Annotated in this window: 54 protein-coding genes and 1 pseudogene (2 of these 55 cut by a window edge); 21 read left to right on the top strand and 34 right to left on the bottom strand. The window is 69.4% G+C overall.

The window, feature by feature from the left end; all coding sequences use genetic code 11:
- On the bottom strand, positions 1 to 662 hold the 5' portion of the coding sequence (locus tag AC1DU4_RS03850; RefSeq protein WP_477837765.1) for a GNAT family N-acetyltransferase. 25 nt of this gene lie to the left of the window's left edge; only the first 662 of its 687 coding nucleotides appear in the window; the start codon lies at positions 660 to 662; its stop codon lies off the left edge, out of view.
- A gap of 99 nt (positions 663 to 761) precedes the next feature.
- Here AC1DU4_RS03850 and AC1DU4_RS03855 point away from each other — a divergent pair, with 99 nt between their 5' ends.
- Positions 762 to 2,153: a DUF222 domain-containing protein gene (locus AC1DU4_RS03855; protein WP_477837766.1), complete on the top strand. Its 1,392-nt coding sequence runs from the start codon at positions 762 to 764 to the stop codon at positions 2,151 to 2,153.
- A gap of 83 nt (positions 2,154 to 2,236) precedes the next feature.
- On the opposite strand, the gene AC1DU4_RS03860 is transcribed toward AC1DU4_RS03855, so the two are convergent.
- From AC1DU4_RS03860 to AC1DU4_RS03875, 4 genes are all read right to left on the bottom strand, one after another.
- Entirely contained in the window at positions 2,237 to 3,331 is a 1,095-nt protein-coding gene (locus AC1DU4_RS03860; RefSeq protein WP_477837833.1) for a serine hydrolase domain-containing protein, read from the bottom strand.
- 109 nt (positions 3,332 to 3,440) lie between these two features.
- Positions 3,441 to 4,136, bottom strand: a complete 696-nt coding sequence (locus AC1DU4_RS03865) for a TIGR00266 family protein (RefSeq protein WP_477837767.1) — start codon at positions 4,134 to 4,136, stop codon at positions 3,441 to 3,443.
- A gap of 37 nt (positions 4,137 to 4,173) precedes the next feature.
- Complete coding sequence (locus AC1DU4_RS03870; RefSeq protein WP_477837768.1) at positions 4,174 to 5,262, bottom strand: Abi-alpha family protein; 1,089 nt, start codon at positions 5,260 to 5,262, stop codon at positions 4,174 to 4,176.
- A gap of 1 nt (position 5,263) precedes the next feature.
- A complete protein-coding gene (locus AC1DU4_RS03875; protein ID WP_072846792.1) occupies positions 5,264 to 6,538 on the bottom strand; it encodes a DUF445 domain-containing protein in 1,275 nt (424 codons plus the stop codon).
- A gap of 250 nt (positions 6,539 to 6,788) precedes the next feature.
- Here AC1DU4_RS03875 and AC1DU4_RS03880 point away from each other — a divergent pair, with 250 nt between their 5' ends.
- Entirely contained in the window at positions 6,789 to 7,160 is a 372-nt protein-coding gene (locus AC1DU4_RS03880) for a TetR/AcrR family transcriptional regulator (protein WP_477837838.1), read from the top strand.
- A gap of 76 nt (positions 7,161 to 7,236) precedes the next feature.
- Here AC1DU4_RS03880 and AC1DU4_RS03885 read toward each other — a convergent pair.
- From AC1DU4_RS03885 to AC1DU4_RS03930, 10 genes and pseudogenes are all read right to left on the bottom strand, one after another.
- Positions 7,237 to 7,587, bottom strand: a pseudogene (locus tag AC1DU4_RS03885) (transglycosylase family protein); the annotation flags it as partial.
- A 461-nt stretch (positions 7,588 to 8,048) separates the two neighbouring features.
- Complete coding sequence (locus tag AC1DU4_RS03890) at positions 8,049 to 8,861, bottom strand: SDR family oxidoreductase (RefSeq protein WP_477837769.1); 813 nt, start codon at positions 8,859 to 8,861, stop codon at positions 8,049 to 8,051.
- Between the two features lie 147 nt (positions 8,862 to 9,008).
- A complete protein-coding gene (locus AC1DU4_RS03895; protein WP_477837770.1) occupies positions 9,009 to 9,476 on the bottom strand; it encodes a MaoC/PaaZ C-terminal domain-containing protein in 468 nt (155 codons plus the stop codon).
- Complete coding sequence (locus tag AC1DU4_RS03900) at positions 9,476 to 11,002, bottom strand: class I adenylate-forming enzyme family protein (RefSeq protein WP_477837771.1); 1,527 nt, start codon at positions 11,000 to 11,002, stop codon at positions 9,476 to 9,478. The genes AC1DU4_RS03895 and AC1DU4_RS03900 overlap by 1 nt, the downstream gene beginning before the upstream one ends.
- Positions 11,003 to 11,072: 70 nt before the next feature.
- A complete protein-coding gene (locus tag AC1DU4_RS03905; protein ID WP_477837772.1) occupies positions 11,073 to 11,840 on the bottom strand; it encodes an enoyl-CoA hydratase in 768 nt (255 codons plus the stop codon).
- Positions 11,837 to 12,997: an acyl-CoA dehydrogenase family protein gene (locus tag AC1DU4_RS03910; protein WP_477837773.1), complete on the bottom strand. Its 1,161-nt coding sequence runs from the start codon at positions 12,995 to 12,997 to the stop codon at positions 11,837 to 11,839. Before AC1DU4_RS03910 ends, AC1DU4_RS03905 begins: the two co-directional genes overlap by 4 nt.
- A 7-nt stretch (positions 12,998 to 13,004) precedes the next feature.
- The gene (locus AC1DU4_RS03915) at positions 13,005 to 13,787 is read right to left on the bottom strand and encodes an enoyl-CoA hydratase/isomerase family protein (protein ID WP_477837774.1); all 783 of its coding nucleotides are present in this window, start codon (positions 13,785 to 13,787) and stop codon (positions 13,005 to 13,007) included.
- A complete protein-coding gene (locus AC1DU4_RS03920) occupies positions 13,784 to 15,466 on the bottom strand; it encodes a long-chain-fatty-acid--CoA ligase (protein WP_477837775.1) in 1,683 nt (560 codons plus the stop codon). Before AC1DU4_RS03920 ends, AC1DU4_RS03915 begins: the two co-directional genes overlap by 4 nt.
- Before the next feature lie 8 nt (positions 15,467 to 15,474).
- Positions 15,475 to 16,650 carry a thiolase family protein gene (locus AC1DU4_RS03925; protein ID WP_477837776.1) on the bottom strand — a complete coding sequence of 392 codons (1,176 nt, stop codon included), beginning with the start codon at positions 16,648 to 16,650 and terminating at the stop codon, positions 15,475 to 15,477.
- Positions 16,647 to 17,492: a CoA transferase gene (locus AC1DU4_RS03930; protein WP_477837777.1), complete on the bottom strand. Its 846-nt coding sequence runs from the start codon at positions 17,490 to 17,492 to the stop codon at positions 16,647 to 16,649. The genes AC1DU4_RS03925 and AC1DU4_RS03930 overlap by 4 nt, the downstream gene beginning before the upstream one ends.
- A gap of 107 nt (positions 17,493 to 17,599) precedes the next feature.
- Here AC1DU4_RS03930 and AC1DU4_RS03935 point away from each other — a divergent pair, with 107 nt between their 5' ends.
- Positions 17,600 to 18,226, top strand: a complete 627-nt coding sequence (locus tag AC1DU4_RS03935) for a TetR/AcrR family transcriptional regulator (RefSeq protein WP_477837778.1) — start codon at positions 17,600 to 17,602, stop codon at positions 18,224 to 18,226.
- Positions 18,227 to 18,245: 19 nt separating this feature from the next.
- On the opposite strand, the gene AC1DU4_RS03940 is transcribed toward AC1DU4_RS03935, so the two are convergent.
- The 8 genes from AC1DU4_RS03940 to AC1DU4_RS03975 form a co-directional block, all read right to left on the bottom strand.
- Positions 18,246 to 19,034 carry an ABC transporter permease subunit gene (locus AC1DU4_RS03940; protein ID WP_477837779.1) on the bottom strand — a complete coding sequence of 263 codons (789 nt, stop codon included), beginning with the start codon at positions 19,032 to 19,034 and terminating at the stop codon, positions 18,246 to 18,248.
- Positions 19,024 to 19,950 carry an ABC transporter ATP-binding protein gene (locus AC1DU4_RS03945; protein ID WP_477837780.1) on the bottom strand — a complete coding sequence of 309 codons (927 nt, stop codon included), beginning with the start codon at positions 19,948 to 19,950 and terminating at the stop codon, positions 19,024 to 19,026. The genes AC1DU4_RS03940 and AC1DU4_RS03945 overlap by 11 nt, the downstream gene beginning before the upstream one ends.
- Positions 19,951 to 20,006: 56 nt before the next feature.
- Entirely contained in the window at positions 20,007 to 22,082 is a 2,076-nt protein-coding gene (locus AC1DU4_RS03950; protein ID WP_477837781.1) for a 3-hydroxyacyl-CoA dehydrogenase NAD-binding domain-containing protein, read from the bottom strand.
- A 50-nt stretch (positions 22,083 to 22,132) separates the two neighbouring features.
- A complete protein-coding gene (locus AC1DU4_RS03955) occupies positions 22,133 to 23,116 on the bottom strand; it encodes an NADPH:quinone oxidoreductase family protein (RefSeq protein WP_477837782.1) in 984 nt (327 codons plus the stop codon).
- Between the two features lie 62 nt (positions 23,117 to 23,178).
- Positions 23,179 to 24,216: a phosphotransferase family protein gene (locus AC1DU4_RS03960; protein WP_477837783.1), complete on the bottom strand. Its 1,038-nt coding sequence runs from the start codon at positions 24,214 to 24,216 to the stop codon at positions 23,179 to 23,181.
- Positions 24,209 to 25,453 carry an acyl-CoA dehydrogenase family protein gene (locus tag AC1DU4_RS03965; RefSeq protein ID WP_477837784.1) on the bottom strand — a complete coding sequence of 415 codons (1,245 nt, stop codon included), beginning with the start codon at positions 25,451 to 25,453 and terminating at the stop codon, positions 24,209 to 24,211. Before AC1DU4_RS03965 ends, AC1DU4_RS03960 begins: the two co-directional genes overlap by 8 nt.
- Positions 25,454 to 25,501: 48 nt before the next feature.
- Positions 25,502 to 26,317, bottom strand: a complete 816-nt coding sequence (locus tag AC1DU4_RS03970) for an SDR family oxidoreductase (RefSeq protein WP_477837785.1) — start codon at positions 26,315 to 26,317, stop codon at positions 25,502 to 25,504.
- A 116-nt stretch (positions 26,318 to 26,433) separates the two neighbouring features.
- Positions 26,434 to 28,233, bottom strand: coding sequence for an acyl-CoA dehydrogenase (locus tag AC1DU4_RS03975; protein ID WP_477837786.1), 1,800 nt, complete (start codon positions 28,231 to 28,233; stop codon positions 26,434 to 26,436).
- 116 nt (positions 28,234 to 28,349) lie between these two features.
- On the opposite strand from AC1DU4_RS03975, the gene AC1DU4_RS03980 reads away from it, so the two are divergent.
- Complete coding sequence (locus tag AC1DU4_RS03980) at positions 28,350 to 28,982, top strand: TetR/AcrR family transcriptional regulator (protein WP_477837787.1); 633 nt, start codon at positions 28,350 to 28,352, stop codon at positions 28,980 to 28,982.
- Positions 28,983 to 29,071: 89 nt separating this feature from the next.
- Here AC1DU4_RS03980 and AC1DU4_RS03985 read toward each other — a convergent pair whose 3' ends face one another.
- Together AC1DU4_RS03985 and AC1DU4_RS03990 are read right to left on the bottom strand one after the other, a co-directional pair.
- Positions 29,072 to 29,809, bottom strand: a complete 738-nt coding sequence (locus AC1DU4_RS03985) for a polyprenol monophosphomannose synthase (protein ID WP_477837788.1) — start codon at positions 29,807 to 29,809, stop codon at positions 29,072 to 29,074.
- 154 nt (positions 29,810 to 29,963) lie between these two features.
- The gene (locus tag AC1DU4_RS03990) at positions 29,964 to 30,383 is read right to left on the bottom strand and encodes a hypothetical protein (RefSeq protein ID WP_477837789.1); all 420 of its coding nucleotides are present in this window, start codon (positions 30,381 to 30,383) and stop codon (positions 29,964 to 29,966) included.
- 235 nt (positions 30,384 to 30,618) lie between these two features.
- On the opposite strand from AC1DU4_RS03990, the gene AC1DU4_RS03995 reads away from it, so the two are divergent.
- The 6 genes from AC1DU4_RS03995 (at position 30,619) to AC1DU4_RS04020 (ending at position 37,782) form a co-directional block, all read left to right on the top strand.
- Positions 30,619 to 32,256 carry an amidohydrolase gene (locus AC1DU4_RS03995; RefSeq protein ID WP_477837790.1) on the top strand — a complete coding sequence of 546 codons (1,638 nt, stop codon included), beginning with the start codon at positions 30,619 to 30,621 and terminating at the stop codon, positions 32,254 to 32,256.
- A 164-nt stretch (positions 32,257 to 32,420) separates the two neighbouring features.
- Entirely contained in the window at positions 32,421 to 33,581 is a 1,161-nt protein-coding gene (locus tag AC1DU4_RS04000) for a 3-ketosteroid-9-alpha-monooxygenase, oxygenase component (protein WP_477837791.1), read from the top strand.
- A 52-nt stretch (positions 33,582 to 33,633) separates the two neighbouring features.
- Positions 33,634 to 34,815, top strand: coding sequence for an acyl-CoA dehydrogenase family protein (locus tag AC1DU4_RS04005; RefSeq protein WP_072846489.1), 1,182 nt, complete (start codon positions 33,634 to 33,636; stop codon positions 34,813 to 34,815).
- Between the two features lie 47 nt (positions 34,816 to 34,862).
- Complete coding sequence (bphC, locus tag AC1DU4_RS04010; RefSeq protein ID WP_072846488.1) at positions 34,863 to 35,768, top strand: biphenyl-2,3-diol 1,2-dioxygenase; 906 nt, start codon at positions 34,863 to 34,865, stop codon at positions 35,766 to 35,768.
- 212 nt (positions 35,769 to 35,980) lie between these two features.
- Positions 35,981 to 36,850 (top strand): IclR family transcriptional regulator, encoded by an 870-nt coding sequence (locus tag AC1DU4_RS04015; protein ID WP_072846487.1) that lies wholly within the window; start codon positions 35,981 to 35,983, stop codon positions 36,848 to 36,850.
- Positions 36,847 to 37,782 carry an alpha/beta hydrolase gene (locus AC1DU4_RS04020; protein ID WP_477837792.1) on the top strand — a complete coding sequence of 312 codons (936 nt, stop codon included), beginning with the start codon at positions 36,847 to 36,849 and terminating at the stop codon, positions 37,780 to 37,782. The genes AC1DU4_RS04015 and AC1DU4_RS04020 overlap by 4 nt, the downstream gene beginning before the upstream one ends.
- Before the next feature lie 25 nt (positions 37,783 to 37,807).
- Here AC1DU4_RS04020 and AC1DU4_RS04025 read toward each other — a convergent pair whose 3' ends face one another.
- Complete coding sequence (locus AC1DU4_RS04025; RefSeq protein ID WP_477837834.1) at positions 37,808 to 38,425, bottom strand: PadR family transcriptional regulator; 618 nt, start codon at positions 38,423 to 38,425, stop codon at positions 37,808 to 37,810.
- A 199-nt stretch (positions 38,426 to 38,624) separates the two neighbouring features.
- Here AC1DU4_RS04025 and AC1DU4_RS04030 point away from each other — a divergent pair, with 199 nt between their 5' ends.
- Together AC1DU4_RS04030 and AC1DU4_RS04035 are read left to right on the top strand one after the other, a co-directional pair.
- Positions 38,625 to 39,140, top strand: coding sequence for a flavin reductase family protein (locus tag AC1DU4_RS04030; RefSeq protein ID WP_477837793.1), 516 nt, complete (start codon positions 38,625 to 38,627; stop codon positions 39,138 to 39,140).
- Positions 39,141 to 39,235: 95 nt separating this feature from the next.
- Positions 39,236 to 39,616 (top strand): helix-turn-helix domain-containing protein, encoded by a 381-nt coding sequence (locus AC1DU4_RS04035; RefSeq protein ID WP_477837794.1) that lies wholly within the window; start codon positions 39,236 to 39,238, stop codon positions 39,614 to 39,616.
- 3 nt (positions 39,617 to 39,619) lie between these two features.
- Here AC1DU4_RS04035 and AC1DU4_RS04040 read toward each other — a convergent pair whose 3' ends face one another.
- A complete protein-coding gene (locus AC1DU4_RS04040) occupies positions 39,620 to 41,242 on the bottom strand; it encodes an AMP-binding protein (RefSeq protein WP_477837795.1) in 1,623 nt (540 codons plus the stop codon).
- A gap of 139 nt (positions 41,243 to 41,381) precedes the next feature.
- Here AC1DU4_RS04040 and AC1DU4_RS04045 point away from each other — a divergent pair, with 139 nt between their 5' ends.
- From AC1DU4_RS04045 to AC1DU4_RS04055, 3 genes are read left to right on the top strand one after another with little or no spacing between them, the layout of a single operon-like run.
- Positions 41,382 to 41,753 (top strand): nuclear transport factor 2 family protein, encoded by a 372-nt coding sequence (locus tag AC1DU4_RS04045; RefSeq protein ID WP_072846481.1) that lies wholly within the window; start codon positions 41,382 to 41,384, stop codon positions 41,751 to 41,753.
- 17 nt (positions 41,754 to 41,770) lie between these two features.
- A complete protein-coding gene (locus tag AC1DU4_RS04050) occupies positions 41,771 to 43,450 on the top strand; it encodes an FAD-binding protein (protein ID WP_477837796.1) in 1,680 nt (559 codons plus the stop codon).
- Positions 43,451 to 43,467: 17 nt separating this feature from the next.
- Complete coding sequence (locus AC1DU4_RS04055) at positions 43,468 to 43,725, top strand: hypothetical protein (protein ID WP_477837797.1); 258 nt, start codon at positions 43,468 to 43,470, stop codon at positions 43,723 to 43,725.
- Positions 43,726 to 43,874: 149 nt separating this feature from the next.
- Here AC1DU4_RS04055 and AC1DU4_RS04060 read toward each other — a convergent pair whose 3' ends face one another.
- Positions 43,875 to 45,506 (bottom strand): ABC-F family ATP-binding cassette domain-containing protein, encoded by a 1,632-nt coding sequence (locus AC1DU4_RS04060; protein ID WP_477837798.1) that lies wholly within the window; start codon positions 45,504 to 45,506, stop codon positions 43,875 to 43,877.
- A gap of 72 nt (positions 45,507 to 45,578) precedes the next feature.
- Here AC1DU4_RS04060 and AC1DU4_RS04065 point away from each other — a divergent pair, with 72 nt between their 5' ends.
- The 3 genes from AC1DU4_RS04065 (at position 45,579) to AC1DU4_RS04075 (ending at position 47,975) form a co-directional block, all read left to right on the top strand.
- Positions 45,579 to 46,349 carry an SDR family oxidoreductase gene (locus tag AC1DU4_RS04065; RefSeq protein WP_477837799.1) on the top strand — a complete coding sequence of 257 codons (771 nt, stop codon included), beginning with the start codon at positions 45,579 to 45,581 and terminating at the stop codon, positions 46,347 to 46,349.
- 71 nt (positions 46,350 to 46,420) lie between these two features.
- Entirely contained in the window at positions 46,421 to 47,539 is a 1,119-nt protein-coding gene (locus AC1DU4_RS04070) for a lycopene cyclase family protein (protein WP_477837800.1), read from the top strand.
- Positions 47,540 to 47,678: 139 nt separating this feature from the next.
- A complete protein-coding gene (locus AC1DU4_RS04075) occupies positions 47,679 to 47,975 on the top strand; it encodes a putative quinol monooxygenase (RefSeq protein WP_477837801.1) in 297 nt (98 codons plus the stop codon).
- A 40-nt stretch (positions 47,976 to 48,015) separates the two neighbouring features.
- On the opposite strand, the gene AC1DU4_RS04080 is transcribed toward AC1DU4_RS04075, so the two are convergent.
- The 3 genes from AC1DU4_RS04080 to AC1DU4_RS04090 form a co-directional block, all read right to left on the bottom strand.
- Positions 48,016 to 48,825 carry a metal-dependent hydrolase gene (locus AC1DU4_RS04080; RefSeq protein WP_072847113.1) on the bottom strand — a complete coding sequence of 270 codons (810 nt, stop codon included), beginning with the start codon at positions 48,823 to 48,825 and terminating at the stop codon, positions 48,016 to 48,018.
- Between the two features lie 156 nt (positions 48,826 to 48,981).
- Positions 48,982 to 49,389, bottom strand: coding sequence for a MarR family winged helix-turn-helix transcriptional regulator (locus AC1DU4_RS04085; protein WP_477837835.1), 408 nt, complete (start codon positions 49,387 to 49,389; stop codon positions 48,982 to 48,984).
- A gap of 50 nt (positions 49,390 to 49,439) precedes the next feature.
- A complete protein-coding gene (locus AC1DU4_RS04090) occupies positions 49,440 to 50,066 on the bottom strand; it encodes a DJ-1/PfpI family protein (protein ID WP_477837802.1) in 627 nt (208 codons plus the stop codon).
- Between the two features lie 300 nt (positions 50,067 to 50,366).
- On the opposite strand from AC1DU4_RS04090, the gene AC1DU4_RS04095 reads away from it, so the two are divergent.
- A complete protein-coding gene (locus AC1DU4_RS04095; RefSeq protein ID WP_169888520.1) occupies positions 50,367 to 50,519 on the top strand; it encodes a hypothetical protein in 153 nt (50 codons plus the stop codon).
- Between the two features lie 28 nt (positions 50,520 to 50,547).
- Positions 50,548 to 51,198 carry a phosphate signaling complex PhoU family protein gene (locus tag AC1DU4_RS04100; RefSeq protein WP_477837803.1) on the top strand — a complete coding sequence of 217 codons (651 nt, stop codon included), beginning with the start codon at positions 50,548 to 50,550 and terminating at the stop codon, positions 51,196 to 51,198.
- Between the two features lie 74 nt (positions 51,199 to 51,272).
- Here the strand turns inward: AC1DU4_RS04100 and AC1DU4_RS04105 are convergent, their stop codons facing one another.
- Complete coding sequence (locus AC1DU4_RS04105) at positions 51,273 to 52,034, bottom strand: dienelactone hydrolase family protein (RefSeq protein WP_477837836.1); 762 nt, start codon at positions 52,032 to 52,034, stop codon at positions 51,273 to 51,275.
- A 261-nt stretch (positions 52,035 to 52,295) separates the two neighbouring features.
- Positions 52,296 to 54,191, bottom strand: coding sequence for a non-homologous end-joining DNA ligase (gene ligD, locus AC1DU4_RS04110; protein WP_477837804.1), 1,896 nt, complete (start codon positions 54,189 to 54,191; stop codon positions 52,296 to 52,298).
- Between the two features lie 60 nt (positions 54,192 to 54,251).
- On the opposite strand from ligD, the gene ku reads away from it, so the two are divergent.
- Complete coding sequence (ku, locus tag AC1DU4_RS04115; RefSeq protein WP_477837805.1) at positions 54,252 to 55,106, top strand: non-homologous end joining protein Ku; 855 nt, start codon at positions 54,252 to 54,254, stop codon at positions 55,104 to 55,106.
- Between the two features lie 63 nt (positions 55,107 to 55,169).
- Here the strand turns inward: ku and AC1DU4_RS04120 are convergent, their stop codons facing one another.
- On the bottom strand, positions 55,170 to 55,403 hold the 3' portion of the coding sequence (locus AC1DU4_RS04120; protein WP_477837806.1) for a metal-sulfur cluster assembly factor. The gene runs 162 nt beyond the window's last position; only the last 234 of its 396 coding nucleotides appear in the window; its start codon lies beyond the right edge, outside the window; it ends in the stop codon at positions 55,170 to 55,172.

The raw sequence follows: 55,403 nt of genomic DNA on the forward strand, positions 1-55,403 counted from the left end.
AGTCGCTCACGCACCATGGGCCAGTCCTCGGCGATCACCGAGAACATCACGGTGTCGCGGACGGTGCCGTCCGGACGGCGGAAGTGCCGACGCAAGGTTCCCTCGTACTGGGCGCCAAGCCGGTAAATCGCTTGCTGTGAACGGTGATTACGGGTGTCGGTCTTCAGCTGCACCCGTCCCACGCCGAGGGTGTCGAAGGCGTACCCAAGCAGAAGGAGCTTTGTCTCGGGGTTGACGGCGGTTGCCCACACGGCAGGGGCGTAGAGGGTGTAGCCGATCTCCAGGCGCGCGTCATACGTCGCCACGTCGAGGAACGAGGTCATTCCGACGACGGCGCCCGCCGGTACGTCGCCCACGGCGTGTCGTGTCCGCACCGTCCACGGCTGCCATTCGGGCTGGGCGCACCGTGCACCCAGGATCTCCTCGAGATCCGCCGGATCTGCGGGCCGGCCGGGCACGTGCGCCCACACGTCGGCGCGGTCGAGGGCATGGAAGAGGTCGTGCGCGTCGGCGGCCGGGTCGACCGGAGTCAGGCGCACGGCGTCGCCGACCAGTTCCGTGCCCGCGGGTACCGGCCAGACCATCTGCGGCCACGCGCGATCGGACGGGCGGACGTCCTCGACCGGCTCGAAACGGGCAACCTCCGCGATCTGATGCGTCATGGCGGACATCTTCTCATCCAGCGCTTCTCCGCGCTCACACATTCTTCACCAGGCGAAACATCATTGTGATCGAATGTGCGTGCGAGTAGAATTTGATGTATGAAACTCGACGCCATGCTCACCGACCCCGCCGGGGTCGAGGCATGGCGACTCGACGAAACCGAACTCGCAGCCACCGTCCCGGAACTGTCGGAGAAGATCCTCGAACTCGAAGCCCTCCGCGTCCGACTGGTCCACGAGGCCGACCATCCCCCGCAAGCGGGAGGTGCCCCCAGCTGCCTCCCCAACCACCTCGGTGCCGCCGACACCGCGTCCTGGCTCGCCGACGCCACCCACATGACCGCCGGGCAGGCGAGCAAGATCGTCCGACTCGGCCGCGAACTACCGCTGCACCCGCGTATGGCCGCCGCATTGGACGCGGGCCGGATCGAACTCGGGCACGTGCAGGTGATCGTCAACTTCCTCGCCAGACTCGAAAAACTCACCATCGACCAGCCGGCCGAGCCGGTGGAGACCGACTGGGCCCACCCCGACCCCGAAAGCGGCCGACCCGACGACTGCCAGGCCTACCTCCTCATCGCCGCGCACCTCGAGAACGCCACCGGGGTGCGCCGACGAGCCCGAGCGTTGGAACTCCTCCTGCAACTCGACGGGACCGTGCCACCCGACGGGGAAAACCCCGAACTCAACGAGTTCTTCGCCAGCACAACGCTCGGCGGTCGGGTGCACGTGAAAGGCACCTTCGACGCCGAGACCGGCGAAGCCCTCCAGACCGCCCTCTCCGGGCTGTCGAAGCCGCACCCGAGCACCGACGACGACGGCCACCCGACACCCGACGACCGCTCCGCCGCCAAACGCCGCGCCGACGCCCTCGAACAGATAATCCGCGGCCACCTCGACAACGCACGCGGACCGATGGAGGGCGGCGAACGACCCCACGTCACGGTGACCATCGACGTCGACGCACTGAAGGACGCGGTCGCCGCGACGGCGCCGACACCCGCGACCGGGGCCTGGTCCGGAAACGACTGGGACTACCACTCCGACAACGCAACCGGACCCGTCGGCGAGCACGAGGGTTGCACCAACCCCGCCGGTTTCAGGCCACCCCGCCGGTACCGCCGCGGTCGTCACGCCAGCATGCCCTGGGCCGGTCCGATCTCCGCCACCATCGCGGCCCGCATCTCCTGCGACGCCCAGGTAACCCCGATCTTCGTCGACCGGGACGGCAACCCCCTCGACGTCGGCCGAACCACCCGCATCATCTCCCCGAAACTACGGAAAGCCCTCGTGGCGCGGGACTGCGGCTGCGCCTTCCCCGGCTGCGGACGCCCCGCCGCCTGGACCGATGCCCACCCTCCCCTAAGCACTTCGGGCAGGGGGGGACCCCAAGGTTCACCCCACCCGCCTGGGTGGACCCGTCGCGAAGACCCCGGCCGGCCCACAACCGGCGCGCGATCCACGGGGCCTGACCCACACGCAATGACCTGAACACTCACCCACAACCAGACCGGTTGTGGCCGAGACACACTCGGCCGCAACCGGTCTGCGACACGTGGGGAGTAGCGGCGACCTCAGCGGTCGCGCATCTCCCGCAACAGGTCGATCACCGGGCGTTCCTTCGCGCCCGCAGCGTCCTGCAGGACGACAACCGCGACACCGTGCGCCCGGTCCAGGACAATCGTTCCGGAGAAACCGCCGGTCCCACCGGAGTGCATCGTGTAGTCGACACCGTCCCGTGAGAACACTGCCCACGCATAGCCCCGGCGCAGCGTCGGACCGTCCTGCCAACGAGGCTGCAGCGCAGCCATTCCCGGCGCCTGATCACGCAGCAGCGCCTGGGCGTAGGTGGTCATGTCCGTGATGGTCGACCTCGCGCCGCCGCCGGGAGCGTACGCGCCGATCGCCCACGGATCCTGCGGGCGGCCCCACTCGTCGACACCGACGCTGACCGTCGCCGGAAGGTCAGCCGCGGTGGCCGGGATCCAGGTGCTGCCCATGCCGAGCGGATCGGTGATCCGGTCACGGACCAGGCTGGCGTAGTCCGTACCGGCCGCGGAGGCCAGCGCCTGCCCCAACAGGGCCATGCCCAGGGTCGAGTACCTGAACGTCCCCCGACCGGTCAGCGGCGCGACCCGTGCCTGCTGGATCAACTGCTCCCGATCGAAGGTGAAGGGGTTGTCGCCGAACAGCTTCCACATCACACCACCGGCCAGCATCTCCGGCGTGATCGCGAACTCGAGCAGGCCCGACCGATGCCCGGCCAGTTCTTCGAGCGTCGCGTCTGCGACCTGCGTGCCCTGCACCGGCAGGAAGTCCCCGAGCCGGGAGTCCGGCCGCACCTCACCGCGGTCGACCGCCACAGCCAGCAGTGCGCCGGTGAAAGTCTTGGTCATCGAACCGATTTCATACTCGCCGGCGTCGTGAGCACCGAGATGAGCCGACTGCACGCCCGTCGAATCGACGTATGCCACACTCACCGACCTGTTCGCGGGCGGCGCCAGCACCTGCGCGGCGACCCGCGCCAGCTCGGACTGGCCGTCGGCTCCGCCTACCGGAACCCCTCCCCCGGGCTCACCCGACGGCGGGCCACCGGCCGATCCACTAGGCAGGGCCAAACCTTCGGATCCGGTCGGCTGCGCCCACGACTGCGCGCCCCCTCCCACCATCACTGCAAATGCGACCAGGACGGTCGTCAATCCCCTCGACAGCGCGCGCACTCGTTCCCCCAGTTCCACGTTCGGCCAGATGCAAAATCCCGCCCAACTTACCCGGGCGTCAGTTACTGCTGCTACTGCTGCCACCGCTGTTCGACGGCATCCTGGCGCGAAGCCAGTCGACGAGGTCCGTCGCGCTACGCGTCTGCATCCAGACCCGACCCGGCCCGGTGAACTCGGTGACAATGCCCTCGCCACCGAGAATCATCGACTTCCATCCCCCGGCCTTGCGGATGCGGTACTGGACGTTCTCGTCGAACGCGACGACGTGACCGGAATCGAGCGTCATCGTCTCGCCGTCGCTGAGCATCACCGACCGGATGGCGCCGTAGCTGGACAGCAGGATCTCGCCGTTTCCGCTGCAGCGCAACAGAACGAGACCGGCACCGCTGAAGAAGCCCTTGCTGCCACCCCATTTCGAGTCGACGTCGACGGTCGCGTCGGATGCGAGCCAGCAGCCGGACTGAACGAGTAGCGCCGTCGCCTCGTCGATGGTGGTCTCCACCAGGTCGCCGGGCAGCGCGCCGGCGACGCCCACGACACCACCGTGATCACTGCTGAAGTCGTTGACGAAGAAGCTCGATCCGCCCAGGGATCGGCGGAGGCCCTTCAGGAAGCCACCCCGAGTCGACGTGGTGATCGAGATGTCTCCTCGCATCATCGCCATCGCCCCGGCCTCGACCCGGACCGATCCACCAGCGGGAACACTGATTTCGGCGAATGCGAACGCGGGCCCACAACTGATTTCTGTCTTCATGACTTCCTCTCTACGACAACGACTGGGCGCGGTGTGGTCACCGTACCGGCGACGCAGTCCCCTTGCCGGGCAGCGAGAAGCAGGTCTGGCAGAAGTCCGAACCGAACGAGGTCAGATGAACGCTGCGGCGCACGACCTTCGCGGACCGGCCCGCCTTCTTCACGGCCTCGACGATCGCCGGCTGCACCTCCACCACCTGGTAGCGGTCCAGGTCGACGGCGTCGCGGGAGAAGGCGACCAGGCCCAGCCGGTGCAGGTTGTGCAGGTAGGCGTGGGTGCGGTCCAGGTGACGGCACCCGGCCAGTTCCCCGATCATCGACAGGCCCTCGCCGACCATCTCCGACCCGACACCGAACGGCCGGCCCGTGCGAATGTCGACGCTCGGCTGCGGACCGGACGTCGCGAGCAGCCGCAGGACACGCGCCTCGTCGGGTGCCAACTGGTCGAGGATCCGGTCGTACGCCGGGTGCAGGTCGTCGCTGTCACGCACGTCTGCCGACCGCTCGAGCAACTGGTCGCCCCGGGCCCGCAACTCGGCCAGCCCGTCGGCCGTGGTCTTACGCGGCGTGGTGCGGCTCGCCGACCCGGCTCGGCTCGGTGTCCGGACCCGACGCTGCGAACGCACAGGCTCCAGGCGCGGCTCCTGGCGCTCGAGTGGCTGCCTGGCGCCCTCCTTCGCGGCCTCGGCGGCCTCGGAAGCGGCCTGGACAATCTGCCGGGTGGCGACGGCGGCGGTGCCGGCCACCCAACCCGTGAGGCGCAGCGACGTGACCGCGGTCGCCGTGGTGAGCCCGATCAGGCTGCGGATCAGTCGTTCCTCGACCGGGACGGACCTCGCCGGCTCGAGGACCTCACCCTCGTGGACCTCGCCGTCCTCGAACTCTGCGTCGGCGAACTCTGCGTCGGCGAACTCTGCGTCGGCGAACTCTGCGTCCGCGAACCCACCCACCTCGACCTCACCGTCGTGGACATCCAGGACGCCGATCTCGGATCCCCCGGAACCGGCCCAGGAGTCGGCGTCCACGGCTGCCTCGCGCCCGTCGGACCCGTGGTCGATCCGGAACACGTCCGGTGCGGGGGCGTCGTAGCCGTCGGTGCGGCCGTACTGGTGTTCGCTCGTGCTCATCTCATACTCCGAAGATCGCCAGGTGGAGGAAGCCGGCCAGCGACCCGAGCACGGCACCGTGCACGAACAGCAGCCATTCGTCCTGTTTGACCGCCGAACGCAGCAGCTCGCTGAAGTCGTCGGGCGAGAGCTTGTTCATCTGCGCGGTGACGAACACCCGGATCTTCTCCGACTGGGCCGCCGCGAAGTCGGGGTCCGCGTACACCAGCGGCACGAAGTCGAGGACCTCCGTGGCGGCCCTGGAAGGGATCCGCTCGTAGGTCCGTGTCCCCACCGTCATCCGCACCACCGAGCGGGCCCAGCCGACCGCCTGGTCCACCGACTCCCCCAGCACCTGGTCCAGCATCATCCGGGTCCGGTCCGACCGCGGCCCCTCGAGCAGTTCGGTGCCGATGTTCTCCAGGGTGATGACGTGATCCGCCAGGGTCTTGGCGTACCCGCCGATGATCTCGGTGCGGCGCTTGAGGAACAGCCCCTGCCGCCACGGCACCCACCTGTTGGGCTGGATCGGCTCGAAGATCATCATGATGCCGAGGTAGTTGACGATGTAGCCGATGATCACGCCGCCGATCGGCAACACCCACCAGAACGGCAGGAAGTACAGCACCGCGACCAGCACGAAACCCATCGGGAAGCCGAAGTAGAAACCGAAGTTCTGCATGAACCGCAGTTCCTTGTTGCCCATGGTCCGGAAGATGTCGTTGAGCAGCCGCGGGTTGTTCGACAGGTACCGGATCACCATCAGCTTCGCGTCGATGAAGTAGTCGATGTCCTCTTCGATGCGGGCGGTGATCGTCCGGACGCTGTCCGGCAGGTCCGCCTCCACCTTCCGGAAGACGGCCTCCTTCACCGGGCTCGGCAGGTTGTGCCACAGCTGCGGGTTCTCACTGGTCATGATCCTGGTGACCACCCCCCGCACCTCGGCGCGGGAGATGGTCACCAGATGCTCGGCGATCGTGTCGGGATCCAGGACCCGGTAGAAGTCGGCAATGCTGCCGACCTTCGCCAGCGACTTGTCCACCGCGATCGAGGCCATCTTCTCGGCCCGCGAGGGCACGATGCCCTGCCAACCGAAGCGGCCGTCGCTGGTGATCGCCGGGATCACCTGGACGCGACGCGGCAGCAGCGGGAACAACAGCTTGAGACCCGGTACGCGGAAACCGTGGAACCGCACCGGCGCGAACAGCATCAGGACGCCGGTCCAGTTCGTGATGTAGCCGATGATGCCGGTGAACAGCGGAATCGTGATCAGCTGCTCCAGCAGGTGGTCCGGCACCGGCGTACCTCCTCCTCATCCCCGTCCCGGCATCAGCCCGAGACTGCCGAGGCCACCGCCTCTCTGTTACCGGCGGGCACATGTACCCCTCGGTGGTCGCGTCAGCATAGAGGGCGGCGATCTCGGCGGCGCACTTCGCCGCGATCGGCTTGCGGCGCAGCTTCATGGTGAGGGTCAGTTCGTCGCCGCCGGGTTCCCAGAACGTCGGCAGGATGCGGAACCGCTAATCCGCTCCGGACGGGACAGTTGCGTGTTGCCGGCGGCGGCGGCGGACCAGCAGGCGGGCCTGACCGAGCGATACCTCTACGAGAGTTTCGACTCCCGGGACGAACTGCTCATCGCGGTCCTGGACCGGGTGGCGCCGGGTGCCCGCGACACAGAGCTCGCGGCGCTGACCACGGCGCCCGAGGACCAGGCCGGGCTGGTGCGGCACGTGGTGAAGGCCTTCACCGGGTACATCGCGAAGGACCGTCGACGCGGGCGGGTGATGCTCGTCGAGTCGCAGGCCGCACCCGGATTGACCGAACACGGCCGCAAGCTCATTGCGGAGTTCACCGCGCCCACCTCGACCGCACGCGAATCTGTTTCACCCTGCACGAAACCCTGTTTCGTCTTGCGCTGAAATGCGTTTCGCCCCACCGGTCATGAAACCGATGGGGCGACAACGTGTTTGGTCAGATGTTATGCGGGTGCGGTCAGAGGTACTGGCCGCAAACCGGCCACGCGCCCGGCCCCTGGCCGGCAAGGACGTTCTCGGCGACGCGGATCTGCTCGGCCTTCGAGGCGTTGTGCGCCGAGCCCGATCCGCCGTAGGCGGCCCAGGTGCTCGGCGTGAACTGCAGGCCGCCGGAGAATCCGTTGCCGTTGTTGATGCCCCAGTTGCCGCTGCTCTCGCACTGCGCCACTGCATCCCAGTCGTGCCCGCTTGCGCTGGCGGTTCCGGTGGCGAGTCCCATCGGGACGGCGACCAGGGCGCCGGTCACGGCGACCCATCCGAGAGCCTTCTTGGACTTGGTGGCGACGTGGGCGTGAATGCGGTTCGTGATCATGCTGAGTGAGTCCTCTCGCAAATTGACGCAGTCGGCTAGGGCAGTGGCGGGCCCGTTCGGGCTCCGCACTGCTCCGTGTCGCACTGACTTCGTCCCCGCCCCTCGCGTTGTTTCAGGGGACCGAATCCGCGGGGCAGGAGTGTGAATGGCGGTTCGGTTGTGGCCCTGACTTCCGGGCCGACACCAACAGTACGACCGCATTTTGAGTCTGAAAAGAGACCTGCCGGAGGGGATCATCACGGACCGGTGTCCACATTTTGAGAATCGTACGCCGTAAACCTGCAGGTCAGACGTCCCCGAGACCTTTCGCGTATCGGACTGTTATCGTTACGTTATAGTGAGCCGGATCACATGAAATTCGGACATGAATGTGGCCTCCCGCACTTGCCTTACGTCGCACGAAAGGCCCGGACGACGGCGGTGAGGACTGCACCGAGGAGGCCTCACCGCCGCCAAATCCGTCAGGACGGCGCGTCGAAGGACCAGACCTTCGGCCAGTCCATGCCACGGAAGGCCGCGTCGGTCCCGCCGTCGACGAAGAGCACCGATCCGACGAAGTAGGTGGACTCCGGGCCGAGCAGGAATGCCACCACCGCGGCCACTTCCTCCGGCCGACCGGCACGCCCGGCCGGGATGGTCGCCAGGAACTGCTCCATGCCGGGGCCGATCAGCGCGTCACGGCGCCCCTCCTGGGTCATCGGGGTGTCGATCAGGCCCGGCGCGATGGCGTTCAGCCGGATGCCCTGCGCGATGTACTCGGCGGACTTGGTGCGGGCGTAGTAGGCCAGCGCGGCCTTCGTGGCCGGGTAGGCCTGGATCGCGCCGAGGTCGCCGAAGGTGTCCGCGACCGCGTTGGCGGCCGCCTCGTCGCCGGCCAGGCACGCGTCGGCCAGTTCGGTCGGCCAGTTCGGCTGGCTGGTGGCGGAGTTGGAGCTGACCAGCACCACCGAGGGGTTCTCCCCCGCGGCCAGCAGCGGGCGCAGCCCCTCGAGCAGTTCGACGGCCCCGAAGTAGTTGACGGCGATCAGTGCGCTCGCGGGGCGGCCGGTGGCGGCCGCCAGCCCGGCAAACGGCACGAAGCCGTCGATCCGGCCGTCGACCAGGCCGGTGACCTGCTCGATCGCCGACCGACGGCCCTCGGCGGTACTCAGGTCGGCATCGACGTCGGTGCCTCGGAGGTCGACGCCCACCACCCGGTGCCCGTCGGCCTCGAGCCGGGCCTTGGTCGCAGCACCGAGCCCGGACGTTGCCCCGGTGAGCACATAGGTCGCCATGATGTTCCCTTCGCCGCAGTCGAGAACAGCGCGGCGAGACGCCGCGCCGTTCAACGGGCCCGACCCTGACATGGCCGCACCCGACTGCCGAAGGTATCGACCCACACGCGGCATCGTGCGGACTTGCCGGTTCTTCCCGCTGAGCGGTCACGACCGCCGCAGGTAGGCCTCCACCACCACTCGAAGGACCGGTGTCCCCGCACCGTTGACCAACTGGCCGGTGCTCGTGACGAGGCCACGACCGCGGTCGTCCAGTTCCACCGCGTCGACGGTCAGCGTGCCGGTCAGGGTGTCGCCGGCACGGACCGGTCGCAGGAACTCGACCTGACGCATGGTCCGGCCCGCGATGACGCTCCACCTGCTCAGCACGCCGAGCACCGTCAACCGCTGGTACACCGCGAGGGTGTGGACCCCGCTGGCGATCAGTCCGCCGAAGTACCCGTTTGCGGCCACCTGCCGGTCGGTGTGGAAGGTCTGCGGATCCCACTGCGAGGCGAACGACACGAGTTCGGCCTCGGTGACCGTGTAACTGCCCAGCTCGAACACGTCACCGGCCCTGACGTCCTCCGCATATACGACTGTGTCGGCGTGGGACTGTGTGCGCTCTGCGCCCATCACTGCAGTCCCTGGATCTCTTTTCGCAGAACATGTTTGAGGATCTTGCCCGAGGGATTGCGCGGAATCTCGCGGACGATCAGCTCGCGGGGCATCTTGTAGTCGGAGACGTACTCGGTGGCAAACTCGCGCAGTCCGGCCAGCGTGACCTCGCGCCCCGGGATCGGGGTTACGACGGCGATGACGGTCTCCCCGAAGGTGTCGTCGGGCCGTCCGACCACAGCGACGTCGGCCACGTCGGGGTGGGCGGCAAGTGCATTCTCGACCTCGACGGAGTAGACGTTGCGTCCACCGGTGATGATCATGTCCTTCATGCGGTCCACGATCGTGATGTAGCCGTCCGTGTCCCGGACCGCCAGGTCACCGCTGTGCAGCCAGCCGTCGCGGAGCGTCTCCGCGGTGGCCTCCGGCTTGTTCCAGTAGCACTTCATGACGGTCTCGCCGCGCACGATCATCTCGCCCGTCTCACCGACCGCGACGTCGTTGCCGTCCGGGTCCACCAGCCGCACCTCGGAGTTGCAGATCGCCCAACGCCCGGTGGCGTCCGGCCGGGCCCGCACATCCTCGGGCGTCGAGTAGATGCCTGTCGGCCCGCCCTCGGTCTGACCGCACAGCTGGAAGAAGTCGACCCAGGGCAGCGTCGCGACCAGCTTCGCGACCGCGCTCGGCGGCATCGGGGCCGCACCGAAGAAGCCCAGACGCCAGGCCGACAGGTCGCGCTCGCCCAGGTCCGGCAGTCCCAGCATCAGCTGGTACATCGTCGGGACCCCCAGGAAGACCGAGATGCGATGCCGCTCCAGCGCGTCCACCACGGCCTTCGGCTCAAAGGCGGGCAGCACCACGTGTGTGCAGCCCATCGAGAACCCGGACAACACGAACAACGCCAGCTCCGCGCAGTGGTACATCGGCGCCACGTGCAGGATCCGGTCGAACGAGTTGACGCCGATGGCGCTCATCGAGTGCCCGACCCAGAGCATCCGGTGGTGGTCGAACAGCGCACCCTTGGGCAGCCCGGTGGTACCGGAGGTGTACAGGACGATGCAGTCGTCGTCCTCCCTCACCACGGTGTCCGGCTCGCCGTCCGGCATCCGCCGCGCGATCTCCGCTACGGAGGCCCGTCCCTCCGGTTCGTCCAGGAACAGCATCCGCGGCGCAGGTGTGAGCGGTTCGTATTTTTCGAGTCCCGTCACCGTGGCCTCGATGTCGGAGGCGAACAGAAGCATCGAGGCACCCGAGTCTTCAAGCAGGTACCGCAGCTCGCGGGACGTCGCACGCGGATTGAGCGGCACGAAGATCGCGCCGACCTTGTAGGCGGCGTACATCGCGAGGATGTAGCGGTCGGAGTTCGGCGACATCACCGCCACCCGGTCGCCCTTGGTCACCCCCAGCGAGACGAGGGCGTGCGCGTACCTGTTGATCTCCGAGTTCAACTCGCCGTAGCTGCGCTCGGCACCTTCGAAGACCAGCGCGGTCCGCTCGGGGTGTCGATGCGCGTTGAGCGCCAGCTGGCTGCCGAGGGTCGCCATGATTCCTCCACTGTCGTTGGGGTGGTTCGTGTTTCCGGTACTGACTTTCTGGCAGTACTCGAGGGGAGCGTCAGGGGAATATCGGCGTCCGCTTCTCCATGACCGCGGTCGTGCCCTCGACGAAGTCCGCGGTACCGAACAGTTCGATCTGGCCGGCGCGTTCCCGTTCGAGCGCTTCGTCGAGGAGCGCACGCTCGGCAGCGCCGAGCGCCTTCTTGGTCAGCTCGAGTGCGCGGCGGGGTCCCACGGCGAGCTTGCCCGCCGCCGCGTCCACCGCGGCGGCGAGCTGGTCGTCTGGCAGAACCCGGGCCACCAGTCCGGTCCGTTCGGCCTCCGCCGCCGACATCCGCTCACCGAGCAGCGTCATCTCCGCGGCCCGCACCCGGCCGATAGCGGCCGGCACCAGCCAGCTAGCTCCGCCGTCGGGCATCAGACCGATGTTGGTGAAGGACAACAGGAAATACGCGCTCTGCGCCGCGTAGGTGAGATCCGCCGCGGAGGCGAGCGACACCCCGAAGCCGACGGCGGGGCCGTTGACCGCCGCGATCACGGGCACCGAAGCGGAGGTGATGGCGCGGATCACCGAGTTCGCCGAGTCCATGATCAGCGCCGCCGGTTTGTCGAGGGCGGTCAGGTCCGCGCCCGTGCAGAAGGCCCGGCCGGCGCCGGTCAGCACCACCACCCGGGTGCGCGGGTCCGCATCGGCCTCACGGACCGCCGCGCTCAGAGCCTGCAGGGTGTCGACCTCGAGCGCGTTCATCCGCTCCGGCCGGGTGATGGTGATCCGGGTGATGCCGCCGTCGTGGTCGACGGCGACGCCCGGGTTCGGCGCCGTCACAGCGACCGCCCGATCAATTCCTTCATGATCTCGTTGGTGCCGCCGTAGATCTTCTGTACCCGTGCCGCGGCGTACATCTGCGCGATCGGGTATTCCATCATGTAGCCGTAGCCGCCGAAGAGCTGCAGACAGCGGTCCACGATCTCGACCTGCTTGTCCGATCCCCACAGCTTCGCCATCGATGCTGTTGCCGCGTCGAGGTTTCCGTCGATGTACTGCTGGATGCAGTAGTCCATCAACGTCTTTCCTGCAAGTACGTCGGTCTTACACTCGGCAAGAACAAATTTAGTGTTCTGCTTGTCCAGGATCGGCTTGCCGAACGCCTCACGTTCCTTGGCGTAGCGGATGGTCTCGGCGACCGCGGCCTCCGCCATCGCGATCCCGCCGATGCCGATGATCAGCCGCTCCCGCGGCAGCTGGCGCATCAGCTGGTAGAAGCCCTGGCCTTCTTCGCCGCCCAGCAGATTCTCCACCGGCACCCGCATGTCTGAGAAGAACAGCTCACGGGTGTCCTGGCCGTGCTGGCCGATCTTCTTCAGGACCCGGCCACGTTCGAAGCCTGCCAGCCCGTCGGTCTCCGCGACGATCAGCGAGATGCCCTTGGCGCCCAACGTCGGATCGGTCTTGGCGACAATCACCAACAGGTTGGCGTGCGTTCCGTTCGAGATGAACGTCTTGGAACCGTTGACCATGTAGTGGTCGCCGTCACGGATGGCCGTCGTCCGCACCGACTGCAGGTCGGAGCCGGTCCCCGGCTCGGTCATCGCCACACCGAGCACGAACTCCCCACTGGCCATCTTGGGGATCCAGCGCTTCTTCTGTTCCTCGGATGCATACGCGGAGATGTAGTGCGCGACGATCGTCGAGTGGATGCTGAACCCGAAGGCGGTGTCGTTCGCGTAGTTGACCTCCTGCTGGACTATCGCCTCGTGACCGAAGTCGCCGCCTCCCCCGCTGTACTCCTCGGGCAGGTCCAAGCAGAGCAGGCCGGCCGCGCCGGCCTTGTTCCAGAACTCTCGGTCGACGTGGTGCTGCTCGGCCCAGCGCTCCTGGTTCGGAACCGACTCCTTGGCGAGGAAGGCCGCGGCGTGCCTGCGCAGCACCTGGTGATCCTCGGTCTCCCAAGGAGATACGTAGTCGGGAAACAGTTCGGACATGGTTGATCTACCTTCCGGTGAATTTGGGTGCACGCTTGCCGAGGAAGGCGGCCTGGCCCTCGTGACAGTCCTCGGAGTTCAATGCAATGTGGAAATTGCGCTTCTCATGTTCGAGCCCTTGGGACAACGAGGTCTCCAGCGAACGCAGGGCCGCGTCCTTGGCCAGCGCGACAGCAAGCGGGGAGTTCTTCGCGATCCGCCGCGCCATGCCGGTGACGTGCTCGAGTGCCTGCCCGTCGTCGACCACATCGGCTACTATCCCGGCGCTGCAGGCCTGTTCCGCGGAGAGGAAGTCCCCGGTCAGTAGCATCGCCATTGCCTTGGACTTGCCCACCGCCTGAATCAGCCGCTGGGTCCCGCCGCCGCCCGGGATGACCCCGAGTTTGACTTCGGGGACACCGAACTTCGCAGACCGGCCGGCGACCACGATGTCGCATGCCAACGCCAGTTCGCAGCCGCCGCCRAGGGCCAGGCCCTCGACCGAGGCCAGGACTGGCTTCGGGAAGGTACCCAGGTCGGCCCAGATGCTGCCGCCGATCGCCTTGCGTTCACCGAGCAGGGACTCCGAACGGAGCCTGTCGAAGGCGCTGATGTCGGCGCCGGCGCAGAACACGCCGTCGGCGCCGGTGAGTACCACCGCACGTACCCCGTCGTCGCGGCGTATCGCATCCAACTCGGCGTTCAGCGCGGACAGCAGGTCCTCGTTGAGGGCGTTGCGCGCCTTCGGCCGGTTCAACTCGAGCAGCGCAACGGCGCCGTCTCGGGTGGAACGCAGGACGGTGTGGGTCATTTCGTATCACCCGCGGTTCCAGCGGTGTAGATGTCGGCGTGCTGGGCACGCATCGCCTTCTTGTCCAGCTTGCCGACGCTGGTGCGCGGCAGCGCGTCGACTATGAGGACCGTGTCTGGCAGTTGCCACTTCGCGAACGATCCGACCAGCACGCTGTTGACGTCCTCGAGGGTCAACGCCTCGCCCTCGACCGGGACCGCGAGAACGACCGGGCGCTCCTGCCACTTCGGGTGTGCGATGCCCACCACCGCCGCCTCCCGGACCTTCGGGTGCCCGACGATCGCGTTTTCCATGTCGATCGACGAGATCCACTCCCCGCCGCTCTTGATGACATCCTTGATCCGATCGGTCAGCTTCAGGTAGCCGTTCGGGGAGATGGTGCCGACGTCGCCGCTGCGCCAGTACCCGTCGAGGAAGCGGTCCGCGTCGTCGTCGAGCTTGTGGTAGCGCTCGGTGATCCACGGTCCCCGCACCAGTACCTCACCCTGGCTGACGCCGTCGTGCGGCAGGTCGTTGTCGGCGGCGTCGACGATCCGGACATCGATACCGTTGACCGGCAACCCCTGAGAGCGCTTGAGATTCCACTTGTCTTCTTCGGAGACAACCCCCCGCAGCGAGTGCTTGAGTCCGGCGTTGACCGTGACCGTCGGGGTGGTCTCCGTCGCGCCGTACGCGTGGATGATGTCCGCCCCGGTGAGCTCGTCGAAGTCCCGCATCAGCGACAGCGCAGGTTCGGTGGCACCGGACAACAGTCTGGCCCGGCTGAAGTCCGGTTTGACCTCGAGCGTCTTGATGTAGTCGATCATCGGCTGGAAGATCGCGGGTGCGCCGTTGGCGACGGTGACCTCCTCCGCGATCATCGCGTCCACCAGGACCGAGGTGTCCTCGGCCAGGTATCGACCGGGCAGAACGACCTTCGCCGCGCTGTAGACCGCCGACTGGGGCAGGCCCCAGGATTGGCCGTGGAACATCGGGGTGATGAGCATGGCGGTGTCGTCACCGCCCATGCTCAGGTTCGAGACCTGCGCCATCGTGTGCAGACAAATGCCGCGGTGCGAGTAGTAGACACCCTTGGGCCTGCCGGTGGTACCTGTGGTGTAACACGCACTGTAGGAGGAGTTTTCGTCGATGACGGGCCATTCAATGCGGTCATCGGCGGCCGCGACAAGATCCTCGAGATGGTGCACATTGGACAGCGTGGTGACGATCGCGGACAGCGGCTTGTCGGTCATCACCACCCAGGACCGGACCTGCGGCGCATACGGGGCAATTGCCTCCGCGACCGAGATCAGGGACTCGTCAACCAACACCACGGAGGCGTCGGCGTGGTCGGTGACGTAGCCGAGGTCCTCCGGGGACAGTCGCAGGTTCATCTGCAGCATCACTGCGGCGAGACCCGGTATGGCCCAGTACAACTCAAAGTGTCGCTTGCTGTTCCAGTCCAAAATCCCCACCACATCGGCCGGCCCTACCCCGATGCCGGTCAGTGCATTGGCGACCTTCTTGATCCGCGTGTACGCGTCGGCGTACTTGTATCGGTCCCAGCCGCCATCGGCGGTGCGGTAGACGATCTCCTGCTCCGGGTACGTGCGGGCCGCGTGCCGGATCAGGTTGGTGGTGTTGAGCTGGTAGTTGTCGCCGTGCGTCGACGGCAGGCCCTTGACGATCTCGATGGTCATGCCCGTCCTCAGATGCGTTCGATGATGGTGGTGTTCGCGGTGCCGCTGGCCTCGCAGACGGTGAGCAGGCCGAGACGCTTGCCGGTGCGCTCGAGTTCGCAGAGGAGGTCGGTGAGCATCCGGGCGCCGGTGGACCCGAGCGGGTGGCCGACCGCGATGGAACCTCCGTTGACGTTGAGCTTGTCGTCCGGAATTCCGAACTCGCGCTGCACCATCAGCGGTACCCCGGCGAAGGCCTCGTTCACCTCGAAGAGGTCGATGTCCTCGACGGTCAGTCCCGACGTCTTCAGCGCCTTGCGGGTGGAGGCGAGCACCGCGGTGAACTGGATGACCGGGTCGTCCGCGGCGACCGACAACGCGCGGAAGCGGGCGCGGGGCGTCAGGCCGTGCCGCTCGGCGAACTCGCGGTCGGCGATCAGCAACGCGGCCGCGCCGTCGCTGAGCTGCGACGCATTGGCCGCGGTGGTGGACCCACCGGCCTTGAACACGGTCTTGAGCGAAGCCACCTTGGCCGGGTCGAGATGCTCCCTGATCCCCTCGTCCACGGTGATCACGGGCCCGGACGGGTCGTGCGGGTCGGCGGTGATCGGGACCAGCTGGTCCCGGAATACCCCGTCCCGGGTCGCGGCGAATGCGCGCTGGTGGCTCCGGATGCTGAACTCGTCCAGTACTTCCCGAGTGAACTGGAAGGTTTCGTTCAGCAGTTCCGAGGACGGGCCCTGCACCATCAGGCCGCCGTCGTAGCGCTCGAGCTCGAGGGGCGCGTACTGCGGGCCAAGGGGTGCACCCGGCTGCAGCGACGGCGGCATCGGCACCTGGGACATGGATTCGACACCGCAGCCGATGGCCAGGTCATAGCTGCCGGCAATGACGCCCTGGGCCGCGAAGCTGACCGCCTGCTGACCCGAGCCGCACTGGCGATCGACCGTCACGGCGGGGACGGACTCCGGCAGGCCCGCCGACAGCACGGCGTGGCGGCCGATGTTGCCGGACTGGTGCTCGTGCTGCAGTGCGCAGCCGGCGATCACGTCGTCAATGAGCATCGGGTCGATCTCGCTGCGCTCCACCAGGTTTCGCAGGGTTTGGCCGAGTAGGTCGACCGGGTGCCAGGCACTCAGGGCGCCGCCACGCTTGCCGACCGGGGTGCGTACCGCACCGACGATCACTGCCTCACGAGCCTTCATTTCGTTGCTCCTCTTGTTGGTGTCCGGATGCCGACGATGGGGATGTCCACCCGCTCGGCGAGTTCTTCCCAGTGCGCGGTCTTGCCGTTCGCGAACACACGCGCCAGCTCGTCTCGGTCGTGACCGACGCCGAGCGTGTCGACAAGGCGGTCCCGAAAGTGCGGCTCCAGCGCTCCCACCGCGACGTGGCCGTCGGCGCTGGCGTAGATCCCGTAGCTCGGGATGGCACCGCCGAGCGGAGCGCCCTCACCCATCAGCCCGTGCCGGACCGCGGCACCTGCCTCGGCCGCGATGTCCTCCAGCACCACGCGGTACCGCCTGCCGGACGGCGTCTGCGTCCGAGCCAGCAGCGCCAGCAGCGCCGACGAGAGCGCCCGCTCCCCGCCGAGCAGGTCGGCGACCGGAACCGTGGGCATCGTCGGCGGCTGCAGCGTGCCCTGCGCAGCCTGGTATGTCAGGTCGTGACCCGGAGTGTCCTCGCGATCGCCGTCGTGGCCGACGATCTCGACGTGTGAGAGGCCCGGGTAGGTCAGGTGAGCGCTACCGAGCCCGAGCCGGCGCAGCGCCGACGGGCGCATCGCGGTGAGCAACAGGTCGGCGCCCAGGAGTTCGTTGTCGAGGGCGGTGCGGCCGGCCGGGTCCTTGAGGTCCAGCACCACCACGCGCTGACCCACGGTCAGCTCCGCGTACCAGCCTGGCGCGACCGCGGACAACGGGTCGCCGGCCGGGGACTCGATCTTGGTCACCGTTGCTCCCAACCCGGCGAGACGGGCTGCAGCAAGGGGACCGGGGAGGTTCACGGCGAGGGACACGACGCGTTTCCCCTGGAGAAGTTCTGGCATGTGTGTCTCCCGTCACTCAATTGCTATACGAATGTATAGCATTCTCACCAGATGTACAGGGGTTCATTTCTGAACGTATGATCTGTTCCTGCCGACAGGAGGACGACATGGGGCCGAGTGCCGACCCACGAGCGGTTGACGATGACCTGACCGCCAAGGCGCGGATCCGCAATGCCGCGCTGGACCTGTACGCAGAGTTCGGCGAGGACCGAACCTCCATGCGCGCGGTGGCGGCGGAGGCCGGAGTCACCGTCGGGCTCCTGGTGCACCACTACAAGAACAAGGACGGCATTCGGGACGCCGTCGAGCAGCTGGTGGTCGACCACTTCGCGATGGCAATTGCGCAGGCGCCCAACGGGGGCACGGCGGCGGAGGTTGCCGCCGCCCGCAACGCTGCAGTCGAGCGCATGCTCGCGACCCACCCGGCGGTGGTCAACTACATGCGCCGCGCCACCCTCGACCCGGCCGGACCGCGTGGCACGCTGCTGGAACGACTTACCCTGCTGAGCCGGAGCGAGATCGCCAAGCTTCGCGACGCGGGAATCGCATCCACCGACCGACGCGAAACCAGCCAGACCATCGGACTGATGGTTCGCCAGCTCGGACACCTCTTCCTGCAGCCCATGATCGACTCGATGTGGGATCAGCTGGAAGGTCCGGGGACCGTCGAGGGCAAGCCCGAGCTGGTGGTGACCGTCAAAGAGCCTGGCTACGCACCAACCGATCCGGACTGAAAGCCCAACTCGCCACGGCTCAGTGCACGTCGAGTCGCTCGAACGCGACCAGCGTGCCCCCGAGGAACACCGCGGCCAACCCGACGAGCACCGCCGCCCAGGCCGGCGGGAGTCCGGCGTCGAGCTGCCCGTCCCCGATCGCGTAGAAGAACGGCGAGAGGAACCGCCACGGCTTYAACCAGTCCACCACCGGCGCGAGCGAGTTGACCAGGTAGGCGGCCGCCGCGACAGCCGACGTGATCCCCAGTGCTGCACCGCGGCTGCCCGTCGCGGCGCCGACAGCCATGGCGAGTGCACCGAAGGCGATGCCCAGCAACAGAATTCCCACGGTGGTACCGATCAGCGGACCGACGCCGACGTCCAGCTCGAAGCCGCGGCCGGCCAGCACACACAGCCCGGTGAGCACGGCCACCGGGACCGCCAACAGCGCCATGGCACCGAACTTCTGGGTCGCGATCCGGCGCCGCGAGATCGGCAGCGCTGCGACCGGCCCCAGCGTGCCGTCCTCGTCCTGACCGGCCAGGCACGCGGCACCGTAGCCGACCGTGAGCAGCAGCACGATCAGCGGCAGGAAGTTGCTGTACATGTTCGCGTTGAGCCACCCGGACGGCGAGGTCAGCGAGCCGCTCACCCCGAACAGCGCGGCCACCGTCTCGCTGTTCGCGGTGAAGGCGTCGAGCCCGGAGTCGTTCTTGAAGGCGGGGTACAACGCGACCACGGCAAAGGCGTACACGGCCATCCCGAGGGCGAAGCCGATCATCGAGCGCCTGCGCAGCAACAGGTCCAGCCGCAACACCTCAGTCCACATCGGAGACCTCCGCGGTCGGGACGTCGCGGTAGTAGCTCAGGAAGAGCTCGTCGAGATCGGCCCGCCGGGCGGTGAAGTCGACGGCGCCGAGGTCGGCCGCGACCGCGAGCAGCGGCGCGACCGCACCGGTCACCGACAGGCGGACCTGGCCGTCGATGCACTCGCGCACCCGCACCCCGTCAAGGCCGGCGAACCTCGCCGGCTCGACCGGCCCGTCGAAGCGGAACTCGACGGTGCGCGGCGCGCTTCGGCGCAGGCTCTCGACGGTGTCGGTGACGACTATCCGCCCCTCCTTGATGATCGCGAGCCGGTCCACGAGCCGCTGCACCTCGTCGAGTTCGTGCGAGGACAGCAGCACGGTGCGGCCGTCCTCGACGGTCTCGCGGACCAGCCGGGCGAACTCGTCCTGCAGCAACGGGTCCAGCCCGCCGGTCGGTTCGTCCAGGATGAGCAACTCGGGCCGGTGCATGAAGGCGAGCACCAGGCCCAGTTTCTGCCGGTTGCCCTTGGAGAGGGTGCGCACCGGCCGGTCCAGTTCCGCGCGGAACCTCGACACGAGCTGGTCGGCGTAGCTCCGGTCGGTGAGCCCGCGCATCCGGGCGAACCGGTCCAGGTACTGGCCGCCGGTCAGCCGCGGGTACAGCGCCAGTTCACCGGGCAGGTAGCCGACGCGGGCGCGGATTCGCGTCCCCTCGCGCAGCGGGTCCATGCCGAAGACGCGCATCTCGCCAGAGGTCGGCCGGTACAGGCCGAGCAGCAGCCGGATGGTGGTGGACTTGCCGGCACCGTTGGGGCCGAGGAAACCGAACACCTCGCCCGCCGCGATCTCGAAACTCACATCCTCGATCCCCCGCCGGGCACCGAATCGGCGGGTCAGACGGTCGACGCCGACCAGCGGCGTCGCGGCTGCGGCCACCTCAGGAAGTCTAGAACCAAGGTGGCCGCGGCCGCGGCGGTTGCGCCCGGATCAGGTCAGGCCGAGGCRAAGCTCCCGCCCTCGTCGGCGAGACGCACGAGCAGCGGTGCCGGCTCCCACGACGGCCCGTGGAAGCGCTGCAACGCGGCCACCACCGCGGCGGCGCCCACCTGGTCGGCGTAGAACATCGGGCCGCCGACGTGCCGGGGGAAGCCGTAGCCGGCCAGGTACACCACGTCGATGTCCGAGGAACGCAACGCGATGCCCGCATCGAGGATCCGGGCGCCCTCGTCCACCAGCGCGTAGACCAGTCGCTCGACGATCTCCGACGGGTCGAATTCCTGCCGCTGGGTGCCGTGCTCGAGGTGGAACGCCGCCAGCTGCTCCTCGACGACGGGGCTGACGATCGCGTCCCGGCGGCCGGCCTCGTAGTCGTACCACCCGCCCCCGGTCTTCTGGCCGAACCGACCGAGTTCGCACAGCGCGTCGGCGATCTCGTCGCGGGGAGTGTCGGGCGTCTCCGCGTAGCGGCGCTTGCGGATCGCCCAGCCGATGTCCAGCCCGGCCAGGTCGCCCATCCGGAACGGCCCCATCGCGAACCCGAATCCCTCGATCGCGGAATCGATCTGCGCGGGCGTCGCGCCCGCGTGCAGCATCGCCATGGCCGCGTCCTGGTACTTCGCGAGCATCCGGTTGCCGATGAAGCCGTCGCACACCCCGGACACCACCGCGGTCTTGCCCACCCGCTGCCCGATCGACATCGCGGTGGCCAGCACGTCGTCGGCGGTCTCCTTGCCGCGCACCACCTCCAGCAGCGGCATCACGTTGGCGGGACTGAAGAAGTGCATGCCGAGCACGTCGGCCGGCCGGGACGTGATGGCGGCGATCGCGTCGACATCCAGGGTGGAGGTGTTCGACGCCAGGATCGCACCCGGCGCGAGCACCTCGTCGAGTCGGCCGAACACCACCCGCTTGACATCCATGTCCTCGAACACGGCCTCGATCACCAGATCACATCCGGCGAGGTCCTGGTACTCCAGCGTCGGCGCGAGCAGGCCCATCCGCTCCTCGAGTGCCGCCGCGGTGAGCTTGCCCTTGTCCACCTGCGCCTGGTAGTTGCGACGGATGACGCCGACGCCGCGCTCGAGCGGCTCGCTCTTCATCTCCAACAGCCTCACCGGGATGCCCGCGTTGAGGAAGTTCATGGCGATGCCGCCGCCCATCGTGCCCGCGCCGATCACGCCGACCGTCTCCACGGACCGGGTTCCGGTCTCCCGGGAAATGCCCGGGATCTTCCTCGCGGCCCGCTCCGCGAAGAACGCATGCCGCATCGCCGCGGACTGGCTGCCCGAGAGCAGTTCTGCGAAAGTGGCGGACTCGGCAGCCTTGCCCTCGGCGAACTCAGCGGTGACCGCCGTCTCCACCAGGTCCAGTGCGGCCACCGGGGCAAGGAACCCACGACCGCGCTTGCGGAGCTGATCCCGAACGGCGTCGAAGTCGGGTGCCGCACCGGCGGCGGCCAGGTCCCTGACCCGCGGCAGCGGCCGCACCGATGCCACCTCCCGGGCGAATTCCACTGCGGCAGCGACCACCTCGTGCTCGACGACCTTGTCGAACAGTCGTTGCCCCGCCACCTCCGCGAGCCGGCCCGCGACGCGGGGTGCGCCGCCGGTGATCATGTCGATCGCGGTCGCGACGTCGACCACCCGGGGCAGTCGCTGCGTGCCGCCTGCGCCGGGCACCAGGCCCAGCTTCACCTCGGGAAGGCCGATCTTGCTGTGGGCCGTGACCACTCGATAGTGCGCGCCGAGCGCGAGCTCGAGGCCTCCGCCGAAGCACGTGCCGTCGATCGCCGCGACCACCGGCTTGTCCGCATCCTCCAGCGCGGAGATCACCTCGGAGAGAGTCGGTTCCGCCGTCGCCGCGGGCGTGCCGAACTCGGTGATGTCGGCGCCGGCCGAGAAGAATCCGCCACCGCCCGTCAGCACGACGGCCGCGACGTCGGGGGCGGCGAGCGCGCGGCGCAGGTCCGTCACGATGCCGACGCGGGTGTCGTGCCCGAGGCCGTTGACCGGAGGATTGTCGAGCCGGATGAGGGCGACGCCGTCGGTGACGCTGTACTGGGTAGCCATCTGTCGGACCTTCTCTCACTGTGGTTTCGTTCGTGGTGGAGGGACCTCGGTCAGGGGGTGAACACGAGCCTGCCGACGGTGGTCCCGTCGCCCAGCCTCCCGAGCCCCTCCGGCACGTCCGCGAGCGAGAGTCGCTCGCCGATCAGCGGCTTGATCGAGCCCGCATCCGCCAGCCTGGTCAGCTCGACGTGGCAGTCGTCGATGGCCTGCTGGTTGTACTCCTTGTACAGACCCCAGTGCAGTCCGATGATCGAGTAGTTCTTGATCAGTGCGTGGTTGAGCCCCGGCGTCGGGATGGTGCCGCCGGCGAAGCCGATCACCAGGATCCGGCCCTCGAAGGCAATGCACTTGGTGGACTTCGCGTAGGCGTCGCCGCCGACCGGGTCGAACACCACGTCGGCGCCTCGACCGCCGGTGAACTCCTTGACGATCGGCACGAAATCCTCTGTGTACCGGTCGATCACCAGGTCCGCTCCGAGTGCCCGGCAGTACTCCGCCTTCTCCGGCCCGCCGACCACGCCGATCACCCTGGCGCCGGCCGCCTTCCCGAGCTGCACGGCCGCGCTGCCCACACCGCCGGCGGCGGCGTGCACCAACAGCGTCTCGCCCGGCAGCAGCTGGGTGCGCCGGTGCAGCGCGAACCAACCCGTCTGATAGCCGATGGTCAGGGCCGAGGCCTCGGCGTCGTCCAGCGTGGCGGGCGCGGGAAACGTGTTGACCTCGTCCATCACGGCCAGCTCCGCGAAGCTGCCGCCGGGCAGGTTCGCGGTACCGACCACCCGGTCCCCCACCGCGAACCCGGTGACGCCCTCGCCGAGGGCCACCACCTCACCACACAGTTCGACACCGGGGGTGAAGGGCAGCGGGGGCTTGACCTGGTACTCCCCCCGGCAGAGCAGCACGTCGGGGAAGTTGGCGGGCACCGCGAGCATTCGGACCAGGAGCTGGCCCGCACCTGCCGTGAGGTCGTCGACCTCCTCGAACCGCAGGACGTCGCGGGGTTCACCGAGTTCGTTGACGCGCCATGCCTTCACAGTGTTCTCCTGAGTGTCGTGGGTGTGGTTCCGGACGGAGCGCGGCGTCGCCGCGCTCCGTTTCAGATGCCGGCCTCGTCGGCCACTTCGCGGGCCTTGCGCACCAGCGCGTCGATTCGTTCGACGGTCGGCGTCCCGGACGCCGCCCTGTTGGCCGGCGTGTCCATGGCCCGCCGCATCACGCCTTCGGCGATCACCGCGACCTTCCACAGCCCCAGCGCGTGCCAGAACTTCAGTGCGGCCGGGTCACGTCCGGTCGCGGCCAGGTAGGTCTGGGCCATCTCGGCCCGGGCGGGGAAGCCCTCGAGCGCCGACGCGGGGAAGTCGCCGCCGGTGTCCTCGCCCGGTTCGGGCCAGTACGCGAGCAGGCTTCCCATGTCCGCCAACGGATCTCCGAGTGTCGACAGCTCCCAGTCCAGGGCGGCGGTCACCTCGCCGGTCTCGTGGGAGGTGATGACGTTGCGCAGGTGGAAGTCGCCGTGCACCAGGGTCAGCTCGCTCTGCGCGGGGACCGCGGCAATCAGCCGCCGCGTCAGGTCGTCCAGGTCGGGTGACTCCCGCGTCTTCGACTGCTCCCACTGGGCACCCCACCGCTTGAGCTGGCGCTGCGCGTACGGCTTGTGGCTGGCGAGGTCGTCCAGCCCAACCGCCCGAATGTCGACGGCGTGGATCGTCGCGAGCGTCCGCGCCAGGGACAGCGCGATGTCCCGACGCCGTTGCGGCGACAGTGATTCCGCGATGTCCATGGTGTCGACCACCTGACCGTCGACGAACTCCATCAGCAGCAGCGGCACCTCGGTGACCGAGGGGTCGTCGGTCAACCCGAACACCCGCGGCGCCGGCACGGCGGTGTCCCCGAGCGCGGACAGGATCCGCGCCTCCCGGGCGACATCGTGCGCCGAGGCCAGCAGGTGCCCCAGCGGCGGCCGGCGCAGCACCCAGCGGCGGCCGTCGGCGTCGCCGACCAGGTAGGTCAGGTTGGACTGGCCGAGCCCGATCCGGTCGAAGCTCAGTGGTGCGGCGAACTCCACCCCGAGCGAGCGGACCCACCGCGTCACTGCCGCCGGGTCCAGGCCGACGACTTCCTGGGTGTCAGGCATGGCTGCCCTGCCCGGGCGCGGAGGCGACGCGGTCGCGGTACTTGCGCAGTTCCTGCCTGGCGATCGTGCGCTTGTGCACCTCGTCCGGACCGTCCGCCAGCCGCAGCGTCCGCAGGTGCGCCCACGCCATCGCCAACGGGAAGTCGTCCGTCACTCCGCCGCCGCCGTGCACCTGGATGGCCCGGTCGACGATCTTGAGCGCGATGTTCGGCGCCGCCACCTTGATCGCGGCGATCTCGGTGCGTGCCTCCTTGTTCCCGACGGTGTCCATCAGGTGAGCGGCCTTGAACGTGAGCAGCCGGATCATCTCGATCTCGATGCGCGCCTCGGCAATCCAGTCCTGGATGTTCGCGTTCTCCGAGACCGGCCGGCCGAAGGTGACCCGGGACTGGGCCCGCAGGCACATCAGCTCCAGCGCCCGCTCGGCCATCCCGATCGCTCGCATGCAGTGGTGGATGCGCCCCGGGCCGAGCCTTGCCTGGCTGATCGCGAAGCCCTCCCCCTCGCCCTTGAGCACGTCCTTCGCCGGCACCCGCACGTCGGTGAAGTCGATCTCGGCGTGGCCCTCGCGATCCTGGTATCCGAAGACCGGCAGCCCCCGCATCACGGTGACGCCGGGCGCGTCGATCGGCACGACCATCATCGACTGCTGCCGGTGCGGGGCGGCGGTGGGATCAGTCTTGCCCATCACGATCATCACCTTGCAGTTCTTGTGCAAGGCGTTGGAGGCGAACCACTTACGGCCGTTGAGGACGTACTCGTCGCCGTCGCGCTGCATCCGCAGCTCGATGTTCGTCGCGTCCGAGCTCGCGACCCGCGGCTCGGTCATCGCGAACGCCGACGCCATGGTGCCGTCGAGCAGCGGCTTGAGGTACTTCTCGTGGTGCTCCTCGGTTCCGAAGAGCTGGAGCACCTCCATGTTGCCGGTGTCGGGGGCATTGCAGTTGCACGCCTCGGAGGCGAGGTGGCTGCGACCCATGATCTCCGCGAGGGGCGCGTACTCGAGGTTGGTCAGGCCCGGTCCCACACCGGGGTGCGGGTGGAAGAGATTCCACAGCCCGCGCCTCTTCGCCTCCGCCTTGAGTTCCTCGAGAACCGGCGGCTGGAAGTGCGGGTCACCGGACTCACGCATCTGCCGCTCGTAGACCGCCTCTGCCGGATAGACGTGCGTGTCCATGAAGTCGAGCAGGTCGATCCGGTACTTCTCTGCACGGTCGGAAATGTCGAACATGGACATCTGGACTCCTTTGGATGGAAGGAAAATTCGGTGTGCTGGCGACGGTGGTCAGTCGCCGAGCAAGGTCTGCTGGTAGCGGCGCATCCCGCGCAGCCACCGGTCGTAGTCCGCGCCCTTGTGTCGGTACATCTCGAGCACCTGCTCGTGCGGCAGGATCAGGAAGCGCTCGTCCTCGACGGCGGCGAGCACCACGTCCGCCACCGCGTCGGGTTCGAGCACGTCGCCCGCGGCGGTCACCGCCCGCGTGGCCGCCATCCCCAGCGCGTCCCCGGATTCCTGCCCCTCGTAGAGGAGCTTGGTGTTCACGCCCATCGGGCACAGGCAGCTGACCCGGATTCCCCGGTCACCGTAGGTGACATTGAGCCACTCCGCGAAGCCGACGGCGGCATGCTTGGTCACCGAGTAGGTGGCGGAACCGATCTGGGTGAGCAGCCCGGCCGCCGACGCGGTGCTCACGAAGTAGCCCTCGCCCCGGTCGAGCCACTGCGGGACGAGCAGCTGGGCGGCACGGATGTGCGCGCGCAGGTTCACGTCGATCGACAGGTCCCAGTCGCTCTCGCCCGCCTCGAGCCCGGTCGCCCCGGTGATGCCGGCGTTCGCGAAGTACATGTCCACCGGGCCGAACTCGGACTCCGCGAGGGCAATGAGCCGGGAGATCTGGGCGGTGTCCGAGACATCCGCGCCCGCGCTGACGGTGGCGCCGGGGTGGACGGCGTTGACCTTGTCGGAGACCGTCCGCGCGGCCGCCTCGTCGAGGTCCGCGACCACCACCTTCGCGCCGTCCGCGGCCAGCCGGGCGACCAGGGCTCCGCCGATACCGCCGCCACCGCCGGTGACGATGGCTACCTTCTGCGCGACCTTCATGAGATGTCCCCTCTTTCGCCGTCCGCCGGAGCGCTCAGCTCTGTATAGTTGAATCCGCCGTCAAGTTCAATAGTCGGAGGGGCCGGGTCCACGCGTTCGCGAACCGGCCCACCGACTCAGAACCAGGCGGCCTCCATGTCCAGTGTGGTGCGGTCGAGGCTGTCGAGCAGGTCCAGTTGCGGGCCCGTCTTGGGCAACTCGTAGCGGTAGAAGAAGCGCGCGGCCTGCCGCTTGCCCTCGTAGAAGTCGCCGTCGGCCCCGGCGGCGGCCAGCACCTGCTCGAGCCAGATCCAGGCGACGACGATGTGGCCGGCCGCCTCGAGGTAGATCGACGAGTTCGCCAGTGCCACAGCGGCATCCCCGTCGGCCCAGAGCCGTTGAGTGGTCTCGACAAGTCGCTGGAGCGCACTCGCCAGCTCGTCGGCGTACCCGGCGGCGTCACCACCCGCGGCGCGGGCGCGCTCGACCGTGGCACCGATGGTCTCGGCCAGCAGCGCCAGGCCGGCCCCGCCCTGCATCACCACCTTGCGACCCAACAGGTCCAGGCCCTGGACGCCGTGCGTGCCCTCGTGGATCGGGTTGAGCCGGTTGTCGCGGTAGAACTGCTCGACGTCGTAGTCGCGGGTGTAGCCGTAGCCGCCGTGCACCTGGATCGCGAGGCTGTTCGCCTCCAGGCACCACTGCGACGGCCAGCTCTTCGCGATCGGCGTCAGCACGTCCAGCAGCAGCGTCGCCCGGGCCGAGTCCGCGGCGTCCGCGGCCGTGTCCTGCTCGTCCACGAGCTTGGAGCAGTACAGGCCGAGCGCCAGCGCGCCCTCGACATAGGCCTTCTGCGCCAACAGCATTCGCCGGACATCCGCGTGGCGGATCAGCGGCACCGGGGGCGACGTGGGGTCCTTGTCGTCGGCGGCCCGACCCTGGGTCCGGGTGCGGGCGTACTCGACCGACTGCAGGTACCCGGCGTAGCCGAGGGAGATGGCGAGGAATCCGACGCCGATCCGCGCCTCGTTCATCATGTGGAACATGTAGGACAGGCCCTTGTTCGGCTCCCCGACCAGGTGGCCCACCGCGCCCGCCCGGCCGCCCGGCGTGTGGGTGCCGTCGCCGAAGTTGAGCAGGGTGTTGGTGGTGCCGCGGTTGCCCATCTTGTGGTTCAGGCCCACCAGGGTGACGTCGTTGCGCTCTCCCAGCCCGCCCTCGCCGTCGGGCAGCACCTTCGGCACCACGAACAGCGAGATCCCCTTGACGCCGGCCGGCCCGCCCGGGATCTTCGCCAGCACCAGGTGCACGATGTTCTCGGACAGTTCGTGGTCGCCGCCGGAGATCCACATCTTGGTCCCGGTCAGCCGGTAGCTGCCGTCCTCCTGCGGCTCGGCCCGGGTGGTGATGTCCGCCAGGGACGAGCCGGCCTGCGGCTCGGACAGGCACATGGTGCCGAAGTAGCGACCCTCGAGCATCGGGCGCACGTAGGTGTCGATCAGCTCCGGGGAGCCGTGCGCGACGATGAGGTTGGCGTTGCCGATGGTCAGGAACGCGTACGAGGAGGTGCTCGCGTTCGCCGCCTGGAACCACGCGAACGAGGCCCGCGCGACCACGGTGGGCAACTGCATGCCGCCGAGGGACTCGTCGAACTGTCCGGCGGTCAGCCCGGCCCGACCGAACAGGTCCAGCGCCTCCTTGACCTCGGGGATCAGCTCGACGGTGCCGTCCGGACGCATGGTCGGCTCGTTGGCGTCGGACTTCTTGTTGTGCGGCGCGAACTGCTTCGTCGCCATGTCCGCGCACAGGTCCAGCACCGCGTCGAAGGTCTCCTTCGAGTGCTCCTCGAACCGCGGCCGGGCGGTCAACGAGGTGACGTCGAGCCACTCGTAGAGCAGGAAGTCGAGATCTCGGCGCGAGAGGGCGGGCGTGGTCATGGGGAGGTCCTTCCGGCGGCGGGTCGACATGTCCTACTAAGCGCTTACTTAGTATCCCCGCGTGGTGCATGATGTCAAGAGATCACCCACCGCCACGATCACCGAGGAATTTCGCCATGACCCCAGGACCGGCCCCCGCCGTGGGCCTCGACGAGTCCGTCGCAGCACTGTTCCCCGACGTCACCTCGGACGTCGCGCGGCGCCTGATCGCGTCCGCCGTCGACTGCTTCGCCACCCGCGGYTATCACGGCACCACCACCCGGGACATCTCCGAGGGCGCCGGCCTGAGCCCCGCCGCGCTCTACGTGCACTTCAGCACCAAGGAGCAGGTGCTGTTCCAGTGCAGCCTGGTGGGCCACCAGGGGGTCCTCACCGCCATTCGTGCCGCGGTCTCGGAGCACACCGCCCCCGCCGACCGGCTGCGTGAACTGGTGCGCGCCTTCACCCTCTGGCATGCCCGCTACCACACCATGTGCCGGGTCGCTCAGTACGAACTCTCGGCCCTGACCCCGGAACACCACGAGACGGTCGCGGTCATCCGTCGCGATACGGAACGCTTTGTGCGGGAGGAGATTCAGCGTGGCGTGGACAGCGGGGACTTCGTCGTCCCCGAGGTGTCCAGCGCCGCACTGGCGATCCTCTCGATGGGCATCGACGTGGCCCGCTGGTTCCAGCCCGGACGGGCGGATCCGGCGACTCTTGCAGACCACTACGCGGCGCTCGCCACCGCGATGGTCACCGGGCCCTGACGTCGCCGGGCCCCGACAATGCCGAACGGGCGGCTACCGGGGAGGCCTCTCGGCCGTTGTCCCGGTAACCGCCCGTTCGGGGTGGTCGATCAGTTGGTGCGCTTGCCGAACCGCAGCTTCCACGGCACCAGCGCGGACTCGAGCTGCACGCCGAGGCTCATCTTGGACACGCCGATGCTGCGCTCCTCGAACTTGATCGGCACCTCGGCAATGGTCATGCCGTGCTGGACGGTGCGGTAGTTCATCTCCACCTGGAAGGCGTAGCCGTTGCACTGCACCGACTCGACGTCGATCGCACGGAGGGTCTGCGCGTGCCACGCCTTGAAGCCCGCGGTCGCGTCCTTGACGCCGAGACGCAGGATGGCGTTGACGTAGAAGTTCGCCCACGCCGACAGCGCCTTGCGGTGCCACGGCCAGTCGCTCGCGACCGCGCCGCCCTCGACGTACCGAGACCCGAGCACCACCGCGGCGTCCGTCGTCGTCAGCTTCTCGACCATGGCCGGGATCGCCGTGGTGGGGTGCGAGAGGTCCGCGTCCATCTGGATCACGATGTCCGCACCCTCGGCCAGCGCCCGGCTCATCCCGGCGACGTAGGCGCGCCCCAGGCCGTCCTTGACGGTCCGGTGCAGCACCGCGACGGGAATCGGTCCGTCGGCCGCGAGGGCGTCCGCAACGGCGCCGGTGCCGTCCGGGGAGTTGTCGTCGACGACCAGGACATGCAGGTTCGGGAGCCGGAGCGCCGCGAGCAGGTCCACGATCTTCGGCAGGTTGTCGCGCTCGTTGTAGGTCGGCACAACGACGGTGATCTTCGGGGCGACGCTGTTCATACCAACCTTCATTTGATCTGTGATCCCGACTGTCGTGAGGTGCTACGACGAGTGCGGTCGCGAACAAATCACAAATCCTACTACCGGGTCCACCCCGGTACGCCAGCCAGGCATCCTCCGGCCCAGGTGGGCGGGCGGTCTGCGAGAAGTCTCCCTACCCGATGCCGGGGATGAATCCCGGGTAGACGAAGTGACCCGGGCCACCGCCGGGCATGTTCGAGCCGGTCGAGCCGGGGAAGTCGTAGGCGAGCTGGACCAGCTTGTGCGGGTTCCCGTTCTGGTCGGCCTGCCAGCAGCCCAACTTGACCCCGTGGAACGCCTCGCAGACGATCCGGGTACTGGTACCGAACGGCGAGGTGAGCCGATCCTCGCTGACGAAGGGGTTCCAGTAGTCGAGGTCGGTCGGCGTCAGGAACTCATCGGGTAGGGCGTCGTACGGGGCGGTCGGGCTGGGGTACGGAGGCGTCGTCGGCCACTCGTCCGCCGCAGCGGTCCCTGCTGCCCCCAGGAGGGCGGTGGCGGCGACGGCCGCGGTCGCGGCGAACCGGGCGGTGCGGCGGGTGCTGGTGCTCATGTCAGACCTCTCCTCGACGGGCGTTCGGTCGGCGTGTCCACTCAAGCGTGAGGCCCGCACCGATCGCCCTCGGAAAGGCGATCGGTGCGGGGCAACGAATGGCATCGACACAATGCACATCGCTGGAGGAGAGGACGGGGTTACACACGCAAGCGAGGCCGCGGCCGCCGCGGAGGCGATAGCGTCGAACCGAACCGGGGGACCTACCGCCGACGCGACACAAGACGAGGCCGCCATGCACAGCAACCGGACCGATGCCGCACCCGCCGACCTGGTGCTGTTCGGCGACGTCGTCACCATGGACGAGGCGCGGCCGCGGGCGCGGGCGGTGGCGGTGCGCGACGGCAGGATCGCGGCCGTCGGGGAACGCGCCGAGGTCGAGACACTGATCGGACCCGCCACCACCACCGTCGACGTCGGCGCGGCCTGCGTCCTGCCCGGATTCGTCGAACCGCACGGACATCCCCTCGAGGAGGCGATCGTACTGGGCCCGGCCGTCGTCGACATCCGGCCGGTCACGATGCCCGACGCCGACGACGTCGTGCGCGCCGTCCACGACGCGGTCCGCACCGCTGGTTCCGCCGGCGCTTTCCTCAACGGCTGGGATCCACTGTTGCAGAAGGGGTTACCCGATCCCAACCGCGACTGGCTCGATGCGGTCGCGCCGGAGCACCCGCTGGTGATCATGCACAACTCCGGCCACGTCGCCTACTTCAACACCGCCGCCGCGACGGCCGCCGGGGTCGATCGAGACACCCCGGACCCGGTGGGCGGCTCGTACGGCCGGGACGCGGCGGGCGAACTCGACGGTGCCGCCTACGAGACGCCGGCCGTCTTCACGGTCGCGGGGCACGCGATGGCCGTCGGAGACGACTTCCCCGCACTGGTGGCCGCGGAGTGCGCGCGCCTGAACGCCGCCGGGATCACCACGATCGGCGAGATGTCGTTCGACCCGCGAATGCGACAGACCCTCAACGCAATCGCCGCCACCGGCGCCCTGACGACACGGCTGCGCCTGTACGAGATGTCCAACCCCGAACGCACCACCGACGCCACTCCGGGCGAGGGCGACGACCTGGTGCGTCAGGTCGGCATCAAGGTCTGGTCGGACGGGTCACCCTGGGTCGGCAATGTCGCCACCAGCTTCCCGTACCTGGACACCGCCGCCACCCGCGCGCTCGGCATCGCCTGCACCCACGGCCACGCCAACTACACCGGCGAACAGATCCACGACATCAGTGCCGCCTACTTCGACAAGGGCTGGCAGATCGCCTGTCACGCCCACGGCGACGACGCGATCACGATGGTGCTCGACGCGTGGGAGCAGATGCTCCGGGAGAATCCGCGCGACGACCACCGCCTGCGCCTCGAACACGTCGGCGCGATGCGACCCGACCAGTTCCACCGCGCCACCGCACTGGGTGTGACGGTCAGCATCTTCGTCGACCACCTGCACTACTGGGGCGACGTCCTGGTCGACGACCTGTTCGGCCCAGGACACGGGAGCACCTGGGCCGCGGCCGGTTCCGCGCTGGCGGCCGGCCAGCGGTTCTCGTTCCACAACGACGGTCCGGTCACCCCCGCGAACCCGCTGCGGAACATCCACGACGCCGTCAACCGGCTCTCGCCCAGCGGTCGCGTCGTCGGCCCGGAGGAACGGATCCCGGTGGACGCGGCGCTGCGCGCCCAGACCGTGAACGCGGCCTGGCAGCTGCAGAGCGAGGACGTCGTCGGCTCCCTCTTCCCCGGCGCGCACGCGGACCTCGTCGTCCTCTCGGGAAACCCGCTCGAGGTGGATCCGGCCACCCTCGCGGACCTACAGGTGGTCGCCACCGTCTTCGGCGGTCGGACGGTCTACGGCCGGCTCGGGTAGTCCCGGTCCGCAAATGCAGACGCCGGCCACCCAGCGCCCGTTTCACCGTCGAACCCTCCCGGTGACCGGGAGAACTCACCAACTTCGCCAAAAACCGCTGCGCCGTCACGGAACATGTCCTCATCACATCCATGTGCAACACGCACGAGAGAGATGAGGTCACGATGACGCTGCAATCCAACTCCGACGCCGACCAGGTCCGGGTCATCGAGGCGGCGGCGGCCCCGACCCGGTTCGCCCGTGGCTGGCACTGCCTCGGTCTGCTGAAGTCCTTCCAGGACGGAAAGCCTCACGAGGTCAAGGCATTCGGAACCTCGCTGGTGGTCTTCGCGTCCGAGTCCGACGGCAAGATCAACGTCCTCGACGGGTTCTGCCGGCACATGGGCGGCAACCTCGCCCAGGGCACCGTCAAGGGCGACTCGATCGCCTGCCCGTTCCACGACTGGCGCTGGGCCGGCAACGGCAAGTGCAGCGGCATCCCGTACGCGCGCCGGGTGCCGCCGCTGGCGAAGACCCGGTCCTGGCCGACCCTCGAGCGCAACGGTCAGCTGTTCGTCTGGCACGACCCGCAGGGCAGCAMGCCCACCGACGAGGTGACCATCCCCGAGATCGAGGGCTACGGCACCGACGAGTGGACCGACTGGAGCTGGAACTCCATGCTGATCGAGGGCTCGCACTGCCGCGAGATCATCGACAACGTCGTGGACATGGCGCACTTCTTCTACGTGCACTACTCGATGCCGACCTACTTCAAGAACGTCTTCGAGGGCCACACCGCCACCCAGTTCATGATCTCCAAGCCGCGGGCGGACATCGACAACGGCACCAACTACGACGACCCGAACTCGCACCTGAGTTCCGACGCGTCGTACCACGGCCCGTCGTACATGATCGACCGGATCCTCAACGAGGTGAACGGGATGACGATCGAGACCATCCTGATCAACTCCCACTACCCGGTCTCCGACAACTCCTTCCTGCTGCAGTACGGCGCGATGGTGCGCAAGCTCCCGGGCCTGTCCGAGGAGGAGAACAACGGCATCGGGTCGCAGTTCATCACCGGGCTGGAGATCGGTTTCGAGCAGGACATCGAGATCTGGAAGAACAAGTCGCCCATCGACAACCCGCTGCTCTCCGAGGAGGACGGCCCCGTCTACCAGCTTCGCCGCTGGTACAAGCAGTTCTACGTGGACGTCGAGGACGTCACCGAGGACATGACCGCACGGTTCGAGTTCGAGATCGACACCACCCGGGCCCTGCAGAGCTGGGACCAGGAGATCGCCGAGAACCTCGCCAAGGGCGCGCCGGCGTCCGCCGACGCCTGACGCAGACCGCGTCCCCAGCCACACACCGCAAGAGAAGACAAGGACACCGAAGATGAGCAACAGGCCACTCGACAACATCGCGGCCATCGCCGACCAGCTCCGCGACCAGGCCACCGAGGCCGAGCGTCTCGGTCAGCTCCCTGACGAGACCGCCAAGAAGCTCAAGGCCGCCGGACCGATGAAGCTGTTGCAGCCCAAGAAGTACGGCGGATTCGAGGCCCACCCGCGGGAGTTCTCGGAGACGGTGATGAAGGCCGCCTCGCTGGACCCCGCCACCGGCTGGGTGTGCGGCATCGTCGGTGTCCACCCGTGGCAGCTGGCGTTCGCGGACCCGAAGGTGCAGGAGGAGGTGTGGGGCCCGGACAACGACATCTGGATGGCCTCCCCCTACGCGCCCACCGGGATCGCGAAGCCGGTCGACGGCGGCTACATCTTCAACGGTCGCTGGCAGTTCTCCTCCGGCACCGACCACTGTGACTGGATCTTCCTCGGCGCCATGGAAGGCGACAAGGACGGCAACATGGCGCTGCCGCCGCGGATGCTGCACATGATCCTGCCGCGCAAGGACTACGAGATCGTCGAGGACTCCTGGAACGTGGTGGGCCTGCGGGGCACCGGCTCCAAGGACATCATCGTGCGCGACGCCTTCGTCCCGTCCTACCGGGTGATGGACGGCGACGAGGTGATCAACGGGACGGCGCAGAAGAACGCCGGCATGACCGAGACCCTGTACAAGATGCCGTGGTCCAACATGTTCCCGCTCGGCATCTCCTCCGCCGTCGTCGGCATCGCGGAGGGCGCGCTGGCCGCGCACCTGGACTACCAGCGCGACCGCGTCGGGGCGCAGGGCACCGCCGTCAAGGACGACCCGTACGTGCTCTTCGCAATCGGCGAGGCGGCCGCGGACATCAACGCGGCGCGGCAGGAACTGCTGGCCAACGTGGACCGGATGTGGGACATCGTCGAGTCCGGCCGCGAGGTCACCTTCGAGGAGCGGGCCGCCGGCCGCCGCACCCAGGTGCGGGCCGCGTGGCGTGCGGTCGGTGCCGTCGACCAGATCTTCGCGCGCTCCGGCGGCAACGCGCTGCGCATGGACAAGCCCCTGCAGCGGTACTGGCGCGACGCGCACGCCGGCCTGGCGCACGCGATCCACGTGCCCAGCACCGTGTACCACGCGTCGGCGCTGACCTCCCTCGGCATCGACCCCGCGGACAACCTCAAGTCGATGATCTGACCGTCTCTCTCGGCATCGAACTCCAAATACCAAGAAGGGCAGCAGAAATGACCGACATAAAGGGACTGGGATACATCAAGGTCCAGACCAACGACATGGAGCGCTGGCGCACGTTCGCCTTCGACGTGCTCGGCTTCGCCAAGGGCTCCGGCCCCGACGCCGACGCGCTCTACCTGCGGATGGACGAGCGGGCCGCCCGCATCGTCGTGGTCCCGGGCGAGTCCGACGAGATCGTCACCATCGGCTGGGAGGTCCGCGACCATGCCGCCCTGGTCCGGGTCACCGAGGCCGTCGAGCGGGCGGGCATCGCGGTCAAGCCGCTCTCGGTCGAGGAGGCCGACGCCCGCCGCGTCGAGGAGGTCGTCACCTTCCAGGACCCGGCCGGCGCGACGCTGGAGATCTTTCACGGCGCCGTGCTCGACCACAGCCCTGTGGTGACCCCGTTCGGCGCCAAGTTCGTCACCGGCGCACAGGGTCTCGGTCACGTCGTGCTCCCGACGATGGACCCGAACGGCGCCTTCGACTTCTACACCGATGTGCTCGGCTTCCTGCCCCGCGGCGCGTTCCGGATCCCGGCACCGCCGGAGTTCGGGCCGATGCGGGTGCGCTTCATGGGCGTCAACGAGCGCCACCACAGCCTGGCGCTGTGCCCCGCGCCGCACGGCGGAGCGCCCGGCCTGGTGCACGTGATGGTCGAGGTGGACACCCTGGACGCGGTCGGACAGGCGCTGGACCGGGTGGTCAAGGACGGCTTCTCGGTGTCCTCGACGCTGGGCCGGCACACCAACGACAAGATGGTCTCGTTCTACGTCCGCGCCCCCGGTGGCTGGGACGTCGAGTTCGGCACCGAGGGCATGAAGGTCGACGAGAAGTACTACTCCGCGGAGGAGATCACCGCGGACAGCTACTGGGGCCACGACTGGTCCGGCAGCGAGCCGCTCGCGGCGATGTAGGTCKTAACGCACAGGTCACAACGCACAGGTAGCACCGTCAGGGGCCCCGGGTCGAGTCATTCGACCCGGGGCCTTTTCGCGTGTGCGATTCGTCCGGTTCCGAAATTGGGGTGTGACAGCCGACACCTCCCGTGGTATCAATAGGTATATTCCTAATCGAAACACCATGGTCGGACCCCCTGCCGATCACCGTGCGAACCTGGAGGACCCACATGACCACACAGGTCGAGACCAGTACCCCGAGCGCCGTCCTTGATCGCGTCTCGCTGGTGCTGGACGCCTTCGACGGTCCGGGCCGGCTGACGCTCGCGCAGATCGTCCGCCGCACCGGGCTGCCGCGGTCCTCCGCTCACCGGATGCTCGAGCGCCTGGTGCAGATGCGGTGGCTGCGTCGTCAGGGCCGTGACTACGAGCTGGGCATGCGGCTGGTGGAGTTGGGTTCGCTGGCCGTGCACCAGGACCGGATGCACCGCGCGGCGCTGCCCTTCCTGCACGAGCTGCACCGGGTGACCGGTCAGGTGGTGCACCTGGCCATCCTCGACGGGTCCGACGTGGTCTACCTCGAGAAGATCGGCGGCCGGATGGCGGCGGCCATCCCGACTCGGGTCGGCGGCCGCTACCCCGCGCACTGCACCGCCGTCGGCAAGGCGCTGCTCGGGTTCGCCACCGATGCCGAGCTGGCCGCGGTGGACGCCGACCTGCTGGCCCGCAAGACCAAGTACTCCATCTCCACCGGCGCCCAGCTGCGCACCGAACTCGAGAAGGTCCGCGCCCACGGCATCGCCTACGAGCGGGAGGAGTCGGTGCCGGGCTTCAGCTGTGTGGCGGCGCCGATCGGCAACATCGGCGAGGCGATCGCGGCGGTCTCGATCTGCGGACCCGTCACCGCGATGCGGCTCGACCACCGGCTCGCCGCCCCCGTGCGGATGGCCGCGATGGGGATCTGGCGCAACATCGAGGGCGGCCCGGTGCGGGTGCAGCCCACCCTGCAGCAGCAGTCCCGGCCGCTGCTCGGCGGCCCGTCCGCCGTCCGCACCCGGCCCGCCGCGATCGCGCCGACGCAGGACCTGCAGTACGCATGAGTCTCGATGCGGAGGTGGCGGCGCTGCTCGGCGCGCTGAACACCGGATTCCCGAAGGTCGAGACCATGACCGGGGCACAGGCCCGGGCCGCCGTCCGGGCGCGACTCCAGTTGCCTGCCGAACCGGAGCCCGTCGGCGGTCTCGTCGAGGCAGCCGTGCCCGGCCCCGCCGGCGTGATTCCGGTCCGGATCTACCGCCCCGCAGGCACTTCCGACGCCGCACTTCCGGCGGTGGTGTTCGCGCACGGTGGCGGGTTCGTGTTCTGTGACCTCGACACCCACGACGGCTTCTGCCGTGCGATGTCCAACGGCACCGGCGCGGTGGTGGTCTCGGTGGACTACCGGCTGGCGCCGGAGGCCCCGTGGCCCGCGGCGGCCGAGGACGTCTACGCGGTGCTCGACTGGGTACACCGCGGGGCCGTGGAGCTCGGCGTCGATCCCGACCGGATCGCGGTGGCCGGCGACAGTGCGGGCGGCAACCTCGCCGCGGTGACCGCACTGCTCACCCGTGACCGCGGCGGTCCGGCGCTGGCGGCGCAGGCGCTGCTGTACCCGGTGATCGCCGCGGACTTCGAGACCGAGTCGTACCGGGCCTACGGCGAGGGCTACTTCAACACCCGCGCCGCGATGCAGTGGTACTGGGACCAGTACGTGCCGGTCGCCGACCGGGAGCACCCGTACGCCTCACCGATCCGGGCGCAGCTGGCCGGCCTGGCGCCGGCCGTGGTGCTGACCGCGGGCTTCGACCCGCTCTGCTCGGAGGGCGACGCCTATGCGGAAGCGCTTGCCGCGGAAGGTGTTCCGGTGACCCATCGGTGCTACGACGGGGCCATCCACGGGTTCGCCACGATCGGTGCGCTCACGATCGCCCGGCGCGCGCAGAAGCAGCTGTGGGCGGACCTGTCCGAGCTGCTCGGCGGCGTCGAACGCTGACGGCGGTCCGGTCGGCGGGTCGCCGTCAATCCAGGTCGGGGTTCTCCTCCTCGGTCTCCTGGGCGACCTGCCGCCAGACGCCGGGGGCCGGCTTCGGGAAGCCGGCGTCGTCCCCGTCCTTCACCTGGGCGAGGACGGCGTCGGCCTTGTCGATGTCGGCGATCAGCTGCTCGGCCAGCTCCCGTTCCGCGGCGTAGTAGCGCTCCGACCACCGCAGCACGATCTGCGAGTACGCCCACGCGGGTTCCTTGTCCGCGCCCAGGGCGTCGGCGGCCGCGCGGCGTTCCATCTTCTTCACGTACTCGATGTGCTCGCGCAGGATTTCCTTGAGCCGGGCCGGCTCGTTGAGGTGTCCGAGCCAGATGCGGAGCATCACACCGTGTTTGAGGATCGGCGGGTCGATCGGCGCCTCGTTGGACCACCGGCGCACCGCCTCGGTGCCCGATTCGGTGATCTTGTACAGCCGCCGGCCGCGCACGCCGTTGTCGTGCTGGACCCGGGAGGTGACGAACCCGTGCGTCTCGAGCTTCTTCAGCTCGGTGTACACCTGGCTGAAGGACGGGCTCCAGTAGAAGAACTTGATGGACCAGTCGGCCCACTTCTTCAGGTCGTAGCCGGAGAGTTCCTCGTCGAACGCGAGCATGCCGAGTACGGCCCAGCTCGTCGCGGGGAGGTTGGGTAGATCCGACTCGGGGGCCGATTCGGTCGATGGCACCGGCCAATGCTATCAATCGGTATTCGCGTCGCAGCAGGTCGTGAGACCACTGACCGGGACACCGGATGGTGCGTTCCGCTGCAGCACCCGATTCTGGTCGTGCACATTCTGTCAGGAGGAGACACCCATGAGCGCAGAGATCACCGTCGTCGACGAGACCGCCCTTTCGGCCCCCGATGCCGCCACTCTGAGGAAGGTGATGGGGCACTTCTGCACGGGCGTCGCGGTCATCGCGGCCCACGACGGCGACCGGCCGCTCGGCTTCGCCTGCCAGTCGGTGGTGTCGGTGTCCCTGGAGCCGCCGTACATCTCGTTCTGCCCCGCCAAGACCTCCACCAGCTGGCCGCTGCTGCGCGAGGCCGGCAAGCTGTGCATCAACATCCTGGCCGCCGACCAGAAGGACGTCTGCTCGACCTTCGCGGTCAGCGGCGGCGACAAGTTCGCCCAGGTCGACTGGGCCCCGGCCGACAACGGCGCCCCCGCGCTGGCCGGTGCGCTGGCCCGGATCGAGGCGACCGTCGAGCTCGAGCACGACGCGGGCGACCACACCATCGTGCTGGCCCGCATCACCGGCCTCACCGCGGACGCGGACGGCAGCCCCCTGTTGTTCTTCAAGGGCGGCTTCGGCGGCTTCGCGGTCTGATCCGCCGGAACGTGCCTGCGTGAGATCGTGTCAGGCGGGGCGGCCGCCGGTCGCCCCGCCTTCCGGTCTCCACCACTGACGACAGGGACGTTCGAATGAGCATCGACCACATCGTGCCCGCGCTCGATGCCGCCGCTGCGGCCCGGATCCGGGCGGCCCTCGAGACGCTGCCCGACGCGGCGCCCGCGGAGTCGGAGGTGGTCGTCGACGGCGTCGCCGTCCCGGTCCCCGCGTCCGTGCGCGAGGCCGTCCTGCAGCTGCTCACGCACCTGGGTGCCGGCGAGGGCGTCGGCCTCGGACCGGTCGCCGACCTGCTCACCACCTCGCAGGCGGCCGAGGTCCTCGGCGTCTCCGACACCTACGTGCGGCGGCTCGCCGACGCGAAGGAACTGCCGATCGAACTCCGCGGGACCCACCGGCGCTTCCGGCTCGCCGACGTGATGGCGTACCGGGCACGGTTTCCGCGCACCAAGTAGGCGTCAGCGGGCGCGTCTGTCCGCCAGTTCCCGCAGCGCCCGGCGCGACGGCTTGCCCGACGCCAGCCGCGGCAGCTCCGCCAGCGTGATCACCGCCGCGGGCACCTTGTAGCCGGCCAGCTCGGCCCGGCAGCGGTCCAGCAGGTCCCGCACGGACACGGTCTGCCCGGGCACCGGCACCACGTAGGCGACGCCGCGTTCGCCCAGCCGTTCGTCCGGCACCCCCACCACCGCGACCTCCGCGACCGCGGGCGCCCGGCTCAGCACCTGCTCGACCTCCGAGGGGTAGACGTTGAAGCCGCCGACGATGAAGGTGTCGCCCAGGCGGTCGACGATCCGCAGCTCCCCCGCGGCGTCCAGCACCCCGACGTCGCCGGTGTGCAGCCAGCCGTCTGGGTCGATCGCCGCCGCGGTGGCGTCCGGGTCCTCGTAGTAGCCGCTGGTCACGTTGAACCCGCGTACCAGCACCTCCCCCGCCGTGCCCGTGTCGAGGGGCCGGCCGGTGGCGTCGACCACCCGCAGCTCGACGCCGGGCAGCGGCGGCGCGCCGAGCGCGGCGGCGCTGGTGTCGCTCGACGGGTACCGCGCGCTGACGGTGCCGGTGGTCTCCGTCAACCCGTAGCCCGTCACGATCAGCTCGATCCCGAGCACGTCGCGGATCCGGTCCAGCAGTGCCGCGGTGACCGTGGTGGCACCGGTGACGGCGAGCCGCGGCGGCCGGTAGGCGCCGGCGCCGGCGCTCTGTAGCGCGCCCATCAGGTCGGTGAACAGGGTCGGCGGCCCGGAGAGCACGGTGATCGACTCCTGGCCGATCCGGTTCAGCGTGGTCACCGGATCGAAGACGTCGACCGCGACGTAGCAGCCGCCGGAGAGCAGCGTGGCCAGCAGTCCCGCGTTCAGGCCCATCGAGTGCGAGAGCGGGGTCACGCCGAGGATCCGGTCGCCGCTGCCGATGCCGAGGCGCCGCGCGAGGTCGTGGTACACCCGCAGCAACTGCCCGTGCCGCACCACCACGCCCTTGGCGTCCCCGGTGGACCCGGAGGTGGACATGACGTACGCGATGTCGTCAGGGCCGGGTGTACCGCCGTCGCCGGGCCTCAGGTCCACCCGGCGCGGCGCCGCGGCGGCCGCGAGGAACTGCGCCCAACTGGTCAGGTGGGCGTCGGGTTCGTTGAAGAAGTCGACGATCTGGCGCAGCCCGGGCAGGTCGCGCACCGGGCCGTCGGTGCCGGTGCCGCCGGCCGCCGCCCGGAGCATCGCCGAGTACCCGGTGCCGAGGAAGTCGTCCGCGACGAACAGCAGCCGGGCGTCGGTGCGGCGGAGCAGTCGGGCGGCCTCGCCGCCGCGGGCCCGGGTGTTGATCGGCACCACCACCGCGCCGATCGAGTGCGCACCCAGCGCGACGACGCCCCAGCGGACGGAGTTCGGCGCCCACAGCGCCACCCGGTCGCCGCGCCGGACGCCCGCGGCGGTCATTGCCGTGCCGACCTGGAATGCGGCTGCCGTGAGGCCCTCGTAGGTCAGCCTCTCCCGTCCGTCCACGACGGCCTCGCGGTCGGCATGCCGTCGTGCGGCCTGCACCAGCACCGTCCACACGGAGCCCGTTGTGAGCTCGCCGACCTCCATGAATCTGGAAGGTACCCGAGTTCGGAGATCGGCGGCACCCCCTCGGATTGCTCCCGCTGGGCGGGAAGCGGGGGCACCGCGCAGGGGCCTGAGTGTCTACCGTCACAGTTCATCACAGCCACACAGCCCGGGAGAGATCATGGCCTCAGCAGACGACATTCGCGCCACCGTGTCGAAGTACCTCGATGCGGTGGGCGGCGGCACCTCCGCCGATGTCGCCGCCCTGTACGCGGACGACGCGACGCTCGAGGACCCCGTGGGCACCGAGCCCAAGGTCGGCCGCGAGGCCATCGAGAAGTTCTACGCCGCGCTCGACGCGGTGCAGAACACCACCGAGCTGCTCACCGTCCGGGTCTCGGGCAACACCGCGGCGTTCCACTTCAGGGTGGTCACCGTCGCCGGGGAGCAGACCATCACGATCGAACCGATCGACGTCATGACGTTCGACGACCAGGCCCGCATCACGAGCATGCGCGCGATCTGGTCGCCGGACGACATGACGATCGTCTGACCCGAGAGAGAACGAACATGACTGCAAGCGAACAGAACTGGGACCACGAGGTCGACTTTCTCGTCGTCGGCAGCGGTTGTGGCGGTCTCACCGGCGCCCTGGCCGGCGCCGATCGCGGACTCGACACGTTGATCATCGAGAAGGCCACCGTCTACGGCGGCACCACCGCCCTGTCCGGCGGCAACATCTGGATCCCGAACAACCCGACGCTCACCCGCGAGGGGCTGGCCGACTCCCGCGAGGACGTGCGCCGCTACCTCGACGCCGTGGTCGGCGACACCGTGCCCTCGGCGAACCTCGACGCGTTCATCGACAACGGCCCGCAGACCATGGAGTTTCTCGAGAACACCAGCAGGCACCTGCGTTTCCAGTGGTGCACCGGGTACTCGGACTACCACCCGGAGCAGCCCGGCGGCCGCGCCGCCGGCCGCACGATCGAGCCGCTGCCGTTCGACCTCAAGGAGCTCGGCGAGGACGAGAAGCTGCTGCGTCCGGGTGCGCTGGCGACACCGGCGGGGCTGTACATCACCTCCAAGGAGTTCGCGAAGCTCAACATGGTGATGCGCACCTGGGCCGGCCGCCGTGCGGCGCTCGGTACCGGCTGGCGCGCGGTCAAGAGCCTGATCCTGCGTCGGCACATGGAGACCCTCGGGCAGGCGCTGATCGGCCGGCTGCGGCTGGCGGTCAAGGAGGCCGGCGTCCCGCTGTGGTTGGGCACCCCGATGCAGTCCCTGGTCACCGACGACTCCGGCGCGGTGGTCGGCGTGGTGGCCGAGCGCGGCGGCGTCCCGGTCCGGATCCGTACCCGCAAGGGCGTGCTGCTGGCCAGCGGCGGGTTCGAGCAGGGCGAGCAGATGCGCAAGCAGTACCTGCGCGAGGGCGGCAAGGAGAACTACAGCGCGGGCTCGGTGGACAACACCGGTGACGGCATCGTTGCGGGCGAACAGGCCGGTGCCGCACTGGATCTGATGGACGACGCCTGGTGGATGCCGTCGTTCCAGCGGCCCGACGGCATCATGCACGTGCTGGTCTCGGAGCGGTCCATCCCGCGGTCGATCATCGTCGACCAGTCGGGCCGCCGGTTCACCAACGAGGCCGCGCCGTACGTGACCTTCGTGCACGAGCAGATCGCCGGACGGCACGAGCCGATCTGGTTCATCTTCGACGGCAAGGCCAAGAACCGCTACCAGTTCGGCGGCGTCATGCCCGGCCAGAAGTTCCCGAAGTCGTGGTTCGCGACGGGGCTGATGCACCAGGCCGACACCCTCGGCGAACTAGCCTCGGCGATCGGCCTGCCGTCGGCGCAGCTGGCCGAGACGGTCCAGCGGTTCAACGGTTTTGCGCGGGACGGCAAGGACGAGGACTTCGGTCGCGGCGAGAGCGCGTACGACAACTACTACGGCGACCCGACCCTGCCGGCCCCGACCATGGACGTGCTCGACCAGGCGCCCTACTACGCGGTCCGGATGCAGGCGGGCGACCTGGGTACCAAGGGCGGACTGGTCTACAACGAGCACGCTCAGGTGCTGCGCGCGGACGGTTCGGTGATCGGCGGGCTCTACGCGACCGGCAACACCTCGGCCGCCGTGATGGGCAACGACTACGCGGGCGCCGGCGCCACCATCGGCCCCGCGATGGTGTTCGGCTACGTCGGGGCCCGGCACTGCGCCGCGTCCGAAAAGTCCGCGGACGACTAGGGATACGAGGAAACGACATGCAGGAACTGAGCTGCACCAGTTGCGGTAACCGGGTGCTGGTGGAGAAGTACAGCCCGACACACACCAGTGTCCAGTGGCTGACGGACGCGGAGAAGTCCTGTCCGGACTTCGCTCGGCAGGCCGCGGAAGGCGTGCACAGCAACTGGGTTCGGACCTGCCCGTCGTTGCGGGACTCGATCGAGGAGGCGGCTCGCAAGGGCGTGCTCGAGACCGATTCACCCCGCAGCTATCCGGTACCCGGTCGACTGTTGTAGTCCTCGGTCGAACGACGAAGGCTCCGCCGATGAGGCGGGGCCTTCGTCGTCTGGGAGCACCAGCCCGTCGAGGCGGCCGTCACGGTCTGATACATCTCGCCGAATCCCCCGCCTCCCAGGCGCCGGGAGACAGTTGTCGGCCCTTGCGCTCAGGCGAGCTGGATGAGCTCCAGGTACTCCTGCGACCAGTGGTCCTCCTGGCCGTCGGGCAGCAGGATGACCCGCTCCGGGTTCAACGCCTCCGCCGCACCCGGGTCGTGCGTGACCAGCACCACCGCGCCCTTGTAGCTGCGCAGCGCGTCGAGCACCTGCTCGCGCGAGATCGGGTCCAGGTTGTTCGTCGGCTCGTCGAGCAGCAGCACGTTCGCCGCCGACGACACCAGCCCGGCCAGCGCCAGACGGGTCTTCTCACCGCCGGACAGGGTGCCGGCCGGCTGCTCGAGCTGCGGCCCGGTGAACATGAACGCGCCGAGCAGCGACCGCAGCTCCTGCTCCCCCGTGTCGGGCGCGGCGTGCCGGATGTTCTCCCACACCGACGCGTCGTCGTCGAGGGTGTCGTGCTCCTGCGCGAAGTAGCCGATCTTGAGCCCGTGCCCGGGCACCAGCTGGCCGGTGTTCGGCTTCTCCGTGCCGGCCAGGATGCGCAGCAGCGTGGTCTTGCCGGCGCCGTTGAGCCCGAGCACCACCACCCGGCTGCCGCGGTCGATGGCCAGGTCGACGCCGGCGAAGATCTCCAGCGACCCGTACATCTTGGTGAGGTTCTCGGCCATCAGCGGCGTCTTGCCGCAGGTGGCGGGCTCCGGGAAACGGATGTGCGCGACCTTGTCGGAGACCCGGACGTCGTCGAGGGCGGCCATCAGCTTGTCCGCGCGCTTGGCCATGTTCTGGGCGGCGGTCGCCTTGGTGGCCTTGGCGCCGAGCTTGGCGGCCTGCACGCGCAGCGCGCCGGCCTTCTTCTCGGCGTTGGCGCGCTCGCGGCGGCGACGCTGCTCGTCGGTGGCGCGGGCGTCGAGGTACTTCTGCCAGCCCATGTTGTAGACGTCGGCCTCGGCGCGCACGGCGTCGAGGAACCACACCCGGTTGACCACGTCGCCGAGCAGCTCCACGTCGTGGCTGATCACGATGAGTCCGCCGTCGTGGTTCTGCAGGAACCCGCGCAGCCAGGTGATCGAGTCGGCGTCGAGGTGGTTGGTGGGCTCGTCGAGCAGCAGGATGGTGTCCGAGCGGCCGCCGCTGCCGTCCGACGCCGCGAACAGGATGCGGGCCAGCTCCACCCGGCGGCGCTGACCGCCGGACAGGGTGCGCAGCGGCTGCCCGAGGATGCGGTCGGCCAGCCCGAGGCTGTTGCAGATCCGGGCCGCCTCGCTCTCCGCGACGTAGCCGCCGAGGGACGAGAACCGGTCCTCGAGCTGCCCGTACCTGCGGACGGCCTTGTCCAGCTCGGCCGGGTCGACGAGCTCGGCCATCAGGATCTGCTGCTTGTCCATGTCCCGGAGCAACGCGTCGAGGCCGCGGGCSGAGAGCACCCGGTCCTTGGCGAGCACGTCGAGGTCGCCCTCCTTGGGGTCCTGCGGCAGGTAGCCGAGGTCTCCGGTGCGGATGACCTCACCCGCGTAGGGCTCGCCCTCGCCGGCGAGGATGCGCAGGGTGGTGGTCTTTCCGGCGCCGTTGCGGCCGACGAGACCGATGCGGTCGCCGGACTGGACGCGCAGGGCGGGGCCGGGCGCGGAGAGGAGGGTCCGCACACCGGCACGAACTTCGAGGTCGGTGGCGGTAATCACGCCTGCCGAGTTTACCGGAGTTTACGACCGCCTCCCGCCACCGCCGAAGTGAGTCCGCTAACGTGCGGTGACATGAGCGAAATCCAGGATCTGGCAGGACGTACTGCGCTGGTGACGGGCGCGAGCCGCGGCATCGGCATGGCCATCGCGGCCGAGTTTCTCGCCCGCGGCGCGAAGGTGGCGATCACCGCGCGCAAGCCCGAGCCGCTCGAGGAGGCCGCCCGCGAGCTGCGGGCCGGCCGCGAGGGCGCCGCGGTGCTGCCCATCGCCGGGAACGCCGGTGACGCCGACGCCCGCGCCGAGGCCGTCACCCGCACGGTCGCCGAACTCGGCTCCCTGGACATCCTGGTCAACAACACCGGCATCAACCCGGTCTTCGGGTCGCTGATGGAGGCGGACCTCGACGCGGTCCGCAAGATCTTCGACGTCAACGTGGTGGCCGCCCTGGGCTACATCCAGCAGGCGCACAAGGCGTGGATGGGCGAGCACGGCGGCGCGGTGGTGAACCTCGCCAGCGTCGCGGGCCTGCGCTCGACCGGCGCCATCGCCGCGTACGGCGCCTCGAAGGCGGCCCTCATCCGGCTCACCGAGGAACTGGCCTGGCAGCTGGGCCCGTCGATCCGGGTCAACGCCGTCGCCCCCGGTGTGGTCAAGACCAAGTTCGCGGAGGCGCTCGTCGCCGGCGGCGAGGAGCAGACGGCGGCGATGTACCCGATGAAGCGGCTCGGCACGCCCGAGGACGTGGCCGGCCTGGTCGCGTTCCTGGTCTCCGACGCGGCGGCCTGGATCACCGGCGACACGATCCGGGTGGACGGCGGACTGCTGGCGACGGGCTCGCTGTAGGACACGGCCATGCGCCAAATCCCGGTCCGCGGCCTCGACGGCCAGCCGGACGACGCCGCGGGCGGCCGCTGATGCGGGCCGACCTCGCGGTGGTCGGACTCGGGCCGGCCGGGCGCGCCCTCGCGCACCGGGCCGCCGCCGCCGGGCTGGACGTGGTCGCGGTCGACCCCCGTCCGGCCCGGCCCTGGACGCCCACCTACGCCGCGTGGCTCGACGAACTGCCTGCATGGCTGGGGCCGAGCGTGGTCCGGGCCCGGGTGGACCGGCCACGGGTGTGGGCGAGACGGGAACACACCCTCGACCGGCCCTACTGCGTGCTCGACAACGAGGCCCTGCGCGACGCCCTGGACCTCGGCGGGACGCGGGTACTCGCGGGCACGGCGGCGACCGTGACCGCGCACGCGGTGACGCTGCGTGACGGCACCGAGGTCCGGGCCACCCGGGTGCTCGACGCCCGCGGCCTGCACCCCGGCGCCGCGCTCGCCGAGCAGACCGCGTACGGGGTGGTCGTGGACGCCGCCGCGGCGGCGCCCGCCCTCGGCGGCGGACCCGCCTGGTTCATGGACTGGCGACCGGACAACGGCGCCGCGGCGGACGCCCCGCCGTCGTTCCTCTACGCGGTGCCGCTGGGCACCGACCGGGTACTGCTCGAGGAGACGTGCCTGGTGGGCCGACCCGGCCTCTCGCTCGGGGTGTTGCGCGGCCGCCTCGAGACGAGGCTGCGGTCGCGGGGCGTCGAGCCGCCCGTCGATGCCGTGCAGGAGCGGGTGCGGTTCCCGGTGCAGGCGCCGCGGCCCGGGCGGCCGGGACAGGGAGCGCCCGGTTTCGGCGCCCGCGGCGGGCTGGTCCATCCCGGAACGGGGTACAGCGTGGCGGCGTCGTTGGGCGCCGCCGACGTGGTCGCGCGGGCCGTCGCCGAGGGCCGGGACCCCGACGCGGCGCTGTGGCCGGCCCGCGCCCGCGCCGTCCGGGCGCTGCGCGAGGTGGGACTGCGGTCGCTGCTGCGGCTCGAGCCGGAGGCGACCGCCGGGTTCTTCGAGGCGTTCTTCGCCCTGGACCCGGGCCGCCAGCACGCCTACCTGTCCGGGCGCGACGACCCGCTGGCGGTGGCCGGCGCCATGTGGGCGCTGTTCCGGCGGGCGCCGCGGCCGGTCCGGCGGACCCTGGTCCGGTCGGTGCGGAAGGACTGAGGTGCGACGGGACTGAGCGTCGCGGGACCCTCGGCTGCCGGCCCCAACCACCCCGCGCGGACTCCGACGACTTCTTCCCTCGACCTTCCGAAGGTGTGATGCTGGAGCCTGCCCACTCCACCGAAGAGGGGATCACCCCATGGCCACCAAGGCGTTGCTGGTTCGACTAGAGGCCAGGCCCGGCAAGGAAGGCGCGGTCGAGGAGTTCCTGCTGTCGGCCCTGCCGCTCGTCGAGCAGGAGCCCGGCACGAATCCCTGGCTCGCCGTCCGGTTCGGGCCGTCGTCGTTCGGCATCATCGACGCATTCCCGGACGAGTCCGCCCGCGAGGCACATCTGGAAGGGCCGGTCGCGCAGGCGCTCGGCGCTCGCGCCGACGAACTCTTCTCCACGCCACCGGAGATCAGCTACCTCGACGTCCTCGCCGACAAACTCTGAGCCCGAGCCGCCACCGCCGTCATCGACGCCGGAGTGCCTTTCAGCTCTTGCCGCGGATCTCCCCCAGCGCATCGGTGAGGGCCTCCGGGACGCCCTGGAGTGCCCACAGCACCAGGCCCACCGCGGCCAGGGTGAGCACCGGGCCGAGCACCGCACGCTCGAAGGTGCCACCCGCCCGGATGGAGAGCATCGACGGCAGCCGCAGTTCCCACCAGCGCCGGCCGCGCCACGGCACGAACGGCGCCAGGAACGGCACGCCCTCCTTCGTGATGGCGTCGCCGAGGCAGTGCACCGCGCAGCCGAGGCCCACCGCGACGCCGAGCGCCCGGGACCCGACCTCGTCGGGGTACCAGTTCCAGACCAGCATCGACAGTCCGGCCGCGACCGCGGTGACCGCCAGCCAGCCGTACTTCGCCGCCCAGCCGCCGGCGAGCCCGCGCAGGGCCAGCCCGAGGGTGACGAACAGGGTCCCGACGATGGCCGGCTGGCCGAACTTGACGACCAGGGCCGAGACACCGAATGCCAGGCTGATCGCGAACAGCGCTGTGTGCGTGAGCGTTCGGTGCCCGCCCCGGCGCTTGGGGTCCTTGCGACCGCGGGTGAGCCGGTAGAACCACAGCGAGGCCTCGTCGATGCCCCCGGCGAGCGCCTTGCTGGCGGGGCCGAACGACCGGGCCACCGTCGACTGGTTGGTGTCGAGGTCCGGCAGCAGCGCGGCCCCCGCGCACACCCCCGCGAACGTGAAGGCCTCGGCCGTGGACGTCGGGCCACCCCAGTCGGGCGGCAGCACCTGCGCGACGGCAAGGCCGAGGACGGCACCGGAGACTGCATGGGTAGCACCCATCACCATAGAAGCGAAGGCCTTTCGGGGAAGTCGACCAGCGGACCACGCCCGGGGCGGGCCGCGCGGAGAGGACCCCAACCTAGCAACCCGCACCGACACCACCGCACGCACATGCGTTCGGATGCGGTCGAACGACGGTTTGCGCCAAGCACGTTCGCGGCGTCAGGCCCGTTCGTCCGAGTCCAGCACCGCGACAAGCCTGTTCATCACCTCGAGTGTCTGCCGCAGCTCCTCCTCGGCGAAGTGCGCCGAGACGCGGTTGGTGAATACGTGCTGCGCCGCGGTCATCTCCCGGATCGCCGCCCAGCCCGTCTCGCTGGGCCGGACGAGCTTGGCGCGCTGGTGCGCGGGGTTGGGCAGGTACTCCGCCAGCCCCTCCTCGACGAGCAGGTCGGCGGTGCGCTGGACGCTCTGCCGCGTGATCCCCATCGCCCGGGCGATCCCGGACACCGTGAGTGGTTCGTGGAGCACCGCCCCGAGCACCTGCCACCGGGTGGGCGTCAGGCCCGCGGGCCGCGCGATGTGCTCCGACGCCCGCAGGAATGCCCCGTTGAGCGCGAACGTCCGCATGATGATGTCGGTGAGCGCGTCGCCGGCGGGCGTGCGCGCCGGCGCGGTGCTCACTCCCCCACCGCCGCCATGAGCGCGCCGAACCACTGCGGGTCGCCGGTGGCGTAGAGCTGGTACCAGGCCTCGAGGACGTCGGGCTCGTAGACGTCGAGCACCCTGAACACCTCGCGCGCGAACTCGAGCGGACTTGCCCCACCGGCCGTGACCAGGCCGCGGTCGAGGACCGCGCGGTCGAGTCGGAAGCGGCCCTGCCCGGCGTAGCCGGCGGCCATCGCGAGCTGCTCGGGCGCGTTTCCGGTGTGGTCGCGGTCGTCGAGCAGGCCGGCGCCGGCCAGGCCCACCGTCGCACCGCAGATCGCGGCGACGGCGCCGCCGGCCGCGAGCCTCGCGGTCGCGGCGTCCGCGAATCCCGGATGGCCGCCCTCGAGCCAGGAGTCGGCGCCGGGGAGCACCAGCAGCGCGGCACCCTGGACGTCGGCCTCGTCGAGGGTGAGTTCGGGCGTGACCCGCAGGCCGCCCATGGTGGTCACCTCGCCCGCCGTCTCGGCGACGGTGCGGACACGGAAGGTGCCCGGCGCGCGCTGGAAGGCCGGGTTGTTCAGGCCCGCGGTGACATATCCGATCTCCCAGTCGGCGAGACCGTCGTACACAGCTACAAGAACCTCACGAGTTGTCATGACAACATGCTGTCATTTCGACAGGAACCTGTCAAGAGTTCGGACGGGCCGACGACGGCCGAAATGCACATCGCAACCCACCCCGGACGCACACTCGCCCGCCCCGAAATGGCCGCTCCCCCAGGATCGGTCGAGGGCGCCGCCACGCACTCATCCCACACTGCGGATCAAACTGGCATCAGCAATGCAAGATGGTGTACAACGGTACGGCCGACACAGTTTGTGATCCCGCTCACAACAGACTGTGACGGCGTGACACACTCAGGACCGACAACCTCTCGCCCGAACAGGAAGGTCACAATGCCTACATCCGTGACAGCGCCGGCCTCCGTCCGAACGACAACGTCCGGCACGGCGATCAGCACCGCGGAGATCAAGTTTCGTATCGCGGCCATGTTCGACCGCGAGGACACCGGACCCGAGGCACGGAGCGGGACCCGGCCGGCGCAGTGAGCGCCACGGCCGGGACCGGGCAGCGCGCGTGAGGAGCGGTTTTCACGGTCAACTCGCCGATCTGACGGTCATGCTCGGCGAGCTCGCCGGACTCGCGGGCCGGTCGATGGCCGACGCCACCACGGCACTGCTCGAGGTGGCACCGATCGCAGCCGACCAGACCGTCGCCCTCGGCGCACAGGTCCGGGCGCTCCGCCGCGGTTGCGAGGACCGGGCGCATTCCATGCTCGCGCTGCACGCGCCCGCGGCGGCCAACCGTCGAATGCTCGTCTCCGCCATCCGGATCAGCGGCGACCTGGCCGGAATGGGCGGGCTGGCCGGACAGGTGGCCGACGCCGGCCGCCGACGTTTCCCCGACCGCGTCGTCCCTCCCGAAACGGGCAGCCACTTCGCCGAGATGGGGGCGCTCTCGAGCGCCATGGCCGACCGGGTTCGCCACGCCCTGACCGAACCGGACCTGTCGCTGCTCACCCGGACCCGCGGTGACAACGACAGGATGGACGAACTGCGCGCGCAGTCGACCGGGACGGTTGCCGGCGAGTCCTGGCAGGGCGCCACCGCCACGGTGGACCTCGCACTGCTCGCCGGCCTCTACCAGCGGTTCGCGCAGCACACCGTCGACGTCGCCGAACGGATCGTCTTCCTCGCCACCGGAGCCCGGCCGATCACGGTCGACTGACAGCGGACGGACCGGCAGGTGGAAGTGGCGGTATCGGCGTCCGGCACGGGGCCGGACACCGATACCTGTTCACGTCAGTCCGAAGCCGTGTCGGCGGCCCGACCGAGGTGGCGGGCGAAGAACCGAGCCGAGCTGTCGCGCTCGTACTCGGGCACCGGGTAGTGCCTGCCCGAGTAGGCGTGCAATGTCTTCTCCTTCGAAGCGAAGGCCTCGAACAACGCGACCCCGGATGCGCGGTCGATTTCCTCGTCGTCCCACGGAATCCGGTACTCGACCGGGACGGTGAGCTTTCCTGCCGCCTCGATCAGAGCGTCGTTCACGAAAACCCCACCGAAGCTCACGGCAGCGATCCGGGATTCGACCGCCGTCAGCATCAGCCCGGTCACGACACCCAACGACACGCCGCCGTAGCCGGTCGGCGCTTCGGCGCCGATCTCGGGCAGCGTCTGCAGGGCGTCCAGGGTCGCCTGCCATTCCGGCACCGCACGCTCCGCCAGCGACCAGTTGTAGTCGATGACGATCGGGGCGATCGGCTCGCGCGCCGCCCGGGCCTGATGGATCGCCTCGGCCCACCGTTGATCCTGAGGGTTTCGCGGCCGGTCACCATGACCGGGCGCGTCGATGGCGGCGACGGTGAACCCATAGGTGGCCACGCCATGAAGTGCACTGGCTACCAGCCCCGGCGCCTTCTTGTGCATGCCGCCGGAATGCCCCGACAGCAGCAGCGGTGCTCCGACTGTTCCGGAGGTGGGCGACCAGAGCACGCCGGTGATCTCATCCAGGGTGAAATTACGTTCGATGACACCGTTCGACGATGTCTCAGAGGTGAAATGCATGGGTGTTGCCTTTCGGGATTGCCTTGTTGGCGAGGCGCTCCCGGCGACACCTACGTCAATCGCCGAACCGTGGACACGAGTGGGAGCACCCACATGGTTGTTGCGTTCATGGGTCTCACCTCCTCGCGTGATGTCACGGTCTCGCACACGCTATCAAGCTCCCGAATCCCGTCCAACCCATTTACTGCCCACCGACCCGACCGGCTGTCCACACGCTCACCTGCCACCGACCGCACGGTTCAAGGAGGGCCGAATGCGGCGTCACCACTGCTCCGCGACCTCGTCGGGGCCTTTGTCCGGCCGCAGCCCACGCCACACCGGGTGCCGCAACCGGCCGTCCTCGGTCAGCTCCGAGTACCGCACCTCCGCAACGAGTTCCGGCCGAACCCAGTGCGCGGTCCGCGCGTCGGCCGCGGGCACGGACGACCCGAACGGCGACGCCGGTGCGGCCAGCTCCCCGAAGGCCTCCGTCAGCCGGGCCAACGCCGCGCCGGTGAGCCCGCTGCCCACCCTTCCGAGGTAGCGCAGCGCGCCGGCGCCGTCGGGCACGCCCAGCAGCAGCGAGCCGATGCCGCCGGACCGGCCGCCCTCCCCCGGCTGCCAGCCGCCGATCACCACCTCGCGCTCGTGAACGTGCTTGAGCTTGAGCCACGACGACGACCGCCCGGAGCGGTAGGTGGAGTCCCAGCGCTTGGCCACCACGCCCTCCATCCGCTGCTCCCGGCTGCTCACCAGCGCCTCGCCGAGGTCCGGCGGCGCCAGCGGCGGCACCCGCCACCGGTCGCCGGCGCCGAGCCGGATCGCGTCGAGGACGGTGCGCCGGTCCCGGTAGGTCTTGGCCCGCAACGAGGTGCCGTCCAGTTGCAGCACGTCGAAGACCAGCAGCACCACCGGGTCCCGTTGCGCCGCGGCGCGCACCTCCCCCGGCCTCGTCAGCCCCATCCGCCGCTGCAGGTGCCCGAAACTCGGCGCGCCGTCGTCGCCGAACGCCACGATCTCCCCGTCCAGCATCCCCGAATGCCCGTGCAGCCCTTCGGGTACGGCGAGCAGTTCGGGGTAGCCGGGCGTCAGGTCCACCCCGTTGCGGCTGGCCAGTCGCACGGTTGACTCGCCCGACCGGGTGTCGTGGTCGAACTCGACCAGCGCCCGGATGCCGTCGAGCTTGAACTCGAACGCCCACTGGTCCGGGTCCGCGCGGGGCCCGAACTCCTCCGGCGTGGTGGCCGACGCCAGCATCGGCGCCGCGTCCGCCGTGGAACCCCGGCGCCGCACGGGCGCGTCGGGCGTGCTCGGCTGCGGCACCGTCGCGTCGGCCTCGCCCGCCTCGACGCGCTCGAGCAGTTCCCGGAAGTCCAGCTGCCGCAGCCCGGTCCGGGCCAGCTCGTCCCAGGTCCGGGGCGCGGCCACCGTCGGCAACGCCGTCCCGCGCAGCGAGTACGGCGACACCGTGGTCTTGGATGCCGAGTTCTGACTCCAGTCGACGAACACCTTGCCCGCCCGTTCGGACCGGGTCATCGTCGCGGTCACCGATCTCGGCGTCTCCCGCTCCAACTCGACGGCGATCTGCTTGGCGACCTCCACGCAGCGCGTCGCCGGCCAGTCGCGCCCCAGCCCGGCGTACAGGTGAATTCCCTTGCTGCCGCTGGTCACCGGCAGGGCGTCCAGCCCCCGCGAGCCGAGGCGTTCGCGCACCCGCAGTGCCACCTCGGCGCACTCGTCGAGGCTCACCCCGGGGCCCGGGTCCAGGTCGATGACCAACCGGTCCGGGTCCCGCGGCTGCCCGGCCGCGTCGAAGCGCCACTGCGGGACGTGGAACTCGAGCGCGCCGGACTGGGCGAAGTAGACCAGCGCCGCCAGTGAGTCGACCACCGGGTAGGTGATCGTCTTCGACGAGTGCCGCATCACCGTCCGCGGCACCCACGACGGCGTCGCGCTGTCGACGTTCTTCTGGAAGAACGGGGTCGCCGAGGTGCCGTCGGGCCAGCGTTTGCGGGTCACCGGTCGGCCGGCGAGCAGCGGCAGCATGAGCGGTCCGACCGTGGTGAAGTACTGCAGCACCTCCGCCTTGGTGGTCCCGGCCTCCGGGTAGAGCACCTTGTCCAGGTTGGTCAGGGACACGCGTCGGCCCTCGACCACCACCTCGACGTCGTGCTCCATCTACCGCCGCCCTGGTCCGTTCGCCTGGCCTGATCCCACAGTGTGGACCATCATGGTTCCATGCGGTCAATTTGGAAAGGCTCCATCGCGTTCGGTCTGGTGAACGTCCCGGTGAAGGTCTACACCGCGACCGAGGACCACGACATCAGGTTTCACCAGGTCCACGGCAAGGACGGCGGCCGGATCAAGTACAACCGCGTCTGCTCCGAGTGCGGCCAGGTGATCCAGTTCGCCGACATCGACAAGGCGTACACGTCCGAGGACGGCGCCCAGGTGATCCTCACCGACGACGACTTCGACAAGCTGCCCGCCGCGGAGAAGCACGAGATCCCGGTGCTGCAGTTCGTGCCGTCCGAGCAGATCGACCCGATCCTGTTCGAGAAGAGCTACTTCCTCGAACCGGACTCGGCCTCGCCGAAGGCCTACGTCCTGCTGGCGTCAACACTCGAGGAGAGCGACCGCACCGCCCTGGTGCACTTCACCCTGCGCCAGCGCACCCGGTTGGCCGCGCTGCGGGTGCGCGACGGGGTGCTGCTGATTCAGACTCTGCTGTGGCCCGACGAGGTGCGGGAGGCGGAGTTCGGGTCGCTCGAGGACGCGTCGGAGCCGTCGGGCAAGGAGTTGACGATGGCGAAGTCGCTGGTGGAGTCGATGTCGGAGGACTTCGCCCCGGAGACCTACACCGACGAGTACCAGATCCAGCTGCAGAAGATGCTCGACGAGGCGATCGCGAACGGCGGCCAGAAGGTCACTCACCCGGCCGCGGCCTCGCACGAGGCGGACGCCGAGGTGGTGGACCTGGTCGCGGCCCTGCAGCGCAGTGTGGACGCGGCGAAGTCCGGCAAGTCCGGCGGGTCGGACACGAAGTCCCACAAGAAGGCGAGCAAGCGGGCTCCGGCCCGCAAGACCGGCTGACCCCACGAACAAGCGCCGGAACCGATTACCCGGTTCCGGCGCTTGCGTCGGTAAGTCTGAAGGTCAGACGGTGAAGCCCAGCGCGCGCAGCTGCTCGCGGCCGTCCTCGGTGATCTTGTCCGGGCCCCACGGCGGCAGCCACACCCAGTTGAGCTTGAGGTCCTCGACGAGGCCGCTCTTGACGAGCGCGCCGCGGGCCTGCTCCTCGATGACGTCGGTCAGCGGGCACGCCGCCGAGGTCAGCGTCATGTCGACCGTCGCCACGTTGTCGTCGTCGACCGAGATGCCGTAGACCAG

It is taken from the genome of Rhodococcus sp. P4_F5 (assembly GCF_056401315.1).

What these genes read in the sequence shown, in the direction of transcription:
- AC1DU4_RS03855 (WP_477837766.1), top strand. Translation starts at nt 762, where the DNA reads ATGAAACTCGACGCCATGCTCACCGACCCCGCCGGGGTCGAGGCATGG.
- AC1DU4_RS03860 (WP_477837833.1), bottom strand. Translation starts at nt 3,331, where the DNA reads ATGGTGGGAGGGGGCGCGCAGTCGTGGGCGCAGCCGACCGGATCCGAA.
- AC1DU4_RS03865 (WP_477837767.1), bottom strand. Translation starts at nt 4,136, where the DNA reads ATGAAGACAGAAATCAGTTGTGGGCCCGCGTTCGCATTCGCCGAAATC.
- AC1DU4_RS03870 (WP_477837768.1), bottom strand. Translation starts at nt 5,262, where the DNA reads ATGAGCACGAGCGAACACCAGTACGGCCGCACCGACGGCTACGACGCC.
- AC1DU4_RS03890 (WP_477837769.1), bottom strand. Translation starts at nt 8,861, where the DNA reads ATGGCGACCTATGTGCTCACCGGGGCAACGTCCGGGCTCGGTGCTGCG.
- AC1DU4_RS03895 (WP_477837770.1), bottom strand. Translation starts at nt 9,476, where the DNA reads ATGGGCGCAGAGCGCACACAGTCCCACGCCGACACAGTCGTATATGCG.
- AC1DU4_RS03900 (WP_477837771.1), bottom strand. Translation starts at nt 11,002, where the DNA reads ATGGCGACCCTCGGCAGCCAGCTGGCGCTCAACGCGCATCGACACCCC.
- AC1DU4_RS03910 (WP_477837773.1), bottom strand. Translation starts at nt 12,997, where the DNA reads ATGTCCGAACTGTTTCCCGACTACGTATCTCCTTGGGAGACCGAGGAT.
- AC1DU4_RS03920 (WP_477837775.1), bottom strand. Translation starts at nt 15,466, where the DNA reads ATGACCATCGAGATCGTCAAGGGCCTGCCGTCGACGCACGGCGACAAC.
- AC1DU4_RS03925 (WP_477837776.1), bottom strand. Translation starts at nt 16,650, where the DNA reads ATGAAGGCTCGTGAGGCAGTGATCGTCGGTGCGGTACGCACCCCGGTC.
- AC1DU4_RS03930 (WP_477837777.1), bottom strand. Translation starts at nt 17,492, where the DNA reads ATGCCAGAACTTCTCCAGGGGAAACGCGTCGTGTCCCTCGCCGTGAAC.
- AC1DU4_RS03935 (WP_477837778.1), top strand. Translation starts at nt 17,600, where the DNA reads ATGGGGCCGAGTGCCGACCCACGAGCGGTTGACGATGACCTGACCGCC.
- AC1DU4_RS03960 (WP_477837783.1), bottom strand. Translation starts at nt 24,216, where the DNA reads ATGCCTGACACCCAGGAAGTCGTCGGCCTGGACCCGGCGGCAGTGACG.
- AC1DU4_RS03965 (WP_477837784.1), bottom strand. Translation starts at nt 25,453, where the DNA reads ATGTCCATGTTCGACATTTCCGACCGTGCAGAGAAGTACCGGATCGAC.
- AC1DU4_RS03970 (WP_477837785.1), bottom strand. Translation starts at nt 26,317, where the DNA reads ATGAAGGTCGCGCAGAAGGTAGCCATCGTCACCGGCGGTGGCGGCGGT.
- AC1DU4_RS03975 (WP_477837786.1), bottom strand. Translation starts at nt 28,233, where the DNA reads ATGACCACGCCCGCCCTCTCGCGCCGAGATCTCGACTTCCTGCTCTAC.
- AC1DU4_RS03985 (WP_477837788.1), bottom strand. Translation starts at nt 29,809, where the DNA reads ATGAACAGCGTCGCCCCGAAGATCACCGTCGTTGTGCCGACCTACAAC.
- AC1DU4_RS03990 (WP_477837789.1), bottom strand. Translation starts at nt 30,383, where the DNA reads ATGAGCACCAGCACCCGCCGCACCGCCCGGTTCGCCGCGACCGCGGCC.
- AC1DU4_RS03995 (WP_477837790.1), top strand. Translation starts at nt 30,619, where the DNA reads ATGCACAGCAACCGGACCGATGCCGCACCCGCCGACCTGGTGCTGTTC.
- AC1DU4_RS04005 (WP_072846489.1), top strand. Translation starts at nt 33,634, where the DNA reads ATGAGCAACAGGCCACTCGACAACATCGCGGCCATCGCCGACCAGCTC.
- bphC (WP_072846488.1), top strand. Translation starts at nt 34,863, where the DNA reads ATGACCGACATAAAGGGACTGGGATACATCAAGGTCCAGACCAACGAC.
- AC1DU4_RS04015 (WP_072846487.1), top strand. Translation starts at nt 35,981, where the DNA reads ATGACCACACAGGTCGAGACCAGTACCCCGAGCGCCGTCCTTGATCGC.
- AC1DU4_RS04020 (WP_477837792.1), top strand. Translation starts at nt 36,847, where the DNA reads ATGAGTCTCGATGCGGAGGTGGCGGCGCTGCTCGGCGCGCTGAACACC.
- AC1DU4_RS04025 (WP_477837834.1), bottom strand. Translation starts at nt 38,425, where the DNA reads ATGCTCGCGTTCGACGAGGAACTCTCCGGCTACGACCTGAAGAAGTGG.
- AC1DU4_RS04030 (WP_477837793.1), top strand. Translation starts at nt 38,625, where the DNA reads ATGAGCGCAGAGATCACCGTCGTCGACGAGACCGCCCTTTCGGCCCCC.
- AC1DU4_RS04035 (WP_477837794.1), top strand. Translation starts at nt 39,236, where the DNA reads ATGAGCATCGACCACATCGTGCCCGCGCTCGATGCCGCCGCTGCGGCC.
- AC1DU4_RS04040 (WP_477837795.1), bottom strand. Translation starts at nt 41,242, where the DNA reads ATGGAGGTCGGCGAGCTCACAACGGGCTCCGTGTGGACGGTGCTGGTG.
- AC1DU4_RS04045 (WP_072846481.1), top strand. Translation starts at nt 41,382, where the DNA reads ATGGCCTCAGCAGACGACATTCGCGCCACCGTGTCGAAGTACCTCGAT.
- AC1DU4_RS04050 (WP_477837796.1), top strand. Translation starts at nt 41,771, where the DNA reads ATGACTGCAAGCGAACAGAACTGGGACCACGAGGTCGACTTTCTCGTC.
- AC1DU4_RS04055 (WP_477837797.1), top strand. Translation starts at nt 43,468, where the DNA reads ATGCAGGAACTGAGCTGCACCAGTTGCGGTAACCGGGTGCTGGTGGAG.
- AC1DU4_RS04065 (WP_477837799.1), top strand. Translation starts at nt 45,579, where the DNA reads ATGAGCGAAATCCAGGATCTGGCAGGACGTACTGCGCTGGTGACGGGC.
- AC1DU4_RS04070 (WP_477837800.1), top strand. Translation starts at nt 46,421, where the DNA reads ATGCGGGCCGACCTCGCGGTGGTCGGACTCGGGCCGGCCGGGCGCGCC.
- AC1DU4_RS04075 (WP_477837801.1), top strand. Translation starts at nt 47,679, where the DNA reads ATGGCCACCAAGGCGTTGCTGGTTCGACTAGAGGCCAGGCCCGGCAAG.
- AC1DU4_RS04080 (WP_072847113.1), bottom strand. Translation starts at nt 48,825, where the DNA reads ATGGTGATGGGTGCTACCCATGCAGTCTCCGGTGCCGTCCTCGGCCTT.
- AC1DU4_RS04085 (WP_477837835.1), bottom strand. Translation starts at nt 49,389, where the DNA reads ATGCGGACGTTCGCGCTCAACGGGGCATTCCTGCGGGCGTCGGAGCAC.
- AC1DU4_RS04090 (WP_477837802.1), bottom strand. Translation starts at nt 50,066, where the DNA reads ATGACAACTCGTGAGGTTCTTGTAGCTGTGTACGACGGTCTCGCCGAC.
- AC1DU4_RS04095 (WP_169888520.1), top strand. Translation starts at nt 50,367, where the DNA reads ATGCCTACATCCGTGACAGCGCCGGCCTCCGTCCGAACGACAACGTCC.
- AC1DU4_RS04105 (WP_477837836.1), bottom strand. Translation starts at nt 52,034, where the DNA reads ATGCATTTCACCTCTGAGACATCGTCGAACGGTGTCATCGAACGTAAT.
- ligD (WP_477837804.1), bottom strand. Translation starts at nt 54,191, where the DNA reads ATGGAGCACGACGTCGAGGTGGTGGTCGAGGGCCGACGCGTGTCCCTG.
- ku (WP_477837805.1), top strand. Translation starts at nt 54,252, where the DNA reads ATGCGGTCAATTTGGAAAGGCTCCATCGCGTTCGGTCTGGTGAACGTC.